Raw genomic sequence first — 57,671 nt, 5'->3', positions numbered from 1 at the left:
GGCCGCCGACCGCCCCCCGTCCGCACGCGGCGCGCCCGGCGCCGCGACCTTCGCCAGCGACACCGCGCACACCTTGAACTCCGGCTGGAAGGACACCGGATCGACCGCGTCGTTCGTCACCGCGTTGACGCTGAGGTATTCCCCGAAGAGATCGTTCCAGTGGAACGGCGCAAAGGTGTTCCCGGGCAGCACCCGGTCGGTGACGACCGCGGGCAGCACCGCCCGGCCGCGCCGCGAGGCGACCTCCACCGCATCGCCCTCCGCGACGCCCAGCGCCGCCGCGTCCCGCGGGTGGATCTCCACGAACGGGCCCGGATCGAGCTTGTTCAGCTTGGCGACCTTGGCGGTCTTGGTCAGGGTGTGCCACTGATGCGGCAGCCGGCCGGTGTTCAGGACGAACGGGAAGTCGTCGTCGGGCATTTCGGCCGCCGGCAGATGCGGACGGGCGAAGAACACGGCCCGGCCGTCCGGCGTGGGGAAGACCGGCCCGGTGCGGCTGCCGTCCGGACCCTCGCCCCGAGCCCGGCTGACGCCGTCGTCGACGTAGCGCACCGGATTGCGGTCGGGCCCGTCCGCGGTGGCGCTGGGCCACTGCACCGGGGTACGCCGCAGCCGCTCGTACGACACACCGCGCAGGTCGTACCCGGTCCTGGGGTTCCAGGCGCCCTTGATCTCCTCGAAGACCTCCTCGGCGCTGCCGTACCCGAACGCCTCGCCGTACCCCATCTCGCAGGCGATCCGCGCGATGATCCGCCAGTCCGGCCACGCCTCCCCCGGCGGGTCGGCGGCCTGTTGGACGAGCGTGAGATTGCGCTCCGAATTGACCATCACGCCCTCGGACTCGGACCACATGGCGGCGGGCAGCACCACATCCGCGTACGCGGTGGTCTCGGTCTCCGCGAACACGTCCTGCGCGACGACGAACTGCGCCGCCTCCAGCCCCTCGATGACCGTACGGCGATTGGCGACCGAGGCCACGGGATTGGTGCAGATGATCCAGCACGCCTTGATGTCCCCCGCCGCCATCCCCCGGAACATCTCCACCGTCCCCTGGCCGCCCCCGTCCGACCGCAGCGTCCCGTCCGCCAGCCCCCACAGGCCCTCGACGAAGGCGCGGTCCTCGGCCACCAGCGCCGACCGCTGCCCGGGCAGCCCCGGGCCCATGTAGCCCATCTCGCGGCCCCCCATGGCGTTGGGCTGCCCGGTGAGCGAGAACGGGCCGCTGCCGGGACGGCAGATCGCCCCGGTCGCCAGATGCAGATTGACCAGCGCGTTGGTGTTCCAGGTGCCGTGCGTGCTCTGGTTGAGCCCCATCGTCCAGCAGCTCATCCACTCACCCGCCGCGCCGATCCACTCGGCGGCCCGCCGGATGTCCGCCTCCGGGATCCCGGTGATCTCCGCGACCGTCGCCGGCGGATAGTCCCGCAGGAACTCCGGCATCGCCTCCCAGCCGCTGGTGTGCTCGGCGATGAAGTCGGCGTCCGTCCGGCCGTCCTCGACCAGCAGATGCAGCAGCCCGTTCAGCAGCGCCAGATCCGTACCCGGCGCGATCTGCAGGAACAGATCCGCCTTGGCCGCCGTCGCGGTGCGCCGCGGATCGACCACGATCAGCTTGGCGCCCGCCTTCACCCGCTCCATCAGCCGCAGGAAGAGCACCGGGTGGCAGTCGGCCATGTTGGAGCCGATGACGAGGAACACGTCGGCCCGCTCGAAGTCCTGATACGAACCGGGCGGCCCGTCCGCGCCCAGCGACAGCTTGTAGCCGCTGCCCGCACCGGCCATGCACAGCCGCGAGTTGGACTCGATGTGCGCGGTGCGCACGAACCCCTTGGCGAGCTTGTTCGCGAGGTACTGCGCCTCCAGCGACATCTGCCCCGACACGTACAGGGCCAGCGCGTCCGGCCCGTGCTCGTCGACGATCGCGCGCAGCCGCCGCGCGGTCTCCCGGACCGCCGCCTCCATCGCCTCCGCCGCCGGCTCGTCGCCGCGGTCGGCGCGGACCAGGGCACTGCCCAGCCGCCCCGGGGCGGCCAGCAGGTCGGCGCTGGTGGCGCCCTTGGTGCACAGCCGCCCGGCGTTCGCCGGGTGCGCCTTGTCGCCGGATGCCCGCCGCACCCGACGCCGCCCGTCCGCACCCCGCTCCACGTCGAGGACGATTCCGCAGCCGACACCGCAGTACGAGCACGCCGTACGCACCTGCGTGATCTGGTCGGTCTGCGGTTCCGGAGTGGACACGGACGGCCCCTTCATGGTCGGACGATGACCACCCGACCGTAGGATCCGCCCGTTTCACCGCTGTCACGCCCAGCGATCAGCGGGGGTTACGGCGACCACACAGCCGCCCGCACCGCGGCGTGAGGACCCCGGCTGCCGCGTCACACCAGGTCCGCCAGCGGCACCCCCGGGTCGGCGAGCCGCGCCGTGTCGACCGTCCGCCCACCGGTCACCAGCGCCCGGATCGGCTCCACGACGTCCCACACATTGACGTTCATCCCCGCCAGCACCCGGCCCCCGGACAGCCAGAAGGCGATGAACTCGCGGCTGCGCCTCTCGCCCCGGAAGACGACACGGTCGTAGCCGCCGGGCGCGACGTACCCCGTGTACTCCATCCCCAGGTCGTACTGATCGGTGAAGAAGTACGGCAGCCGGTCGAAGGCCACGTCCTGGCCCAGCATCGCCCTGGCCGCGGTCTGCGGCTGGTGGAGGGCGTTGGCCCAGTGCTCGACGCGGATGTGCTCGCCCAGCACGGGGTGGAAGGCGTTCGCGACGTCACCGGCGGCGTGGATGTCCGGGTGCGAGGAGCGCAGCTGGGCGTCCACCCGGACCCCGTCGTCCACATCCAGCCCCGCGTCCACGGCCAGCCCGCTGTTCGGCGTGACACCGATGCCGATGATCACGGCGTCGGCGGGGATCTCACCGCCGTCCGTCAGCCGCACCCCGTCCGCGTGCCCGAGCGTGCCGGTGATCTCCGCCACCTCGACGCCGCAGCGCACGTCGACGCCGTGATCGGTGTGCAGATCCGCGAAGACCTGCGCGACCTCGGGCCCCAGCACCCGCAGCAGCGGCAGCTCCGCCGCCTCCAGCACGGTCACCTCGACGCCCGCGGCACGGGCGGCGGCCGCGGTCTCCAGCCCGATCCAGCCGCCACCGATCACCGCGATCCGGGTGGCGTGCCGGAACGTCTCCTTGAGCTGATCGCTGTCCGCCAGCTGCCGCAGCGTGTGCACCCCGTCCAGCTCGGCGCCCGGCACCGCCAGCATCCGCGGCGCCGCCCCGGTGGCCAGCAGCAGCTTCGCGTAACCCTGCCGGCTCCCGTCGGCGAGGGTCAGCTCATGGGCCGCCGGATCGATCGCCCCGACCGCCGTCCCCAGCCGCAGGTCGACGTCGTGGTCGCCGTACCACTCGCGCGGATGCACAAACGCCTTCTCCCGCTCCGACGTACCCAGCAGGTACCCCTTGGACAGCGGCGGCCGCTCGTAGGGACGCTCGCGCTCGTCCCCCAGCAGCACCAGCGGCCCGTCGAACCCTTCCTCGCGCAGTGTCTCCGCGGCCTTCGCACCGGCCAGTCCCGCTCCGGCGATCACCAACGCATTGCTCGTGGCCATTCCCGCTCAGCTCCCTGTGTCCCGGCGTTCCAGGCCACAGGTACCCACTGGGCGGCCGAGCGGATCCCGCCGATGGTGTTGCCGGGCCGGAACCTTCCCGCAGGTCCGCGCCCTTGCGGGCGGCGAAATCCGGCCGGAGCACACGCCCGGGGCCCGGCCCGCCCCGCCGCTCCGGCCGTCAGCCGCCCCCGCTCACCCGTTCCAGATGCCCGCGCAGCGCCCGCGCCGTCACGTCGCGGTCCTCGCCGACGACGAACGCCCGCACCCCGTCGGCGCGCCACTCGGCGCGGCGCTCCGGCGTGGTGGACATCGCACAGAACGGGACCGAGTGCCGGGCGCAGGACGCGCGCAGCGTGCGGACGGCCTCCTGCACCCGGGGGTGCCGGACCTGCCAGGGCACCCCGTAGGACTGGGAGAGGTCACCCGGACCGGGCAGGACGAGATCGACACCGCCGGGGGCGAGGATCTCGTCGATGGCGGCGACGCCCTCGGCGTCCTCGATCAGCGGTACGAGCATGATCTCGGCGTTGGCCCGGCGGATGTACTCGGTGAGCTCGATCCGGCCGAAGCCCGGTCCGCGGCCGCCGTTGAGGGAGCGCATGCCCTCAGGGGCGTAGCGCGCGGCGCGGACCGCGGCGTCCACGTCCGCGCGGGTGCGGACGTGCGGGACGACGATGCCCATCGCACCGGCGTCCAGAGCACGCAGAACGGCACCGGGGTCGCCCTCGGGAACGCGGACGAACGGGGTGAGGCCGGTCGCCTCGGCGGCCCGGATCAGGTTCTCCAGCCGCTGCGGGTCGACCAGGGTGTGTTCGGTGTCCAGGATGACGAAGTCGTAGCCCGCGCAGCCGATCATCTCGATCATCGAGGGTTCCGGCAGCGTGCTGAACAGCCCGGTGACCTCCTCGCCCGCGGCGAGCCGGCGGCGGACCTCGTTGGGGCGGAGCATGTCAGTTCCCGCCCTCCTCGTCGCTGCCGTTGTCCGCGGCGCCCAGGAAGTGGAAGCCCGGGCGCGGGTGCATCAGGAAGTCATGGTGCGAGATGTTCCAGGCGTACGCCCCGGCCGTCCCGAAGACCACCCGGTCCCCGGCCCGCAGCCCCGACGCCGGGACGTCGCGGGCGAGGACGTCCTTGGGCGTGCAGAGCTGACCGGCCAGCGTCACCCGGTCGCCCGTCGCCGCCGACCGGGGCCAGGCGTGCGGCCACGGCGCACCGGACGGCAGGACCGTGCACGGCTGGTCGTGCCCCTTGGTCGCCGGAGTGCGCAGATGGTGCGTGCCGCCCCGCACCACGGCGAACTCCTCGCCGTGGCTGAGCTTCACATCCAGCACCTCGGTGGCGTACCAGCCGCAGTACGCCGTGAGCGCACGGCCCGGCTCGATGCGCAGGGTGAGACCGGGGTGGTCCGCCGCGAGTCGGGCCAGACCCGCGCCGTACGCCGCCCAGTCGAAACGGGCCTCGGGCGCCGCGTAGTCCACGGCCATCCCACCGCCGACGGTCACCTCGGACAGGGCGACACCGTGCCGGTCGGCGAGCCGCGCGGCCCAGGTGACGACGGCACGGGCCACGGCGAGCTGCTCGGGAGCCTCCAGGCCGCTCGCCAGGTGGGCGTGGACACCCCGCAGTTCGAGATGGGGAAACGTGCCGTCGGTGAGCTGGGTGACCACCTCGTCGGCCTGGGCGGGGTCCAGACCGAAGGGGGTGGGCCGGCCGCCCATGGCCAGCGAACTGCCGTCCAGCGCGCCGTCGCCCACCGGAAGGTTGAAACGCGGCAGCACGGCGACCCGGCGGCCCGCGGCGTGCCGTCCGGCCAGCTCGCCCAGCATGCGCAGCTCGTACATGCTCTCCACATGGAACCGTGACACCCCCAGGTCCAGCGCCCGGACGAGCTCGGCCGGCGTCTTGCCGGGGCCGCCGAACGCCAGCGGCGAACCGGGGACCGCCTTGCCGACGTGTGCCAGCTCGCCGCCGGAGGAGACCTCGTACCCGTCCACATAGGGGCGCAGCGCGGTCAGGATCTCCGGCTCCGGGTTCGCCTTGGCGGCGTAGTACAGCTCCACCGCGGCGGGCAGGGCCGCCCGGACACGTGCCACGTGTTCCTGAAGAGCCGTCAGGTCATACAGATAGGCGGGCAGCTCCTCGGCCGGCAGGGCGTCGGCACGCTCGCGGACCAGGGGGGTCGGGGCGGTCATCGGGCGCTCCAGGAGGTGGTGTCGTCGGTGCGTACGGCGCCGGTCAGGACGGACTCGGCGAGCGGCGAGGGCAACAGCACATAGCCGGCCTCGCGGTCGGCCTTGCGCTCCCAGCGCGTCAGCAGATTGGCCTTGGCGGGCAGCGGCACACCGGCGAGCAGGGCGGCCAGCCGGGGCGGGCAGCCGTACCGGTCGGCGTGGGCCTGGAGCGTGCGGCGGACCTGCGCCCACAGGTCCGCCTCGCTGTCCGGGTGCAGATCCGCGAGCGCGGCGAGCATCTCCGAGACGTGGTTGACCAGCAGGCAGTAGACCACCCGGTCCCAGCCGCGCTGAGCGTCGTACGTCATGGGCGCCGCGACGGCGTCCGGCAGGGAGGCGAGCAGCTCGGCGTGGTGCTCGGGGACGAGCTTGGTGCCCTCCAGGTCACGGAAGAGCACCTGGGCGGGCATGCCGTCGCCGTCGACGCAGACCACCACGTTCTGCAGATGCGGCTCCAGCACCACGCCGTGGTCGAAGTAGGCGGCGAGCACCGGCGGCAGCAGCAGATCGAGGTAGGCCGTCCACCACGCGAGCGCAGCCTGCGGGCCCGCGCCGTCCAGCAGGTGCGAGACATGCGCGGCGCTGTTCGGGTACTCGTCGGCGACCGCGGCGGCCAGCAGCGGAGTGGTGCCGGGCAGCAGCCGCTGCGAGAGCCCCTCGCGGACGATGACGCCGAACCCCTCGAGCAGCTCCGTGTCGGGCCGGCCGTCCGGGCCCGGCAGCGCGAGGCTGCGGTAGGCGGGCTCGCGCAGCACCGCACTGCCCGGGAAGCGGGTCGCCAGGTCGGCGAGGACCGGCTCCAGCAGCCGGGTCAGGGCCACCGCCCCGGTCAGCTCGTAACTGGAGTTCTTCCGAAGGCAGTTGGTGATCCGCACATTCAGGCTGAACTTGAGGAAGGCCGCGCCGTCGTAGAGCGTACGGACGGACGCCGTGGCGGCGAACGGGTCCCGGCCGGTACCGAGGAGACGGATGTCGCCGCGGTCCAGGGCCTCCCGCAGACAGGCGTGGTCCCTCAGCAGCTCGTACTGCCACGGATGGGCGGGCAGCAGCCGGTAGCCCTCCGGAACCTCGGGGTGCAGCGCGTCCAGCGGCGCGGCGGCGCCCGCCACGGCGGACTCCTCGGCGATCAGCTCCTCGCGCACGGCGAGCAGCAGCAGCGGGAACGACGCCCCGGTCTCCGGCGCGTACGACCGCCACGCGGCGGGGTCGCCGGTACGCGCCTTGGGGGTGGGATGGAAGCGGTGCCCCAGGATCAGGGACTGCTCCGAGGCGAGGTAGGCGGCGGGCCCGTCCTCGGCACCGACGGCCGGGCGCGGCACCGCACGCGCCTCCAGCGCGGCGCGGACCGCCTCGTGGCTGGAGGTGATCTGCGCCAGGAACTCGTCGTTGTCCACGCCGGTCCGCAGCGACAGCTCGGCGTGCACGTACTCGGCCAGCCGCCGCCAGCCCACCTCGCTCCAGCCCGCGTCCGTCTCCTCGGTCACCGGGCCGGTGAACCGGTGCGCGCCGATCAGCGACGTACGGCGCAGCGCGACACGCAACAGCACACCGCGCCGCGGCAGCCGGATCAGCAGGTGACCGGAGTCCACCGCAGTCTGGTGCTCGGGGCCCGAGACCTCGCGCAGCAGGCAGTTCAGCAGGGTGTGCGCCACCGCCCGGTCGGCGGTGGGCGGACCGGCGGGTGCGGCGGAAGACGGGACGTCATCGGGGGACGAAGCCGGGACGGTACGGGGAGAATTGGTCAGCGGGGGCATCAAAGGCTCCTGCGGGTGCGGGGGAGACGGGGAAGCAGAGCGGGGGCGACGGTCGCGAGCGCTGTCACCAGCGCGATCGCGGTACCGATCAGCAGAGGCGCGGCGGGGCCGAACACGTCGTTGCCGACCGCCGCGGCCAGACCGGCGGCGACGGCGCCGGCCTTGGAGAAGAACTCGATGGAGCCGAACAGACCACCGGGCGACCGGCCCTTGGCACAGTCGGCGGCCAGTACGGACAGACAGACCAGGCCCATCGTCAGCCCGGCACCGAGCACCAGCCGGACGGCGACGAAGGAGGGCAGCGAATCGGCGACGCCATGACCGGCCAGCCCGAGCGCGATACAGCCGAAGCCGAGCACGATCCCCAGCCGCGGCCGGGTGCGGAACAGCGAGTGCACCGCCATCGCCGCGACCAGATAGCACATGTGCGGCAGGGCGAACAGCACACCGGACACCATCGGCCCGGTACCCGGTATTCGCTCCTCGATCAGCGAGATCAGGTACGGAAAGGAGATCACCGTCGAGAAGACGAAGGCGAACTCCAGCGCGTACAGCGCACGCAGCGACGCGGCCGGAGCACGCCCGGACGGCTCCGCCGCAGCGGCCTCGACGGCGGTCGCACCGTCCGCCGCCACCTCCGCGCCGGCCGGGGGCCCCGCCGTCGGCGACGTCCGCGGCGGCTCCGGCAGCGCCGCCAGCATCAGGGCGGCGGCCAACGGCAGCACCGCGAGCAGGGCGTACTGGCGGTGCGGCGACAGCCAGGGCGTCAGCGCCCCCACCACGATCGGCGCGAAGACCAGCGCGGCCCGGGCACTGCCCTGCATCAGCGTCAGCGCCCGGGACAGCGCGGCACCCTCCAGCGCCGCCCCCAGATAGCCGTTCGACGCGGCGAAGGTACCGCCCAGCACACCCTGGATCACCAGCGCGGCCGCGAACGTCCCGATGGAGTCCGCCCAGCCGGCCAGCAGGAACGCGGCGGCGAGCCCCAACTGCGCACGCAGCAGCAGCCGTTTGCGGCCGAAGCGGTCGGCGAGCCGGCCCCACAGCGGGGCGCCGACGGCACCGAAGATGGTCGGGACGATGTACAGCAGACCGGCCCAGCGGGCGGCGCCGTCCCCCAACTCGGGAAGGATCTTGGTGAGATACGGCGGCAGGCCGAGCGCGGCGAAGGACGCCACGAAATAGCAGCCGGCCACCGCGTGCACCTGACGGCGGGCCAGGCCCGGCCGGACCTTGGTCTCCACGGCGTCCGGTGTGACCCGGCGCGACGTTGCGGAATTCATCGGAAAGCCCCCGTCGGCAGCGAAGGATTCGCCAGCAGGTAGTTGGGGCCGCTGGCGTAGTGCTTGTTGATGTCGGAGGCGCCCGAGCGCTCCTTGGACAGCAGGGAACCCGCACTGACCATGGCCTTGATCGGGAGCTCCGGCGCGTCCAGGACGGCGGCACGCAGCGCGGCGCCCGGCTCCCCCGGCGCCGTGCCCAGCCGCTCGGCCGCCTCGCCGAGCCGGTCGCGGACCAGGCCCAGCAGCCGCCCCAGTGGCGCCCGACCGTGCCGCGCCAGCCCGAAGGCGTACGAGCCCGCGCACAGATGGACGGTGATGGTGGTGAACAGGTCCAGCACCGGCCGGTCACCGTCGGCGAATATCCGCGGATCGGCGAAGTCCGCGGGGTCCGGGGCGTGTGCGCCCAGGGTCTCCCGCAGCCGGGCGGTGTTCAGGCGCGGCGAGTCGTTGTCCTTGAACAGCAGCCGCAGCCGGGTACCGCCGGTCTCCCGCCGGTCCAGGACCAGCGAGATGTTCTGCTGGTGCGACTCCAGCCCGATGCCGTAGCCGAAGAGGGTGGTCTGCCAGTCGAAGAGCAGGGTGAGGCAGGCGTCCAGCAGCGCCAGCGGGTCGCCCCCGTAGAAGCGGTCGGCGAGGTGGTCGATCACCAGCCGTCCGCCCGGCGCCCGGCCCAGCAGCGCGGCCATCGGCACCACGGCACTGCCCTCCAGACCGGCCGGGTAGCGGCGGCACAGCACGGCCAGCAGCTCGTGGCCGGCGTGCGCATACACCGTCTCGTCCGCCTGCAGGATCGACTCAGCGAACCGCGGCTCGCGGGCGATCACCGTCTCCAGCAACCGCTGCCCCGCGGCGCCGTCGACCAGCGTGCGCGGCTTGATGGTGCGCCGGTTGCGCAGGCCCAGCGTCGCGGTGGCCAGCGGCAGTTTGAGGTGCAGCCGCGGGTCGGCGTGCAGCGCCACCGTACGCATCGACAAGGTGGGCACGGCCTCCAGCCGGGCCTGTCCGGACAGCACCGCCTCGCCCGCCAGGCCGCTCTCGCGCAGCGCTTCGTGCAGCGGGTCGCCGAGCGTCAACGGATGGACGGGCAGGGCGAGATGACTGCCCTGGAGGTGGGGGAGGCCCAGCTCCGCGGCCGTCGGCCAGCAGGCCGGCAGGGCCGCCTCGCCACCCGCCACGGCGACCGCCGCCCGCGGCAGGGCGAGCCAGCGCAGCGCGAAGTCCGGACGGAACTCCGGCGCGTAGCGGCGCAGTTGGCTTTCGTCGAGACCGGAGCGGCCCCGGGAGGCCGGGTAGACGGGATGGTCGAGACGGGCGGCCAGCGCGTCGTACGCCAGCCCGCCGTCCAGCCCCGACCAGGCGCCGGGATCCTCCCCGTGACGTTGCGTCAGGTGCCGCTCCGCCTCGTCCCGGGTCCGGGCGTGCAGCCGCATCGTCGCCAGGGTCTGGCGGCACTCCTCGGCGAAGGCGTCGAAACCCGCCCGGTCCTCGGGGTCGGCGAGCGCCCGCAGCGCCGTGAGCACCCCGTCGACGGTGGTCAGCCGGCCGCCGTCCGTCTCGCGGACCAGCACCGGCAGCCGGGCGGCGTGGACGCTCTGGTAACCGTCCGCGGTGAGCGGCAACAGCAGGGCCCCGGCCGCCTCGTCCGCGGGCAGCCGCAGCCAGGGGCCGTCCGGCCGCTCCAGCACGGTGCCACGGCTGCGCAGCCCGACGACGTCCTCGCGCAGCAGCGCGCCCAGGACCCGGGTCAGCAGCTCCGACTCCTGCTGCGCGTCCTGCTCCGTCTGCCGACCCGCCGCCCGCAGCGCCTCCGCGGCGGGTATGTCGGTGGCCTCCGGTGCTGTGCTCACGACGAGATCTCCCAGCACTCGGCGGCGAAGAAGCCCGCCACGGCCCGGCCTACGGTGTCCCGGTCGGTCCCGAAGGCCCGTATCACGCCGAGGTAGTCGCGGTTGGTGCGGTAGTGCGGGTGCCGGGTGCCGACCGTGCGCAGCGGCCGGTAGGCGAGCCGTACGCCGTCCACCGTCCGGTCCGCGGCCTCCGGCGCCGCGGTGAGCGTCCCGGCCCGGTCGGCGAGGGCGTACTCCACCCGGGCGGCGCCGTCCGTGCGGGCACCCAGGTCCGCGGGCAGCGGTTCGCCCAGATGGGTCCGCAGGATGTGCTCGAACAGCGGGATGTCCAGGACCTGCGCGAGCAGCAGATCGCACTGGTCGCCGATGGCCCGGTAGTTGACCTCGATGAGCCGCGCCCGGCCCCGATCCACCACGAACTCGGTGTGGCAGGCGCCGAACCCGACGCCCAGCGCGTCGAGCTGGGCCAGCACCTGGGCGGTCACGCCCTCCGGGTGCGCCGCCACGAACTCGTGCCGCTCCTCGATGAAGGTCGGCGGCGCGGAGATCACCGAGTGGAATCCGCCCAGGACATGAAGCCGCTCGCCGTCGCCGAGCGTCTCCAGGGTGTACAGCTCGCCGGCCAGGAACTCCTCGGCGACCAGCGCCGCCTCCGGGCGCCGGGCCCGGATCTCCCCGGCCCGCGCCACCAGCTCCCCGGACCCCTCGGCCAGCACGACGTCCTCGCTGGCCACGCCCTCGCGGGGTTTGACCACACAGGGATAGGGCAGCTCGGCGGCGGCCAGTACGGCCGGGTCCTGGTCGGGGGCGAGCTCCACGGACCGTACGGCGTCGACTCCGGCGGCCGCGAGATGGCGTCGCATCTCGGCCTTGTTCTTGGCGCGCAGCGCGGCCCGCCAGTCCTTGCCGGGCAGCCCGAAGTACTCGGCGGCCAGCGCCGCCTGGGTCTGCAGGTGGTCGCTGTTGGTGAAGATCGCGTCGGCCCGGTGGTGCCCGGCTACGCGGGTGATGACGGCGCGGAAGTCATGGACGTCGCACTCCAGGACCTCGGTCTGCGGGCAGCGGCTCCGGTGCGCATCGGGCTGGTCGGTCAGGACCGTGACGTCGAGACCGAGGCGCGCGGCGGCGGGGAGGAAGCCATCGGTGACCGAATCGGTGGGGTTGAGGGCGAGCAGGTACATCCGCATGAGCGGGACCCCTTCGGGATCAAGGGTGTTCGGGAGCAAGGGTGGTGCGGGGACGGCCGGAGACCTGCGGTACCCTACGGAGGGAACCAACTACTCTCCGTAATCGTTGCTGGTGGATAGGAGAGGCGCCGCGAGGCAGCGGACGGAAGGTGCCCGCCGCAGCCCCGCGGGACAGCCCCGCGGGACAGCCCCGCGGGACAGTCCGAGAGCGGCTCTCACGGAAGGCCCCGAGAGCAGCGCACACGGAAGGCCCCGAGGGCAGCGCATGGAAAGCTCCGGGAGCAGCTCGTCGGCAGCTCCGGAACGGCCCCGCGGGCGACTCCCCTGACGGCCGGTCAGCCCTTCGGCAGCGGCACGCCGGTGGCCTTCGCCACGTCGGCGAGCATGTGCTCGGCGGCCTGGATGCCGATGCCGGACATCCAGGTCTCGTCCGGTACGTCGAAGACCTTGTGCTTCTTGACGGCGGGCAGGGCCTTCCAGACCGGGTTGGACGTGACGTCCTTCTGCTGGGTCTTGTCCGGCTCGTCCGCGACGGTGACGAAGACCATGTCGGCCTGGGCCTTGTCGATCTCCTCCGGGCTGACGTCGAGCATGGTCTTCGCCGGGTCGGTGGAGCTCTGCGACGCGGGACGGGCCAGGCCGATGTCGTCCAGGACGACACCGCTGTAGGAGGACTTCTGGTAGAGGCGGGTCGGCCCGGCGACGAAGCGGACGACGGAGGCCGACGGCATCTTGCCGTGGTACTTCTTCTTGATCTCCGCGCCCAGCGCCTTGGCGCGGCTCTCGTACTCCTCGAGCTTCTCGCCGGCTTCCTTCTCCAGACCCAGGGCCTTGGCGTGGACCTTCAGATTGGCCTTCCAGGGGCCGCCGGTGGTCTCGGTGAAGACGGTCGGCGCGATGGCCTTGAGCTTGTCGTAGACCTTCCCGTGCCGGACCTTGGAGGACAGGATCAGGTCGGGCTTCAGCGCAATGATCTTCTCGAGGTTCGGCTCCAGCAGCGGGCCGACGTCCTTGACGCCCTTGATCTCGTCCTTGAGGTAGGAGGGGAAGCCGCCCTCGGTCTTCATGTGCGGGGAGACCGCGCCGACCGGCTTGACGCCGAGCGTGGTGACGTCGTCGAGCTCGCCGGTGTCCAGTACGACCACGCGCTTGGGCTTGGCCGGGATCTGCACGTCGCCCATGGCGCTCTTGACGGTGCGCGGGAACGCGCCGCCGCCCTTCTTCGCGGAGTCGTCCCCGGCGGAGGAGCCGGAGCCGCCGCAGGCGGTGAGGGCGGTGGCCCCCAGGGCCACGGCGAGCAGCGCGGCGGGCAGTCGGCGGATGCCGTGGAGGGTGGGACTGGTGGTGACCATCAGCGTGGGACTTCCTTCGGGGGAGCGGAAAGGGAGGAGCTCGTGGGGGAGAGCGGTGGGGTCAGGCGGAGACGGCGGAACGCCGTTTCGCACTGCCCTTGGGGACGACCAGCGGGGTGCCGGTCTCGGGGTCGGGAATCACCCGGCAGTCGACGTCGAACACGGACTTGACCAGCTCCGCGTCGAGTACGTCCGCCGGAGCGCCGGCCGCGGCCAGCCGCCCGTCCTTCAGGACCACGAGATGATCCGCGTAACGGGCCGCCTGTCCGAGGTCGTGCAGCACCATCACCACGGTGCGGCCCGCCTCGGAGTGCAGCGCGGCGACCAGATCGAGGACATCGAGCTGGTGCCGCAGGTCGAGGAAGGTGGTGGGCTCGTCGAGCAGCAGCAGATCGGTGTCCTGGGCCAGCGCCAGGGCGATCCAGGCGCGCTGCCGCTGCCCGCCGGAGAGCTGGTCGACGGGCTGGTCGCGCAGGGCGGCGGTCCCGGTGCGCTCCAGTGCCTCGTCCACGGCCAGCTGGTCCTTCGCCGACCAGGGGCTGAGCAGCTTCTGGTGGGGGTAGCGGCCGAGCCGGACGAGCGCCTCGACGGTGATCGCGTCGGGGGTGACCGGCTGCTGCGGCAACAGCCCCATCCGCAGGGCGAGTGCCCGGGCCGGCATCCGGTGGATGTCCGCGCCGTCCAGGGCGACGCTGCCGGCGGCGGGTGTCAGCAGCCGGGTCAGACCCCGCAACAGCGTCGACTTGCCACAGGCGTTGGGACCCACGACGGCGGTGACGGCGCCGCCGGGCAGCACCAGATCGAGGCCGCCGACGATCAGTCGGTCGCCGTAGCGCAGATCGAGTCCGTGCGTGGAGAGCTGGTTGGCGGTCATCAAACACTCCTGTTCACGGAACTGCTCTGACGGAACATCAGCACCAGCAGCCAGGGCGCGCCGAGGGTGGCGGTGACCACCCCGACCGGCAGGCCGCTGACCGGCAGCAGATGCTGCGCCACCAGGTCGGAGGCGAGCAGCAGTACGGCACCGGCGAGGCCGGACAGCGCCAGCGTCCCGGCGGTGGGCGGGCCGGCCAGGTACCGCACCATGTGCGGGACGGCCAGCGCGACGAAGGCGACCGGGCCGGTGAGCGCGGCGGCCAGCGACGCCAGCACGATCGCGGTCACCAGGACCTGGAGGCGGGCGGTGTCGGTGTTCAGGCCGAGCGCACCGGCCGAGTCGTCGCCCAGGTCGAGGACGGTCAGTCGGCGGTGCAGCACGAAGGCGACGCCGAGCGCCACGGCCACCGCGGCACCGGCGGCGTCCACCTCGGTCCAGGTCCGGCCGTACACCGAGCCGGTGGTCCACTGGAGGGCGGAGCCCGCCAGTTCGGTGGGGAAGCGGACGACCATGAAGTTCACCGCGGCGGTGAGCCCGGCCTGCACGGCGAGGCCCACCAGCACCAGCCGGGTCACGCTGGTGCCCGAGCGCCAGCCGAGCGCTCCCAGCAGCAGGGCGGCGAGCAGCCCGCCGCCGAGGGCGGCCAGCGGCATCAGTGCCTGCGAGGCGCCGGCGGCCAGCATCGCCACCGCGCCGAACGAGGCGCCGCCGGTCACCCCCATCACATCGGGGGAGGCCAGCGGATTGCGGAACAGTCGCTGCAACAGCGCACCGGCCACCGCCAGTCCGGCCCCCGCGATCAGCGCGGCGGCCATCCGCGGGGCGCGGAACTCCTGGACGATCAGCACGGTCGCGGTGTCGCCCAGCCCGAACAGGCCGCCCAGGGCCTGGCCGGGCGGCAGCGGCATGTCGCCGGTGGACACCGACACGGTGACGAGGACGAACAGCGCCACGACGGTGGCGAGGGCGAGCAGCGGCGTGCGGCGTGCGGCGCGGCGGTGGGCGGGTGCGGCGGGCGGTTCGGTGACCTGCACGGTGTCGTTCATCGGGCCACCTTCCGGGCCAGCAGCGCCAGCAGTGGGGCGCCGAGGAACGCGCTGATGATGCCGACCTGCAGCTCCGAAGGCCGGATGACGAGCCGTCCGAGGATGTCGGCGGCGAGCAGCAGCAGCGGTCCGGCGATCAGGCAGCCGGGGACCACGATCCGGTGGTCGGAAGTGCGGAACAGCTGCCGCACGAGATGCGGTGCGGCCAGCCCGATGAAGGCGAGCGGGCCGGACACGGCGACGGCCGAGGCGGCGAGCAGGACCACGGCGAGGCCGCCGGCCAGCCGGATCTTCGTCACCGGCACGCCGAGTGCCTGCGCCGAATCGTCCCCCAGCGCCAGTGCGTTGAGCGCCGGGGTGATGGCCAGTGCGACGACCAGACCGATCACCAGCGTCGGCAGCACCGGCCAGAGCACCGACAGCGGGCGCTCGGCCAGCGAACCGGCCAGCCAGAAGCGGGCCTCGTCCAGCGACCGCTTGCTCGCCAGCATCACCGTCGACGTCCAGGACAGCAGGACGAGCTGGAGGACCGTGCCGCCCAGGGCGAGCCGCACCGGGTCGAGGTCGCCGGCCCGCCGGGCCAGTGCCTGGGCGAACACCGCGGCGGCCGCGGCGCCGGCGAAGGCGAACCAGATGTACTCGGCGGGGCGGGTCAGGTGCAGTGCGTAGATCGCGGTGACCACGGCGAAGCCGGCGCCGGCGTTGATGCCGAGGGTGGTGGGCGAGGCGAGGGGGTTGCGGGTGATGCCCTGGACGACGGCCCCGGCGACTCCCAGTGCCGCGCCGACCGCGAGCCCGACCAGGGTCCGCGGCAGCCGAAGCCCCGTCACCACCAGGGCTTCCCGTCCGTGTGCCGAGCCGGACAGCGCGTCGAGCACGGTGGACAGCGGTACGGACCGGGCTCCCAGTGCGAGGCTCAGCGCCGCACAGACCGTCAGCGCGGCGAGCCCGGCCATGAAGAGCGGGAGCTGCCGCCAGGCCCGCGCGGCCGGGCGGGGACCTGGCGAACCGGGCACGGGGGGAGCGGTGGCAGGTGGTTTGGTCGTCGACACGCGTCGTTACATTAGGTTAGGCATACCTAAATCTGCAAGTAGTGAGGCGGGAAACGGTCAACTATCCGTTTTGTCGGTGCGGTGGGCGGCAGGTGCCTGCGTTTCCAAGGTTCCTGATAGCGCCTCATGAGGCAAGTGCGATGTTGACTCGCTGAAAAAGTGTATCGATTGCACTTAGTGAGTGAGTGTGCTTTTCTGGATCCATGACCACTACCCCGCGTATCGCGATCATCGGCGGCGGCCCCGGCGGGCTGATCTGTGCCCGGGTCCTCCAGCGGCACGGCCTCCCGGTCACCGTCTTCGACCGCGACGCCTACGCCGAGGACCGTCCACAGGGCGGCACCCTCGACATGCAGGAGGGCACCGGCCGGGCGGCACTGCACGCGGCCGGCCTGGACGACGAGTTCCGGGCCGTCGCCCGCCCCGAGGGCCAGGAGATGCGCCTGCTGGACCACGGCGGCACCCTGCTCTTCCATCACACGCCCGCCCCCGACGAGCAGCGCAAGCCCGAGATCGACCGCGGCGAGCTGCGCCGCCTGCTGCTGGACTCCCTCGCCCCCGGCACCGTCCGCTGGGGCCACTACCTGCGCACCCTGCACCCGCGGGGCGACGGCACCCACACGGCGGAGTTCGACGGCGGCCGCACCGAGGTCTTCGACCTGGTCATCGGTGCCGACGGCGCCTGGTCCCGAGTGCGGCCGCTGCTCTCGGACGAGGTGCCCCACTACACGGGCGTCACCTTCGTCGAGACCGGCTGCGACGACGTCGACACCCGCCACCCCGCCCTCGCCGGACTCGTCGGCGACGGCGGCATGATGGCCTCGTACGCCAACCGGGCCCTGATCGCCCAGCGCAACGGCCACGGCCGCATCCGCGTCTACGCCGCCTTCCGCGGTTCGCAGGACTGGGCGCTGGAGCACGGCGTGGACGTGGCGGACCCCGAGGCGGTGCGCGCCGCGCTGCTGGCGCGCTTCGCCGGCTGGGACGACCGGCTCCTGGCGCTGCTGCGGGACACCGACGGCGGTTTCGTCGACCGGCCGCTGTACGCGCTGCCGGTGCCCCACACCTGGACCCACACCCCGGGCCTGACCCTGCTCGGCGACGCCGCGCACCTGATGGCGCCGTTCTCCGGCATGGGCGCCAACCTCGCGATGCTCGACGGCTGCGAACTCGCCCAATCCCTCGCCCGGCACGCCGGGTCGGACGAGGCGGTACGCGCCTATGAGGCCGTCATGCTGCCGCGCGCCGCGCGGGCGGCCGAGGGGGCCGCACGCGGCCTGGACAACGCGATCGCCGCCGACGCCCCGCAGGGCTCGCTGCGCCATCTGAGCCATCTGAGCCATCTGCGCCGCCGCTGACCGCCGCCACGCCGGGTGCGGGGACGCGTCCCGCCCGGCAGCCGTACCGGCCCGGCACTCCGGGCCGGCCGACCCAGAGAGTGAGTCCGACGTCATGACCCAGCCGACGCCCGGCCGCCGGGAACGCAAGAAGGCCCAGACCCGCAAGGCGCTGGCGGACGCCGCCCTTCGGCTCTTCCTGGAGCACGGTTACGACCAGGTGAGCGTCAAGGACGTCGCCGAGGCCGCCGACGTGTCGGTGACCACGCTGTTCAAGCACTTCAGCGGCAAGGAGGCGCTGGTCTTCGACCAGGACGGCGAGCGGGGCGAGGCGCTGGTCGCTGCGGTGCGCGACCGCGAGCCCGGCCGGACGGCCCTGGAGGGACTGCATGCGCATCTGCGGGCCTCGGTGCTCAAGGTCCACGATGCGCCGGAGTTCCGGACGTTCCGCGCGTTGATCGACGGGACGCCGGCGCTCAGGGACTACGCGCACCGGATGTGGATGCGGCACGAGGCGGCCCTGGCCGGCGCGCTGGCCGCGGAGGCGGGCACCGCCGAGGACGATGTGGCGGTCCGGGCGCTGGCCCACTACGCGCTTGCCGCGCCGCGGCTGGCGGGCGCCGCCGCCGACCCCGGGGCGGCCATGGACCGGATCTTCGTGCTCCTGCGGCGCGGCTGGGGTGACCAGGGGGTCTGAGGGGGCTCCCCGACGCGCCGATTACCCACTCTGCGGGCTCACTTGCGCCCTATTTGTGACGTCATCATTTTGTCACACGATCGGCTCCCTGGCCGTCGTTGCGTCGGCGAAATGATGATTCCTGGGCGTAATGTCCGCATCGCGCCAATGGGTGGCATTGCGCGTCAAGAACAGGAGAACCCTATGTCCACGTCCGACAACCTTGTGGTCCGAGGTAGGCAGCTGGCGGCCGGCGCGGGTGCGCTCACCGCGGCCCTCGCCCTCGGTGCGACGCTGCTCGCCGCGGCCCCGGCCCAGGCGGCGCCCCCCGCGCCGCCCCAGGGGTCCGCCAAGCCGTTCGGCGTCATCACCGCCAGCCACGGCCTGGCCCTCCGCCAGGACCCGAGCACGGACGCCCCCGTGCGCGGGTACATCCGTCACCAGTCCCGGATCGGCCTGCAGTGCAAGGTGCGCGCGCAGACCATCGCCGGGAACAGCATCTGGTACCTGGTCCGTGACACCAGGGACAGCTGGATCTCGGCGAAGCACGTGAACAACAGCGGATCCGTCAAGTTCTGCAAGGACATGCCGCACAACCACGTCCCGGTGGCCGCGGCGCCGAAGCGCAAGGTGAGCTGACCGGCCGGCGCAGCGGCCCGGTCCGGTACCGCACGGGTACCGGACCGGGCCTTTCGCGCGTCGACAGGCCCTTCCGTATTAGTGGAACAAGTTCTACTGTGCCCTTCGGTCCGGTGGCCGACGGGCCGTCAGGGGCCGCTGCGCGCCGTCGCGCCGGACGGCCGGACCGGACGAACTGGAGGGGCCGTGCACCTCGAATACACCCCCGCACAGCAGCAGTTGCGCGCCGAACTGCGGACGTACTTCGCCCAACTGGTGCCGGACAACGCCTACGCCCGCTACGCCGATCCCGCCGCCCAGAAGCGGTTCTACCGCGAGACGGTGCGCCGGCTGGGCTCCGACGGCTGGCTCGGGGTCGGCTGGCCCAGGGAGTACGGCGGTCGCGGTATGACGCCGATGGAACAGTTCATCTTCTTCGACGAGGCCGCGCAGGCGGGCGTGCCGCTGCCGCTGATGGCGCTGAACACCGTCGGACCGACGATCATGCAGTTCGGCACCGACGAACAGAAGACCTACTTCCTGCCCCGGATCCTCGCCGGCGAGATCGACTTCGCCATCGGCTACAGCGAACCGGACGCCGGTACCGACCTGGCGGCCCTCAAGACCCGCGCCGTGCGCACGGGCGACGAGGAGACCGGCCACTACACCGTCAACGGACAGAAGATCTGGACGACCAACGGCGACACCGCCGACTGGGTCTGGCTCGCGGTCCGCACCACCCCCGTGGAAGAGGGGGCCTCGCCGCACAAGGGCATCACCATGCTCCTGGTCCCCACCAGCGACCCGGGCTACTCCTGCACCCTCATCAACACCCTCGCCTCGCACGACACCACCGCCAGCCACTACGAGAACATCACCGTCCCCGCCGCCCGCCGCGTGGGCCAGGAGAACAAGGGCTGGCGGATCATCACCAACCAGCTCAACCACGAACGGGTCACCCTCGCCGCGCACGGCACCATGGCCATCCGGGCGCTGCACAACGTCCAGCGCTGGGCCGCCGGCACCAAGCTCGCCGACGGGCGCCGCGTCATCGACCTGGGCTGGGTACGCGGCCGGCTGGCCCGTGTCCACACCAGACTGGACGCCATGAAGCTGCTGAACTGGCAGATGGTCGACGCGCTCCAGCAGGGCACGCTCACCCCGCAGGACGCCTCCGCGGTCAAGGTCTACGGCTCCGAGGCCCGGCGGGACGCGTACGGCTGGCTGATGGAGATCGCCGGGGCCGCGGGACCGCTGAAGGAGGGCTCGGCCGGCGCGGTGCTGCACGGTGAATTGGAGCGCGGCTACCGCTCCGCCGTCATCTTCACCTTCGGCGGCGGCAACAATGAGATCCAGCGCGAGATCATCTCGTGGATCGGCCTCGGGATGCCGCGCGTACGGCGCTGACGACAGCGGGAGGTGCGGTGACGGCAGGCGACCCGGGGCTCTTCGGACCGCGTTCGGTGACCTGGCAGATGCACGGCGACCCCATGATGTGGATCGCGGGTGTCCGCGCGCTGTACCTCCAGGCGCTGCACCCGCGCGCGGTGGCCGGTGTCATGCAGAACTCCGACTTCCGGCGGGACGCCTGGGGGCGGCTGATGCGCACCGCCAACTTCGTCGGCACCCTGACCTACGGCACCACCGAGGCCGCCGAGCAGGCCGGCGCGAAGGTCCGCGGCATCCACCGCCGGCTGTCCGCAGCGGACCTCGCCACCGGCGAGCGCTTCCGCGTCGACGACCCGGACCTGCTGCTGTGGGTGCACTGCGCCGAGGTCGACTCCTATCTCCACGTCCTGCGCCGCTCCGGCTTCGCGCTGACCGGCGCCCAGGCCGACGCCTACCTGGACGAGCAGCGTGTCGGCGCCCGGCTCGTCGGCCTCGAACCGGAGGGCGTCCCCGGCGACCGCGCCGCGTTCGCCGCCTACTTCACCCGGGTACGGCCCGAGCTCGCGCTCACCCCCGGGGCGCGGCAGGTCGACGACTTCCTCCAAAGGCCACCGGCCCCCGCCCCGCTCGTCCCGGCCCGCGCCCTGCTCTGGCGGCAGGTGGCGCAGCTGGCCTACGGCGCCCTGCCGCCCTACGCCCACCGGCTGTACGGGCGCCCGGCGCCCCCCGAGGCCACCGTCACCCGCCGGCTGCGGGCCGCCGGCCGGCTCCTGCGGGCCGTTCCTCCCACACTCCGATGGCAGCTGCCGCCCCGGCACATCCTGCGCGCCGTCGCGCGGCTGGGCCCCGACACCCGCCCCGCGCCCTACAAGCTCCCCCGGTCCGCCGCCATACTGGACGGTCAGGAGGACCCGCAGGGGGAGCTGTACGACTGAACGCGGGGACGTGAACGGGGGCGGCGACAGGCGATGGCGGAAAACAGGCTGATCCAAGGGCGCTACCGGCTGCTCGACACCATCGGACGCGGCGGAATGGGTGAGGTCTGGCGGGCCCTGGACGAATCGCTCGGCCGCCAGGTCGCCGTCAAATGCCTCAAGCCCAGTACGGGACCGCGGCACGAACCGGGGTTCCTGGCGGTGCTGCGCGAGCGGTTCCGCCGCGAGGCGAGGGCCGCGGCCGGACTCCAGCACCGCGGCATCACCGTCGTCCACGACTTCGGCGAGGACGACGGCACGCTCTTCCTCGTCATGGAGCTGCTCAACGGACGCAACCTCAGCCAGCTGCTGGACGACAACGGGCGCCGGCCGCTGCCCGTCCCGGACGTCGTCGACATCGCCGAGCAGGTCGGCGCCGCGCTCGCCTACACCCATGCGCAGGCCGTGGTGCACCGCGACCTGAAACCGGCGAACATCGTGCGCACGGTCGACGGCACGGTCAAGATCTGCGACTTCGGCATCGCCCGGCTCGGGCACGACGTCGGCTTCACCGCCCGGCTGACCGGCACCGGCATCGCCATGGGCAGTCCGCACTACATGTCGCCCGAGCAGATCGGCGCGGACACCGTCGACCACCGCAGCGATCTGTACTCGCTCGGCTGTGTGCTGTACGAGATCGCCACCGGTGCCCCGCCGTTCGGCGACGGTGACGCCTGGGCGGTGCTCGTCGGCCATCGCGACACCGCACCGCAGCCACCGCGCAGGCGCCGCCCGGATCTGCCCGAGGCGTATGAGCGCATCGTCCTCGACCTGCTGGCCAAGGACCCGGACGACCGTCCCCAGGACGCCGACGAGCTGGTCAAACGCTGTGTCGACGCGCGTCTTGGACAGAGCGGACGGGCCGCCCCGGCGGCCGTCGGCGACACCGTGCCCGCCCGGCACCAGCCGTCTTGGACCCGCGGGATGACCGGCGGCTCCCCGGCGAGCGCGGCCCGCAGCCGGTTCCCGCACCCGGCCGAGCGGGCCACCGCCGTCCTCACCGGCACCTGGACCGGCGGCGGCGCCGGCCGGCGCCGCGAGGGCTCCCCGGCCGCCGGCCCCGCCCACCCCGCGCCGCCCGGTGAGGCCCCCGAGGCCCTCACCGCCCGCTTGGAGGCCGGCTTCGCGCTGGGCAGGCTCGGCCGGCACTTCGAGGCACACCAGGTCTGCGTCGCGGTGCTGGCCGGCCGGGAACGCGTCCTGGGCCCCGACCACCCCGACACGCTCAGTTGCCGCCACCACCTCGCCCTCGTCCTCGGCCGCCTGGGCCGGCTGGAGGACAGCTGCGCGATGGCCCGCGAGGTGGCCGGGGCACGCTCCCGGGTGCTCGGCGTCCGACACCCCGACACTCTCGCCACCCGCTACGAACTCGCCCATGTCATAGGCAGGTTGGGAAAGTGGGAGGAAGCGCTGCGGACCTACCGGGAGGTGGCCGCGGACCGTGCCGAGGCGCTCGGCCCCGACCACCCCGACACGCTCGCCGCCCGCTACGAGACGGGGATCGGCTTCGGCCGGCTGGGCCGCAGCGCCGATGCCCTGGAGCTCTACACCGACCTGGTGGCGGCCCGTACCCGCACCCAGGGCCCCGACGACCCCGAGACGCTGCGCGCCCGGCACGGCCTGGGCGTCAGCCTGGGGCGGCTGGACCGCTGGGAGGAGGCGCTGACCGAGGCCCGCGCCGTGGCCGCGGCGCGCCGGCGGGTGCTCGGCGCCGACCATCCCGACACCCTGGTCAGCCACCGGGAGATCGCCGTGGCGCTGGGCTGGCTCGGCAGATGGGCCGATGCCCTCGACCACTACCGCCGGGTCGCCGACGCCCGGGAACGCGTCCTGGGCGCCGGCGACCTGGACGCGCTGGCCAGCCGTACGGACGAGGCGCAGTGTCTGGAACAGCTCGGCCGGCCGGACGAGGCGGCCGCCCTCTACCGCCGGGTCGCCGACCTGCGCCAGGAGCGCGCCGCGCGGCGGTAGAGGACCGGCTGCCGGCTCAGCGCGCGGCGGCCCGGTAGAGCACGGTGCCGTGCGCCGGCACCTCCTGCGCCACGATGTCCCCGGTGCTGTGCCGGACGTCCTTGGTGACCAGGTTGCGCAGCGCGTACGAGGACGCCTGCGGCAGCCCCACCGCGGCGGCCGTGGTGGAGAGCGTGCGCGGACTGTCCCCGGAGTTGAACAGCGCGACGGCCCGTTGGCCGTTGTGGAGCTGCTTGGACATCACGGTGAAGCCGTCGTTCTGCTCGATGACCTTGCCCTGCCGGCCGAGCGGGTCCTGGTCGACGGCGATGATCTCCCGGTTGCCCAGCACCTCACGGGCCTCCGGCGAGAGCTCGCCGAGATCCGTGCTGGAGATCAGCGGGGCGGCCATCATCGCCCACAGCGACATCTGGCTCTGGATCTCGTGCCGGTTCAGGCCGGAGTCGCCCGCGAGCAGGAAGTCCGGGTCGTTCCAGCGGCCCGGGCGCTGAAGGCCGGAAAGTGCCGCGTTGTAGCGGAAGTTGTAGACGATGGACGACCACTTCGTGGCCGGGGTCTGCTGCTCCAGCGCGATGTCCCGGCCGCCCCGCCACAGGTTGCCGACCTGGGCCGACCAGTCGATCACCTGGTGCCAGACGCTGTCGCCGTCGTACTGGAAGTAGGCCGGCGCGGACACCGAGAAGGTGATGGGTCGGCCGGTGGCCCGCAGCGCCCGGCTCTGCTGCTCGTACACGTCGCGGTAGATCTGTTCCTTGGTGCGGCCCGCCGGGCGCGGCACGTTGCAGCCGTCGGCCTTGAGGTAGTCGACACCCCAGCCGGCGAACTGCCGGGCGTCCTGGGTGAAGTGGCCGTAGCTGCCGGGGTACTTCCCGCAGGTGAGGGTGCCGACGTCCTCGTAGATGCCGAACTTGAGCCCCATGCGGTGCAGTTCCTGCCCGATGTAGGCCATCCCGTGCGGGAATTTCTCCTTGTCCGGCACCAGCTCGCCCTGGGCGCCGCGCTGCTTGGCCATCCAGCAGTCGTCGACCGTGACGGTGTCGTACCCCTTCTTCGCGAGCCCGGTGCGCACCAGCGCCCGCGCGTTGTCCAGGACGACCTTCTCGTTGATGTCGCACATGTAGTACGACCAGTTGTTCCAGCCCATCGGGGGTGTCGGGGCCAGGTTCGGGTACGCGGCGGCACGCGGCCGGGCGGCGGTGCGGGTGGGGTCGGGCGCTGCGGAGGCGGGGGCGGTGGCCGCGAGCAGTCCGGCCGAGCAGGCGGCGACGGCGGTCAGTGCGGCGAAGGCGCGGCCGGTGCGGGATACCTGACGGTGGGACACGGGTCACCTCACGGGTGGGTGGGACGGCCAGGGCACACACCGTCGGGGAGCGGTGCAGGGCACGGCCGGACGCTAGGAGCCGCCCCCCGTCCGGTCAAGAAGCCGCACCGGCCCGTCCGGAGGTTTCAGCCACCTGCGCCTGGCGACCGGGATCACCGCGTGCTATTCCATGGGGATGCCGGAACGGACTTCGTATGACGCGGTCATCGTCGGCGGCGGGCACAACGGACTGGTCGCCGCCGCCTATCTCGCACGCGCCGGGCGCAGCGTGCTGGTGCTGGAGCGGCTGGACCACACCGGTGGTGCGGCCGTCTCGAGCCGGGTGTTCGCCGGGGTGGACGCCCGGCTGTCCCGCTACTCCTATCTCGTCAGCCTGCTGCCATCGAAGATCGTGCGGGACCTCGGCCTGCGCTTCGCGGTCCGCAAACGCACCGTCTCCTCCTACACCCCAGCTGTCCGCGACGGCCGCCCCACCGGCCTGCTCGTGGGCGGCGGTGAGGCCCGCACCCGTGCCTCGTTCGCCGCTCTCACCGGGTCCGCGCGCGAGTTCACCGCCTGGCAGCGCTTCTACGCCACCACCCACCGCCTTGCCGAACGCGTCTTCCCCACCCTCACCGAGCCGCTGCCCAGCCGCGCCGCGCTCCGTGCCGCGGTCGACGACGACGCCGCCTGGCACGCCCTGTTCGAACGCCCGCTGGGGGAAGTCGTCGAGGAGACGTTCAGCGACGACCTGGTGCGCGGAGTCGTCCTCACCGATGCCCTGATCGGCACCTTCGCCGCCGCCCACGACCCTTCGCTGAGCCAGAACCGCTGCTTCCTCTACCACGTCATCGGCGGCGGCACCGGCGACTGGGACGTCCCCATCGGCGGCATGGGCGCGCTCACCGACGCGCTGGCCGACGCCGCACGGGCCGCCGGGGCGGAGATCGTCACCGACTGCCCGGTCACCGCCGTCGCGACGGACGGCCGGACCGCGGAGGTGACCACCGAGCAGGGCACCGTCGGCGCCCGCCGGGTGCTGGTCAACGCCGCGCCCCGCGAGCTGGCCCGGCTGCTCGGTACGGAACCGCCGCCGCCCGCAGAAGGCGCCCAGCTCAAGGTCAACATGCTGCTCACCCGGCTGCCCCGGCTACGGGACACCGCGGTGGACCCGCGGGAGGCCTTCTCCGGCACCTTCCACGTCGCGGAGGGATACGGCCAGTTGGAAGCGGCCTACCGCCAGGCCGCCGCCGGCTCGCTGCCCGCCTCCCCGCCCTCCGAGATCTACTGTCACTCGCTCACCGATCCCTCCATCCTCGGCGGTGAGCTGGTCCGCCAGGGCTACCAGACGCTCACCCTCTTCGGGCTGCACACCCCCGCCCGACTGTTCGCCGCCGATACCGCCGACAGTGCGGCCACCCGCGAACGGCTGCTGGCGGCCACCCTCGCCGAACTCGACACCCATCTGGCCGAACCGCTCGCCGACTGTCTCGCCCTGGACGCCGACGGCCGCCCGTGCGTCGAGGCCCGCAGCCCGCTCGACCTCGACCGGGAGCTGGGCCTGCCGGGCGGCAACATCTTCCACCGCGAGCTGGCCTTCCCGTACGCGGACGGGGAGGAGGCCCGGGCCACCGCGCCCGGCCGCTGGGGTGTGGCGACCGGGCACGCCAACGTGCTGCTGTGCGGGGCGGGCGCGGTGCGGGGCGGTGGAGTGAGCGGGATTCCCGGCCACAACGCGGCGATGGCGGTGCTGGAGGAGGGCTGACGCCCGTCCGCCGGGTCCGTTCCCCCACCAGGTATCTGACGAAGCATCAGAAAATCTCTTCCCTCGTACGGCGCGCTGCGGCATCCTGCGCCCATGCAGACGGAGCTGAGCAACACGCTGGGCGTCGAGCACGCCGTCTTCGGATTCACGCCCTTCCCCGCGGTCGCCGCGGCGATCACCCGGGCCGGCGGCTTCGGCGTGCTCGGCGCGGTCCGCTACACCGCGCCGGACGAACTGGCCCGGGACCTCGACTGGATGCAGGACCACACCGGGGGACTGCCCTACGGCCTCGACGTGGTGATGCCCGCCAAGAAGGTGGAAGGCGTCACCGAGGCCGAGGTGGAGGCGATGATCCCCGAGGAGCACCGCCGGTTCGTCACCAAGATCCTCGACACGTACCAGGTGCCGCGGCTCGCGGAGGGGGAGGTACCCGGCTGGCGGATCACCGGCTGGATGGAGCAGGTCGCACGCAACCAGCTCGACGTGGCCTTCGACTATCCGATCAAGCTGCTCGCCAACGCCCTCGGTTCGCCGCCCCCCGACGTCATCCGGCGCGCCCACGACAAGGGAGTCCGGGTCGCCGCGCTGGCCGGCAGCCCCCGTCACGCCCGGCACCACCAGGCGGCCGGTATCGACATCGTCGTCGCCCAGGGGTATGAGGCCGGTGGGCACACCGGCGAGATCGCCACCATGGTCCTCACGCCCGAAGTGGTCGCCGCCGTCGACCCGTTGCCCGTCCTCGCCGCCGGCGGCATCGGCACCGGCGAGCAGATCGCCGCCGGCCTCGCCCTGGGCGCGCAGGGCGTCTGGCTCGGCTCGCTCTGGCTGACCACCGAGGAGGCCGAGCTGCACTCGCGCCGACTGACCGCCAAGCTGCTCGCCGCCGGGCCCGGCGACACCGTCCGCTCCCGCGCCCTGACCGGCAAGCCCGCCCGTCAGCTGCGCACCGACTGGACCGACGCCTGGGACGACCCCGCCGGCCCCGGCCCGCTGCCCATGCCCCTGCAGGGACTGCTGGTCGCCGAGGCCAACTCCCGTATCCAGCGGCACGAGGTCGCGCCCCTCCTCGGCACCCCGGTCGGTCAGATCGTCGGCCGGATGAACAGCGAACGCAGCGTGCAGGCCGTCTTCGACGACCTCACCCGCGGCTTCGAGCGGGCCATCGACCGCATCAACCGCATCGCCGGACGCGCCTGATCCCCACCCGCCCCCTCCCGAGGAGGACAGCGCCATGACCACCGACGCCCCACCGCCCAACGGATTCTGGGCGCAGGCCGCCGCCCACCCGGACCGCGGCGTCCTGATCGCCCCGGACGGCGAGGAGTGGACCGCGGGCCGGCTGCACGCCGCCGCCAACCAACTGGTCCACGGCCTGCGCGCGGCGGGGCTGCGGCGCGGCGACGCCTTCGCCGTCGTCCTGCCCAACGGTGTCGAGTTCTTCACCGCCTACCTCGCCGCGTCCCAGGCCGGGTTCTACCTCGTCCCCGTCAACCACCACCTCGTCGGCCCCGAGATCGCCTGGATCGTGGCCGACTCCGGGGCGAAGGTGCTGATCGCGCACGAGCGGTTCGGTGCGGCGGCCCGCCAGGCCGCCGACGAGGCGAAGCTGCCGGCGGACCGGCGGTACGCCGTCGGCGGCGTCGACGGTTTCCGTCCGTACGCCGAACTCCTCGACGGGCGACCGGAGTCCGCGCCTTCGGAGCGCACCCTGGGCTGGGTCATGAACTACACCTCGGGCACCACCGGACGCCCCCGCGGCATCCGCCGCCCGTTGCCCGGCAAACCGCCCGAGGAGACCCATCTCGGCGGCTTCCTCGGCATCTTCGGCATCCGGCCCTTCGACGGCAACGTCCACCTCGTCTGCTCGCCGCTCTACCACACCGCGGTGCTGCAGTTCGCCGGCGCCTCCCTGCACCTCGGGCACCGCATCGTCCTGATGGACCGGTGGACGCCCCAGGAGATGCTCGCCCTGATCGACACCCACCGCTGCACCCACACCCACATGGTGCCCACCCAGTTCCACCGGCTCCTCGCGCTCCCCGCGGAGGTCCGCGCGTCGTACGACGTCAGCTCCCTGCGGCACGCCATCCACGGCGCCGCGCCCTGCCCCGACCACGTCAAACGCGCCATGATCGACTGGTGGGGCGGCTGTGTCGAGGAGTACTACGCGGCGAGCGAGGGCGGCGGCGCCTTCGCCACCGCCGAGGACTGGCTCAAGAAGCCCGGTACGGTCGGCAAGCCCTGGCCGATCAGCGAGCTGGCGGTCTTCGACGACGACGGCAACCGGCTGCCGCCCGGCGAACTGGGCACCGTCTACCTGAAGATGACCACCGGCGGCTTCAGCTACCACAAGGACGAGGGCAAGACGAAGAAGAACCGGATCGGTGACTTCTTCACCGTCGGCGACCTCGGCTATCTGGACGAGGACGGCTACCTCTTCCTCCGCGACCGCAAGATCGACATGATCATCTCGGGCGGCGTCAACATCTACCCCGCCGAGATCGAGTCCGCCCTGCTCGGCCACCCCGCCGTCGCCGACGCCGCCGCCTTCGGCATCCCGCACGACGACTGGGGCGAGGCGGTCACGGCCGTCGTCGAGCCCGCCGAGGGGTACGAGGCGGGCCCGGCGCTCGCCGACGACATCCTCGCGCACTGCGCACGCCGGCTGGCGGGCTACAAGCGCCCCCGCTCCGTGGACTTCGTCGAGGCCCTGCCCCGCGACCCCAACGGCAAGCTCTACAAGCGGCGGCTCCGCGACCCGTACTGGGCGGGCCGGGAGCGCGCCGTGTAGCCCCGGCGGCGCCGCTCGCGCTCAGCGCTCGCGGACGCGGACCACTCGCAGCGCGGGTGACGCCAGGATGTCCTGCTCACAGAACCGCGCCCGTACCATGCGTCCCGCCGAGTACAGCTCCGTCTGATCGCTGTAGTGGGCGGAGCGCGGGTCGGAGGACTGCGAGTAGGTCAGCAGAATCCGGGCGTTCGGGCAGCGGCCGCGGCCGTTGAACCCGACCGCCTGGACATAGCTGGACCCCGTGCTGACCTCGTCGTAGCCGCCGCCCGCCGGATTCCACACCCCCTCCGTCTTGTTCCAGATCCCGAGCCCTTCCGTACCGCCGGCGATGGGGATGTGCTTGCCGTTGCGCACCACGAACTGGTGCCGGCCCAGCGGTGCGTCCAGCGGGATCCCGGCCGCGCGCAGCTCGGCGACTGCGTCGGCGAGCGCGGCGGCGAAGCCCGTGGCGGTGGTGTTCAGGGTGCGGGGGGTGTGTACCGGGTCGGCCGGATCGAAGGGTGTGCGCCACAGGTCGGCAGGCGCCACCCGCGCGGTCAGACCCCGCCAGAAGCGGTCGAAGAGCAGCGCACCTTTGCTGTCGGTGCGTACCGACCGGTCCCATCGCCGGATCACCGCACAGGCGGCCGAGACGTCGACCGCCCGGCCGGCGCTGCTCGTCGCCCGGCCCGACGGCAGGGCCGCGCAGGCCCGTGCGGTGTCGGCGGCGGCCAGGTCGCCGGCCGGCGCCCGGTTGGTGAACTGCTGGCGCTGGAGATCGCCCGGCGTCAGCCCGCCCCGCTTCGCCATGGCCGAGACGTCCTGGAGGGCGCCGCGGGTGCGCAGCGTGCGCGGGCTGGCGATCGGTCCGAAGACCCGCGGATACCCGGTGAGCGGCCGGTCCGCATTGGCCAGCCAGGCGCTGTCGTTGGAGTTCTCCACGTACGGGGTGTCCCGGAGCGTGGGCATCGCGGACGGCCCGAAGATGCCCGGCTGCACGGCGTCGGCGTCCCGCCCCGGCACGCAGGCCGCGCGCGAGCCGTCCAGTACGGCGAGGCCGGTGGCCGGGTAGGTGGTGCGCCCGAGCGCGGTGGCGCAGCGCCGCTGCAGGCCGTCGGTGATCCGGGGGAGCACCTGCGACTGGCTGAAGAGGGTGTGCCCGGCGGCATCCGCGGCGACCGTGTTGGTCCAGGGCAGCCCCTGGGTGCGGCGCAGTGACCGCGCGATGCCGTCCACCCCGGTGGCCCTGCTGAACCCGAGAGCGGTGTCGGAGGCCCGCAGATTGGCCTCGTTGGGGTCGTTGAGGGCGTACGCCGTCGTGTGGTTCCACGGCAGCGCCAGCTGTCCCAGCGAGGTGACGACCGGGCCGTAGCGGGTCCACCACTGGGTGCGTACGACGTCCGGCCCGCCCTTGACGGGGACGGACACGATCCGCCGGACCATGGGTTCGCGGACGCCGTCCACCAGATAGGCGGTCGGGTCGGCCGGGTCCAGGGTGAGCTGATGCAGATTCATCGTCACCCCGGTGGCGACCGTATGGCTCCAGGCGACCTCGGCGTTGTGGCCGATGGAGATCGTCACCGAGCCGAGCAGCGAACCGCCCGAGGCGTTGAGCCTGCCGGGGATGGTGACCTGCGACTGCCAGAAGCGGCGGCCGCCGGACCAGGGGTAGTGCGGGTTGCCGAGCAGCAGCCCGCGGCCGTTCGCCGTCGTCGAGCCGCCGAAGGCGACGGCGTTGGACCCCATGTCGGAATCGTCCTGGGAGAACAGCGCGCGCAGCGCGGGGACCGGGGACTGCCGCGTGGCCGGGCGCGCGGTGCCGCCGGGCCCCGTGGTGCGGGCCCCGGAGCCCGTCGTGGCGCTCGCGCCGGGCCCCGCCGCGGCGCCTCCGCCGCCGGGCGGCGCGGCGGCCGTGATCCCGTCCACCGCCCGCCCCTGCCCGCCGAGCACCGCGAGCGCGAACGCCCGCCGGCCCACATCCAGGCTGCTCACCGGCCGGACCCACGGCTTTCCCGCACAGGCCGGATCCGCGACCCGATGCTGCTTCAGCCAGGCGTTGTACCCGGCTGCCCAGCCGCGCATCAGCTCCTTGACGGTGCGGCTGGGACCGGCCGGCGCGGGCCGGCGCAGCAGCTTCTCGACGGTGCCGGCCCGCCGGACACCCGCGAAGTACAGATCGCTGGAGAGGTTGGTCGTGGCCGAGGACAGCGACTGGTCCGGCGCGGCGGCCGCCCCGAAGTACCGCGAGCGTTCGCCCCGTACGGTCGCGAATCCGTCGGCCAGCGTGCACACCTGGTCGGCGGCCTGCGCCCAGCCCTCGCCGAAGCCGAGGTCCGGGTAGTCCTCGGCGACGATGTGCGGAATGCCGTACTCGGTGTAGCGGATGGTGGCCGAGAGTCCGCCGCTCGCGGGATGCCGGGCACCGTCGGCCGCCGCACCCTGGGGCAACGGCACCACGGCGGCCGTCAGGGCCACCCCGGCGAGCGCGAGCGTTCTCAGGCGGTTGCGCATGATTCCTCCCAACGGACGTGAGAGCAAAGGCGGTTGAGCATACCAAGCGGTTGGTCATCCTGCTGGGGGTTCGCTCGGCCCGGCGGGGCCAGGTCCGCGCACCCACCGCCGATGACCTTGACCGCGCCCCGGCCGCCCCCGAGGATCGCGCCATGACGCAAGCGCGGAGCAACACGGTCGATGCAGTCCTGCGGCGCAGTGCGCGTCGGGTGCCCGAGCGGACCGCCCTGCGGTACGCGGAGAGGTCGTGGACCTACCGCGAACTGGACGACGCGGTGAGCGCCGCCGCCCGGGTGCTGCTCGCCGAGGGGCTGCGGCCCGGGGACCGGGTCGCCTCCTACGGGCACAACTCCGACGCCTATCTGATCGGCTTTCTGGCCTGTGCCCGCGCCGGCCTGGTGCATGTGCCGGTCAACCACGCCCTGACCGGGGAGGACCTGCGCTACATCCTGGACCAGTCGGGCAGCGCACTGGCGCTCACCGACCCCGCCCTCGCGGACCGGCTGCCCCGCTCCCTGCCCGCGCTGCCGCTGCACGGCGCGCCCGACGGACTGCTGGAACGGCTCGCCGCGGCGCCGGACGCCGCCACCGAGCCGGAGGCCGGGCCGGTCGACGACGACACCCTCGTCCAACTGCTCTACACCTCCGGGACGACCGCCCGGCCCAAGGGCGCGATGATGACCCACCGTGCGCTGGTCCACGAATACACCAGCGCCATCGTCGCCCTGGACCTGAAGGAGAGCGACCGGCCGCTGCACTCCCTGCCGCTCTACCACTCCGCCCAGATGCACGTCTTCCTGCTGCCCTACCTCGCGGTGGGCACCGAGAACACCCTCGTGGACGGGCCCGACCCGGCGCGCGTCCTCGACCTGGTCGAAGCGGGCCTGGTCGACAGCCTGTTCGCGCCGCCGACCGTGTGGATCGCGCTCTCCCGCCACCCGGACTTCGCCGCCCGCGAGCTGAGCGGGCTGCGCAAGGCGTACTACGGGGCCTCGGTCATGCCGGTGCCGGTCCTGGAGCGGCTGCGCGCCCGGCTGCCCTCGCTCGCCTTCTACAACTGCTTCGGGCAGAGCGAGATCGGGCCGCTGGCGACGGTGCTCGGCCCGGACGAACACGAGGGCCGGATGGACTCCTGCGGCCGCCCGGTGCTGTTCGTCGAGGCGCGCGTGGTCGACGAGGCGGGTCGCGAAGTGCCGGACGGCAGCCGCGGCGAGGTCGTCTACCGCTCGCCCCAACTGTGCACCGGATACTGGGACAAGCCCGAGGAGACCGCCGAGGCGTTCCGGGACGGCTGGTTCCACTCCGGAGACCTCGCCGTGCGCGACGCGGAGGGCTTCTTCACGGTGGTCGACCGGGTCAAGGACGTCATCAACTCCGGCGGCGTCCTGGTCGCCTCCCGCCAGGTGGAGGACGTGCTCCACGCACACCCCCAGGTGGCCGAGGTCGCGGTGATCGGGCTCCCGGACGAGCGGTGGATCGAGGCGGTCACGGCCGTCGTCGTACGGCGCACGGACGGCGACGGCGCGGTGGACGAGCAGGAACTCATCGACGCCGCCCGCGCCCGCCTCGCGCCGTTCAAGGCGCCCAAGCGGGTGATGTTCGTCGACGCGCTGCCCCGCAACGCCAGCGGCAAGATCCTCAAGCGGGAGTTGCGGGACCGGTTCGGCGCGCCCTGAGCGCGGTGCGGAGGGGAGTGTCAGTGCCTCCTGCCATGCTGGGAATCACGGCAGGACGATCGGGGGCGTCACGCTCGCGACCGGCGCCGGACACTGCGGCACGGCAAAGGAGCAACCATGCTGACGACCCCCTTCGTCCCCGGGACACCGAACTGGATCGACCTCGGCACCCCCGATGTCGAGGCCGCCGCCGACTTCTACGCAGCCGTCCTCGGCTGGACCTTCCGCTCGGCGGGACCGGAGGCCGGCGGCTACGGCTTCTTCCAGATCGACGGCCGGACCGTCGCCGCCGCCGGACCGCTGTCCGAGGAGGGTGCGCGTTCCGCCTGGACGGTGTACTTCCAGGTGCCCGACGCGGACGCCGCGGCCGAGGCGGTGCAGCAGGCGGGCGGTTCGGTCCGGTTCCCGGCGATGGACGTCTTCACCGCCGGCCGGCTGGCCGCCTTCACCGACCCGACGGGCGCCGACTTCGCCGTCTGGCAGCCCGGTGACACCAAGGGTCTGGACGCGGTCATGGAGCCGAACACCCTCTGCTGGACCGAGCTCTACACCACCGATGCGGCCGCCGCGAAGGACTTCTACCGCTCGGTCTTCTCCTGGGAGTACCAGGACATGCCGATGGGCGGCGACATGGTCTACTCCGTCATCTCCTCGCCCGGCGGCGGCAAGGAGGGGGACACCGGCCAGGGCGGCCTCATGCAGTTGCCGAAGGAGAACCTCCAGGCCGGCTCGACGCCGGAGTGGCACCCGTACTTCGGGGTGACCGACTGCGACGCCACCTTCGCCGCGGCCACCGCGCGCGGCGCCACGGTCCTGATCCCGCCCAGTGACGCACCGGGCGTCGGGCGCCTGGCCATGCTCAAGGACCCGGCGGGCGCGGCGTTCGCTCTGATCAAGGGTGACCCGACCTCGTCCTGAGCCGCCCCGGCGTCCCACCGCCGTCCCGCCGTCCGGCCTTCCCCGAAGGGCGCGCCCGTGTGCCGGTCACGCGCCGCGCGGTCGTGCGTCCACGATGCGCTTGATCTTGCCCACCGACCGCTCCAGGGTCTCCGGATCGACGATCTCGACCGCGACCGAGACCCCGATGCCGTCCTTCACGCCCCGCGCGATCTGCCCGACGGCCGCCGTGCGTTGCTCGGGGGTCGCCCCGGGGCGGGCCTCGGCCCGCACGGTCAGATGGTCCATCCGGCCCTCGCGGGTCAGCCGCAGCTGGAAGTGCGGGGCGACGCCCGGCACGCGCAGCACGATCTCCTCGACCTGTGCGGGGAAGAGGTTGACCCCGCGCAGAATGATCATGTCGTCGCTGCGCCCGGTGATCTTCTCCATCCGGCGGAAGGCGGGACGCGCGGTACCGGGCAGCAGCCGGGTCAGGTCGCGGGTGCAGTAGCGGATGACGGGCATGGCCTCCTTGCCGAGCGAGGTGAAGACCAGCTCGCCCGGCTCGCCGTCCGGCAGCACCTCACCGGTGAACGGATCGATCACCTCCGGATAGAAGTGGTCCTCCCAGATGTGCAGCCCGTCCTTGGTCTCCACGCACTCCTGGGCGACGCCCGGCCCCATGACCTCGGAGAGGCCGTAGATGTCCACCGCGTCGATCGCGAACCGTTCCTCGATCTCGCGCCGCATCTCCTCCGTCCACGGCTCGGCGCCGAAGATGCCCACCTCCAGCGAGGTCGTCCGGGGGTCGATGCCCTGCCGCTCGAACTCGTCGAGGAGGGTGAGCATGTACGACGGCGTCACCATGATGATCTCGGGCCGGAAGTCCTGGATGATCTGCACCTGCCGGCCGGTCATCCCGCCGGACGCCGGCACGACCGTACAGCCGAGCCGCTCCGCGCCGTAGTGGGCGCCGAGGCCGCCGGTGAACAGCCCGTATCCGTAGGCGACATGGATGGTGTGGCCGGGGCGCCCGCCCGCCGCGTGGATCGACCGGGCGACGACGTCCGCCCAGCGGGAGAGGTCACCTTCGGTGTAGCCGACGACCGTCGGACGGCCGGTGGTGCCGCTGGAGGCGTGGATGCGGCGCACCTCGCCCCTGGGGACGGCGAACATCCCGAACGGGTACTGCGCACGCAGGTCGTCCTTCACCGTGAACGGGAAGCGGGCGAGATCGCCCAGCGAGCGGCAGTCGTCCGGGTGCACCCCGGCGCGGTCGAAGGACTCCCGGTAGAACGGGACGTGGTCGTACGCATGCCGCAGCGTGGCCCGCAGCCGGGTCAGCTGCAGTGCGCGCAACGCGTCAGCGGAGAGCCGTTCCCCGTCGTCGAACCGTTCGCCGTCCCTGGCGCCCGTAGCCGTTTCGGGCATGGAGTGTCACCGCCTCGTCTCCCTACCGATCATTCGGTAGCCACCTGCTGATCCAAGTAATCAGCGCGCGGCGAACACGTCAAGAGGCGTGCCGCGGACACCTCCCGGGTAGCGTCCCGTGCTCGAGTGACGTCCGGAAAGGGCAGGTCGCCGAGGTCCGGCCGGCCTACCGGGTGTGGAGTGAGCCGGATGCGCCGCCGGCCGTACCGCGCGATCGGCTCGGTGGGCTCGCCGCGACGGCCGACCGGATCCCCGACGCCCGTCCGGTGACCGTCGAGGGCGGCGGCCGGCGCCTTCGAGGCGTCCGGGCCACCCGGCGCCGGTGCGCTGACCCGACCCGGGTGCCGGCCCGGCCGGGTCGGCCTGCCGCCCTCCCGGATGCCGCCCGCAGGCCCGCCGGTAGGCTCACGTGCCGATGGCACCTGAGGGGGACGGTCATGGATGGGCTGGGGCAGGGCGATCCGCCACGGGTCGGGGAGTACGTCACGCTTGCCCGGTTGGACCCGGCGAACGCGATGCGGGTGGTGCCGGAGCGCCGCTACGTGGCGCGCAGCGCGGACGGGGCACGGACCGTACTGGTGAGCCTGCCGCTACCGGGCGCCGACCCGGGCCGGTGGGCGGCCGAGGCGCGGTGGGCCGCCCGGCTGACGCAGCCGGGGTTCTGGCCGGTCGCGCAGGTCGACGGCACCCCCGCCTTCCCCTGGCACGCCTCTCCGTACCGCCCCGTCCTCCCGCTGACCGCGGCCCTCGCCGCGCACGGCGGCCCGCTGCCCGAGCAGGCGGTGCGCGCACTCGGTGCGGGCCTCGCCGAGGCGCTGGCGTCGGCGCACGTCCTGGGCCTGGTCCATGGCGGGGTCGGTCCGGCGTCGGTTCTGCTCACCGCCTACGGGCCGCTGCTGGGCTGCTTCGGGGCGGTGCGGGCCGCGGCGCCCGACGGCACGCCGCGGACCGGTCTGCCCGGCCTCGATGCGGGGTGCCTGGCGCCCGAGCAGGGCGCGGGCGGCCCGGTCGATCCGGCCGGTGATGTGCATGCGCTGGGCGCGGTCCTGGCATACGCGGCCACCGGGCACACCGTCCCGGAGCGCGACGAGATTCCGGCGGGGCTGCGTCCGCTGATCGCGGCCTGTCTGTCCCGCGAGGCTGCCGCGCGGCCCGAACCGGCGCGCATACTGGCCGAGTTGGCGCCCGGCGCGGCGTGGGGAACCCAGGCCGCGGGGGCGGAGCCGGTGTCGTTGCCGGGCAGCGTTGTCGCGGCGCTGGCGGAGCAGGCGGCGGGCACGCTCGCCATGGAACTTCCCGCAGGGGTGCGTTGAACCGATGCTGTCCGCTCTTCTCCACGACGACCCGCACACCGTCGGGCCCTACCGGCTGCTGGCCCGGCTGGGCGGCGGCGGCATGGGCACGGTCTATCTGGCCCGCACGGCGCGCGGACGCACCGTGGCCCTCAAGACCCTGCATCAGCGGCTGACGGCGGACACGGCGCTGCGGAACCGCTTCCAACTGGAGGCGGACGCGGCGCGGGTGATCGGCGGCCGGTACGGTGCCGCCGTCCACGACGCCGACCCGTCCGCCCCCAGGCCCTGGCTGGCGACGGAGTACGTGATCGGTCCGCCGCTGGACGACGCGGTGCAGGCCGGCGGGCCCCTGCCGGAGTCCGCCGTGCGGGTGGTGGGCGCCGCCCTGGCCGAGGGGCTGGCACAGCTGCACCGCTCGGAGGTGGTGCACCGCGACCTCAAGCCGTCCAACGTCATGCTGACGGCGTCGGGCCCGAAGATCATCGACTTCGGCATCGCCCGGGCGGTCGGCGAGGACCCGCGTACCCACGTCGGCGAAACCGTCGGGACTCCGGCGTTCATGTCGCCGGAGCAGGCCGCGAGCCTCGAACACGGGGCGGCGGGCGATGTCTTCGCGCTCGCCGGGGTGCTCGTCTTCGCCGTGTCCGGGCACGGGCCGTTCGGCTCGGGACAACCCACCGACCTGCTGTACCGCGTCCGGTACGCCGAGCCGGACCTCGGCGGGGTGCCGCCGGAACTCGTTCCCGTGCTCGCCCGCTGTCTGGCCAAGGACCCGGCCGAGCGCCCGGCGACCGGTGAGCTGGCCACCGCGCTCGCCGCGGGCGCGGACCCGCGCCGCTTCGCGGACGTCCTGCCCGATGCCGTCCTGCGGGAGATCGCGCGGCGGGGCGAGGGCGTCTGGCGGCAGCCCCCCGCCCGGCAGGCACCCCCTCCCCCGGAGGCGCCGCCACAGGCCGCGCCGGGGCGCCCGGGCATGTCGCGACGCCGGATGATGGCGGTGGTCGGCGGCGGCACGCTCGCGGGCGCCGGCCTGGCGGGCGGTGGGATGTGGGCGTGGCTGGGCGGCCACGACGCGGCACCGGACAGCGGCAGCCACACGGTGGCGAAGAAGCCGAAGGCACCGTCCCGGCTGTGGACGTACGCCGTGCGCCGCCCGGACAGCGGGGGCGAAGTCCTGCTGGCGGGCCGCGGGTTGGCGATCCCGGCGGGCATCGTGCTGTGCGGTGTCAACCCCGAGAGCGGCGCGGCCACCTGGCAGGCGAACATGGCCGACACCTGGCGGTCGGCCACCGACGGCACGAAGGTGTACGCACTGCGCGAGCACGACGAGGGCGCCGCGCTCGCCGTGTGCGAGATCGACCCCGTCCATGGCCAACCCGGCAAACCGCTGGTCGAGTCGAAGGCGTTCGCCGGTACCGAGGCCCGCAATCAGCTCCTGTGCGTGGCGAAGGGCCGTGCCTACCTCGTCGCGCGGGCCTCCTCCGGAAACCACTGGTACCTGCTCGCCGTCGATCTGCGCCGCGGGCGGGAGCTCTGGCGGAGCCCGGTGGAGGCGGCTGCGGACAGGATCGCCCCGCCGATGCTCTGCGGTGCGATCGACGGTGACCGTGTGGTGCTGTGCCGGGCCGATTCGGGCACCGGGTTCCTCCGGCTGACGGTCCACGCCGTCGCCGACGGGAAGAAGCGCTGGTCGGGAACCCAGCCGTACGACGGTGCGCCGCCCGGCCGGCTCGTCCAGGACGACCGCCATGTCTACCTCGGCTCCAAGGCGCTCGACGCGACGCGTCTCTCCGACGGCGGCATCGGATGGCGCTTCGGCGACGAGCGCAACGTCGGCAGCAGCGCGGGCGAGAGCCGGCTGTACGGAGCGCCCGCCCTTCGCGACGGCGTCGTCTACTGCACCGAGGGCGACCGCGGGGTGGTGGCCGTCGACGCCGTCACCGGCAGCCTCAACTGGCTGGAGAAGGACCTGAAGGGCAGGCGCCTCAACCGCGATGTGCCGCCGGTGGTCGGCAGGAAGTACGTCTACAGCCTCGACGACAAGGGACTGCGCGCCGTGGACCTGCGTACCCGTCGCGCGGTGTGGACGTACGAGACCGACGCGACCGTGCTGACCGCCGACCACGCACGTGGCCGTCTGTACGTGCGCGAGGAACGCGCGACCTTCGCCCTGCCGCTCGCCTGAGCACCGCCCGCCCCGCGCGCACCACACCGCCGCACCGGCATCCCGCCCCCATCCGCCAACCGACGAAGGACACCACGTGAATCCGCTCGGCACCGGAGACCCGCTCCGCCTCGGCCCGTACCGCATCGTCGGGGTGCTCGGCGAGGGCGGTATGGGGAAGGTGTACTTCGGGCGGAACGCGGCGGGCGCGCCCGCGGCGGTGAAGGTGCTGCTGCCCGAGCTGGCGGGCGACGCGCACCTCGCGGATCGCTTCGTACGGGAGGCGCAGACGGCGCGCGCGGTGACCAGCGAGGGCGTGGCCCGGGTGCTCGGCGCCGACCTGGAGTCGGGGCGGCCGTGGATCGCGACCGAGTTCCTCGCCGGGCCCACGCTGGACGACGCGGTGCAGCGGCACGGGCCGTTCGGCGACGCCCTGTTGCGGGAGGTCGCCCGGTCGCTGGCCCACACGCTCCGCGACATCCACGGCGCCGGGCTGGTCCACCGCGACCTCAAGCCGTCCAATGTGGTGCTGACCTCGCGCGGCCCGCGGATCATCGACTTCGGTATCGCCCGTCCCGAGCACGGTCTGACGCTGACCATGACCGGCCAGATTCCGGTCACGCCCGGGTACGGGGCGCCGGAGCAGGTGCTGGGGCGGCGCGTCGGACCGGCCGCGGACGTCTTCTCGCTCGGCACCGTCCTCGCGTTCGCCGCCGCCGGCCGGCCCGCGTACACGGGCGCGGAGGTGTCGGCGGTGCTGTACGAGGTGGTGCACGGCACGCCCGACCTGGAGCTGGTACCCGGCCCGCTGCGGGAGCTGATCGCACCGTGCCTCGCCAAGGACCCGTCCGCCCGCCCACTTCCCGAGCAGGTCGCCGACGCCGCCCGCCCACCGCACCGCACCGAACGGCTGTGGAAGTCGGGGCCGTTGGGCGGCGACATCCGCGAACGGGAGGCCACCGCCCGGCGGTCGGTCGCGAGCGACGGGCCGGCCGGCGCCCCGCCACGCCGCACGCCGACCGTCGGAGCGGACGCCGCCCGCCCGTCCCGCCGACGCCTTCTGACCACCCTGGCGGGCGGTGCCACGCTGCTGGCGGCGGGCGCGGGCGGCGCGGCGTGGTGGCTCTCCGGTGACGACGGGCCGTCGGCCCCGTCCGATCCCTTCGACGTGCCGCCGGCCGCGGACGTGCGGCCCGCCGCACTCGGCAACGGCACCGGGGCTCCGCAACCCCTGTGGGACCCGTTGCCGGGCGTGGCCGAATCCGGGTCGGCGCCGCCGCTGCCCGTACGGGACGTGGTGGTGTTCGCGGCGGCCGGCGGCGGCATCGCCGCCCGCCGGGTCACGGACGGCAAGGAACGGTGGCGGGCCGGCGAGGCGCACGCCGACGCCGGCTACCTGTCGGTCGCCGACCGGCTGGTGGCCACCGCGGACAAGGACGGCGTGCTGCGCACCTACGTCGCCTCGACCGGCGCCCCCATGTGGACCGCCGAGGTACAGGCGAGCGCCCTGCTGGCAGCCGACGCCGAGCACGTCTACGTGCTGACGTCCGAAGGCGCCCTGCGCTGCGTCGACACGGCCGACGCCCGGGTGCGGTGGACCGAGCGCCCGCCCCTGCCCCTGACCGGAGGACGCCCGGCGGCGGCGCTCGGCTCGGGGCTCCTGGTGGTGTGCAACGACTCCGGGGACGTGGTCGCGGTACGCGCCCGCGACGGCGCGAAGGCGTGGATCCGCAAGGGCCAGGCCGCGGCCGCCCTGCCTCCCGCCATCGACGGCGGAAACGTCTTCCTCGGCGGCCACACCCTCGCGGCGGTCCGGGCGAGCGACGGTAGGCAACTGTGGAGCCGCGACCCGATGCAGGCCGTGTCGCGGGGGGCGTACGGCTGGGGCCCGCCCACCGTCGCCGGCGGGGTGGTGTTCACGCTGGACGGCGATGCGCTGCGCTCCCTCCGCCCGAACGGCGAGGACGCGGGTGACCCCTCGATGGTTGCGGGGGTCACCCCGCCCTGGCAGCCGCCGGTCGTCCAGGCGGGCAGCGTATGGGTGGTGGAGAGCGAGGACACCGGCGTGAGCGGCCTGCCCCGCGCGGGCGGCAGCGTGACCCAGACCTATCCGCTCAAGGACGGCCAGGGTCGTACGGCGGCGGGCGACGCGAACCGGCTCTTCGTCCTCAACTCGGGAGCGCTGGTGGCACTGCCGGTCTTCTAGGGGGTTCCGGCCGAGTGGGTCCCACTCCTGATCCGTAAGCCCATGTGGAGACACTCAGTCATGATCCGCCGCGCGGAACGACCTTCGAAGTCCCTATCGCAGCAACGCCGCCAAGTCCCAGATGCGCATCACGCCATCACGGCCGGCGCCAAGGACGACATGACGACCCCGCAGCTCGGCAATCAGCACGGCTTCGACCCTGCCCCTATGGCCGATCAGAGGGGCACCGATGCCCACGCCTTGGGCAAGGTCCCAGATGCGTACGGTCTCGTCCACGGATGCGGTCACTGCGACGCATCGATCGCCGACCACCGAAGTGTCCATCGCAAGGACGCGATCACCGTGGCCGGTGAGCGGTTCATGGATGGGCTCATCGTTGTCCCCCGACAGCTCCCAAACGTACAGCTCCCCAGGGTCGGCGGCCGCTGCCACGATCGGACGACCGTCGAGCTGTGAGACGGAGACAGCTCGAACGGCCCCGTCGTCCGGGCAGAGTGATGCCAGATGCTCGTTCTGCGCCACATCCCACACATCGATTCCCGAACCGCCGGCCGCCACCAGCGACCGGCCGTCGACCCACGCCGAGGCGAGACTACTGAGATGGGTATCGGGATCGTCGTTGACCAGTTCAACCGGCGCTCGGACAGGCAGCCCCCAGACCAGGACTTCGCCACCGTACTGCGTGCCCGTCACGAACCGTGGTGGCTCCACGCCCCGCACAGTGGTGACGGCCCCCAGGTAATCCACGTCATACGTCGTCCCACGGAGCAGCCCACCGCTCTCCAAGTCCCAGAACGCAACAGCCTGTTCGTCGCCACCGGCCGCCGGCACCGCGCGCCCGTTGTGAACGGCCACGGCCACCGAGTCGATTTCGTTCTCGGCATCGGGGTACTCGGCAGCAAGCGAATCCTCCGCGAAGGCATACACCAATGGCGGCTCCTGCCACACATCCCCCACCGGATCCCAGGTCCACACAGCCCCATTGAAGTCGGCGCAGACCACCAGCGTTCTCCCACGCACCTCGACCACAGCAACGTCCATGATGGGTGACGCGGAAGGTATTTTGCTGCTCAGCAACAGCGACTCGTCAGTCATGCGGCAGAGGGCAATCTCCGGCTCCGACACCCAGGTGCCCCGTCAAGACGGACCTCTAGCGTGTGGCAGAAGGCTGGGAGACGGGCGTCTTCTCTCCATGGGTGGGGTGTTGAGAGCTGAGGCGTTGTGGGTGGAGACGTTCACGGGTCTGCGGGCAAGGCAGTTCGAGCGGTTGTTGAAGGTGGTGCGGGAGCGGTCCGGGAACGAGCCCGGGTGGCGGTCGGCCGTGGTGTCTGCCGCGCGCCGGCCGGCCGCCGCTACCCGGCGAGGGAAACATCGGACGGGAGCCGGGGGCCCCGTTGCCCGTCCGGGCCTACGCTGCCGGTGACGTCCGTTTCGAGAAAGGTCGAATGTGCAGCCGACCCGCCGTCTCCTGCGCCGCGCGCTGATCGCCGGTGCCACCGCAACCCTGCTGGTCACCGGGGCGGGCGCCGCCGTCGCGGTGCCCGCCACCCCGGCCGCGGCCTCCGCACCGGCCTCCGCCGGGGCCCTGCCGTACGCCGGGACCATGCTCTCCACCGGGACCTCGCCCTACGCCCGACTCCGTTCGGTCGCCGCGCTGTCGGCCGAGCGGCTGGCCACCGGCGACCTGGTGGCCGCGGCCAAGTGGGGCACCGGGAGCCCGATCGACGACCCGGTCCGCGAACAGGCGGTGCTGGAATCGGTGACGGAGCAGGCACGGCGGGCCGGGGCCGATCCCGGGGCGACGGTGCGTATCTTCCGGGACCAGATCGAGGCGAGCAAGATCGTCCAACGTGGGCTGCACCACCGGTGGGACGCGGATCCGGCCCAGGCGCCGGCCGGGCGCCCGGACCTGGGCGAGGTGCGGGAGGAGATCAACCGGATCAACGGGGAGCTGGTGCGGGCCATCGCCCGCTCACCGCACGCCCGTTCGGCGCCGTACTGCGGACCGCTGATGGCGGGAGCCGCCGCCTCGGTGGGGCACGCGCAGCACCTGGACCCGCTGCACGGGGTGGCGCTGGCCCGCTCGTTGCGGTCGGTCTGCGGCTGAGGGCCGAGGGCTGAGGGCTGAGGGCTGACGGGTGACGGGTAACGGGGGCCGGCGGCCCGGGGCCGGAGGGCTCTCGTCACCCGTCCGGGCCGTTCACCGCTCCCGCGCCCCCGCCACCACGGATTTGGCCCAGCGGTAGTCCGCCTTCCCGCTGGGGGAACGCTGGATGCGGTCGGTGAAGACGACGGCGCGCGGGATCTTGTACCCGGCGAGCCGGGTGCGGCAGTGGTCCTGCACCGCCGCCAGGTCCAACGCCGTCGAGCCGTCCCGCAGTTGCACCACCGCCGCGACGCGGTTTCCCCACCGGTCGTCCGGTACCCCCGCGACCAGAGCGTCGTACACAGCCGGGTGGGCCTTGAGCGCCTGCTCGACCTCCTCCGGATAGATCTTCTCTCCACCGGAGTTGATGCACTGCGAGCCCCGGCCGAGCACGGTGACGATGCCCTCGGTGTCGACGGTCGCCATGTCGCCCAGCAGTACCCACCGGTCCCCGCCCGCCTCGAAGAACGTCTCGGCGGTCTTCTCCGGGTCGTTGTAGTAGCCCAGCGGGACGTGCCCGCGCAGCGCGAGCCGCCCCGGTTCGCCCACCGGGACCGGTTCGTGCGTGACCGGATCGACCACCGCCGTACGGGTGTTGACCCGCAGCCGGAATCCGGTGTCCGGCCCCGAGTCCTCCGTGGCGGTGCCGTTGAAACCGGATTCCGAGGAGCCGAAGTTGTTGAGCAGGACGGCGTTCGGGACCAGGGCGCTGAACTGGGCCCGTACGGTCTCGGAGAGGATCGCCCCGGAGCTGCTGACGCTGAAGAGGGACGAGCAGTCGGTGCCCTTGAGCGGACCGCCGAGGGCGTCGACGAGCGGGCGCAACATGGCGTCGCCGACCAGCGACACGCTGGTGACCTTCTCGCGTGCCACGGTCCGCAGTACCTCCTCCGGCACGTACTTGCGGTGAATGACGACCTTCTGGCCGAAGTGGAAGGCGATGAACGCGGTGAGGGTGGAGGTGCCGTGCATCAGCGGGGGCGTGGGGAAGAAGACGATGCCGTCGCCGCCGGCCGCGACCCGCTCGGCCAGCTCCTGAGGCCGTCCGACCGGCTCGCCGGTCGGTGCCCCGCCGCCCATGCCGGAGAAGAAGATGTCCTCGTGGCGCCACATCACCCCCTTGGGCATGCCGGTGGTGCCGCCCGTGTAGATGACGATCTGGTCGTCGGCGGAGCGGGGGCCGAAGCCGCGCGCCGGTGATCCGGCGGCCTCGGCGTCCGCGAGTGCCACCGGCGCGATCGCCGGCTCCGGGGCGCCGGCCGGCGGGGTACCGACGCGTACCAGGTGCCGCAGTCCGGGTGCCTGGGGGAGTGCGGCGGCCACCCGCTCGGTGAACTCGGCGTCGAAGATCAGGCCGGCCAGGTCGGCGTCCCGGTAGAGGTAGGCCAACTCCTCTTCCACGTAGCGGTAGTTGACATTCACCGGGACGGCGCGGATCTTCAGGCAGGCGTAGACGGCCTGGAGGTATTCGACGCCGTTGTAGAGGTGGAGTCCGACGTGCCGGCCGGGGCCGATGCCGTGGTCGCTCAGGTGGTGGGCGAGGCGGTTCGCGGCGCGGTCCAGCTCCGCGTAGGTCAGCCGGCGTTCGGCGCCGGTGCCGGGGTGGTCGATGTACACCAGTGCCTCGCGGTCGGGGACCGTGTCGACGATCGACTCGAAGAGGTCGGCAAGGTTGTACTCCACGTCTCCTCCAGACCGGGGCGGGCATCGGCGCGGCCCGGTCCGCGGACCGGGCCCCGGCGGTCATTAGAGCGTCGGAGGGGGGAGCAGGGAAGGGCCGCGGCCAAGAAATCTGACTACCTGTCAGAAAAGCCTTGAAGTCGTCGTGCGGCTACTGCAACCTGTTCTACGCCTTGAGACGGGAGGACGGAATGGGTGGTACACAAGGACGGGACACCGCCGACGGATCCGGCGCTGCGGAGGTATCGGCCGGCATGGACGGATCCGGCGGTACGGGCCCCGCGGGCGCTACGGACCGCGCGGGCGGTACAGGCGGATCCAGCGGTACGGAACATCTGACCGTGACACGCGTCGGCGCGACGCTGGTGCTCACCCTCAACCGGCCGGAGGCGAGGAACGCCCTCTCGCTGCCGATGCTGGTGGGCCTGTACGACGGCTGGCTCGCGGCCGACGAGGACGACGACATCCGCTCCATCGTGCTCACCGGCGCCGGCGGCGCCTTCTGCGCGGGGATGGACCTGAAGGCCCTGGCCGGCGGCGGAATGGCGGGCGAGCACCACCGTGAGCGGCTGCGCGCCGACCCCGACCTGCACTGGAAGGCCATGCTGCGGCACCACCGCCCGCGCAAACCGGTGATCGCCGCCGTCGAGGGCCCCTGCGTCGCGGGCGGCACCGAGATCCTCCAGGGCACCGACATCCGCGTCGCGGGCCGAAGCGCCACCTTCGGCCTCTTCGAGGTCCGGCGCGGGCTGTTCCCCATCGGCGGCTCCACCGTGCGCCTCGCCCGCCAGATCCCCCGCACCCACGCTCTCGAAATGCTGCTCACCGGCCGCCCCTACCCGGCCCCCGAGGCCGCGCGCATCGGCCTGATCGGCCATGTCGTCCCCGACGGCACCGCCCTCGACAAGGCCCTGGAGATCGCCGGCCTGATCAATGCCTGCGGCCCGCTCGCCGTCGAGGCCGTCAAGGCCTCCGTCCACGAGACCGCCGGGATGACCGAGGCCGACGGCCTCGCGGCCGAACTCGCCCGCGGCTGGCCGGTCTTCGACACCGCCGACGCCAAAGAGGGCGCCCGGGCCTTCGCGGAGAAGCGCCCGCCCGTCTTCCGGCGCGCCTGACACCCTACGGAGCCCCGCATGTCACAGGTCCTCACGGCACCCCTCGTCGTCGAATTCCCCTTCACCCGCTCCCTCGGCCCCGTGCAGAGCGCCTTTCTCACCGGCCTGCGTGAGCGCACCGTCCTCGGCGTCCGGGCGAGCGACGGCCGGATCGTCGTACCGCCCACCGAATACGACCCGGTGACCGCCGAGGAGATCCGCGATCTCGTCGAGGTCGCCCCGCGCGGCACCGTCACCACCTGGGCCTGGAATCCGGCCCCGCGCCGCGGCCAGCCCCTGGACACCCCCTTCGCCTGGGTCCTCGTCCGACTCGACGGCGCCGACACCGACCTGCTGCACGCCCTGGACGCACCCGGGCCCGACGCCGTACACAGCGGTATGCGGGTCGGCATCCGCTGGGCCGCCGAGCGGACCGGCGCCATCACCGACATCGCCTGCTTCGAGCCGGACGACGGCGACCGGGAACCGGACGGCGACCGAGAGGGCGGCCGACCGGCCGCGCACGACGGGGAGTTCGCCGACGCCGTCACCGGCATCACCGCACCCGCCCGCCTCGACTACACCTACTCACCCGGCGGCGCCCAGTCCCGCTACATCCACGCGCTCGCCGACCGCCGGACCGTCGGGGAGCGCTGCCCCTCCTGCCGCAAGGTGTACGTCCCGCCCCGCGGCGCCTGCCCCACCTGCGGAGTCGCCACCGACACCCAGGTGGAGGTCGGCCCCCGCGGCACCGTCACCACCTTCTGCATCGTCAACATCAAGGCCAGGAACCTGGACATCGAGGTCCCCTACGTCTACGCCCACATCGCCCTCGACGGCGCCGATCTGGCCCTGCACGCCCGGATCGCCGGCATCCCGTACGACCAGGTCCGGATGGGTCTGCGCGTCGAACCCGTCTGGACCGAGGGCGCCCGCTACCCCGACCACTACCGCCCCGTGGACGAACCCGACGCCGACTACGACAGCTACAAGGAGCTGATCTGATGCCCGAGCCCCGGCGCGCTCCGGCGCGCGAGGTCGCCATCGTCGCCTTCGGGCAGAGCGATCACGTCCGCGACAGCGCGGAGACCTCCGAGGTCGAGATGCTGATGCCGGTCCTGCACGACGTCCTGGCGCAGACCGGGCTGAAGGCCCGGGACATCGGCTTCACCTGCTCCGGCTCCAGCGACTACCTCGCGGGCCGCGCCTTCTCCTTCACCATGGCGCTGGACGGCGTCGGCGCCTGGCCGCCGATCTCCGAATCCCATGTCGAGATGGACGGCGCCTGGGCGCTGTACGAGGCATGGGTCAAGCTCCTCACCGGCGAGGCCGAGACCGCACTGGTCTACGCGTACGGCAAGTCCTCGCCCGGCGACGTCCGCGAGGTCCTCACCCGCCAGCTCGACCCGTACTACCTGGCCCCGCTGTGGCCCGACTCCGTCGCCCTCGCCGCCCTGCAGGCCCGGGCCCTGATCGACGCGAACCTGACCGACGAGCGCGAACTCGCGGGCATCGCGGCCCGCAGCCGCACCGCCGCCGCGGCCAACCCGCACGCCCAACTGCGCGGCGCGGTGCCCGCCGGGGACCATGTCGTCGCCCCGCTGCGCACCGGCGACTGCCCGCCGGTCGGCGACGGCGCGGCCGCCGTCGTGCTCGCCGCCGGTGACACCGCCCGCAGGCTCTGCGACCGCCCCGCCTGGATCCGCGGCCTCGACCACCGCATCGAGGCCCACAGCCTGGGCGTCCGCGACCTCACCGACTCCCCGTCCACCCGCCTCGCCGCCGAACGCGCTGGCGTCTTCGAACGGCCGGTGGACACCGCCGAACTGCACGCGCCCTTCACCTCCCAGGAGGTCGTCCTGCGCCGCGCACTGAAACTCGACGCCCCGGGCAGCACGGTCCGGATCAACCCGTCCGGCGGCGCCCTGGCCGCCAACCCCGTCATGGCCGCCGGGCTCCTGCGCCTCGGCGAGGCGGCCGCCCGGATCCAGCGGGGCGAGTCCGACCGCGCCCTCGCGCACGCCACCGCCGGGCCCTGCCTGCAGCAGAACCTGGTCGCCCTCCTGGAAGGAGATGCGCGATGAGCAAAGAGCCCGTGGCCGTCGTCGGCATCGGCCAGACCGCACACGTCGCCGCCCGGCGCGACGTCTCCATCGCCGGCCTCGTCCGCGAGGCCGCCCGGCGCGCCCTGGACGACGCCGAGCTGAGCTGGGCGGACGTCGACGCGGTGGTCATCGGCAAGGCCCCCGACTTCTTCGAGGGCGTCATGATGCCCGAGCTCTACCTCGCGGACGCCCTCGGCGCGGTCGGCAAGCCCATGCTGCGGGTCCACACCGCCGGCTCCGTCGGCGGCTCCACCGCCCTGGTCGCCGCCAACCTCGTCGCCGCCCGCGTCCACCGCACGGTCCTCACCCTCGCCTTCGAGAAGCAGTCCGAGTCCAACGCCATGTGGGGCCTGTCCCTGCCGATCCCCTTCCAGCAGCCGCTGCTGGCCGGGGCCGGCGGCTTCTTCGCGCCGCACGTCCGCGCCTACATGCGGCGCACCGGCGCCCCCGACACCGTCGGCTCCCTCGTCGCCTACAAGGACCGCCGCAACGCCCTCAAGAACCCCTACGCCCACCTCCACGAGACGGACATCACCCTGGAGAAGGTCCAGTCCTCCCCGATGCTCTGGGACCCGATCCGCTACTCCGAGACCTGCCCGTCCTCCGACGGCGCCTGCGCGATGATCCTCACCGACCGGGCCGGGGCCGCCCGCTCGCCGCACCCGGCGGCCTGGGTGCACGGCGGGGCGATGCGCAGCGAGCCGACCCTCTTCGCCGGCAAGGACTTCGTCTCCCCGCAGGCCGGCAAGGACTGCGCCGCCGACGTCTACCGGCAGGCCGGCATCACCGACCCGCGCCGCGAGATCGACGCGGTCGAGATGTACGTCCCGTTCTCCTGGTACGAGCCGATGTGGCTGGAGAACCTGGGCTTCGCGGACGAGGGCGAGGGCTGGAAGCTGACCGAGTCCGGCGTCACCGAACTGGACGGCGACCTCCCCGTCAACCCCTCCGGCGGGGTGCTGTCCACCAACCCCATCGGCGCCTCCGGGATGCTCCGCTTCGCCGAGGCCGCCCTCCAGGTGCGCGGCCGGGCCGGCGAGCACCAGGTCGACGGCGCACGGCGGGCGCTGGGCCATGCCTACGGCGGCGGCTCACAGTTCTTCTCCATGTGGTTGGTCGGCGCCGAACCGCCCCCCGGTTAGCCCGGCGGCGGGCACGCCGCACCCTGTCCGTCCCCGCCCCCGGTGACTACGCTGACGCCGGACGACCGACCGGGAGGAGCGGCAACGTGGCCGACAGCATCACCGAGCAGCGGCTGACCGGCAGGATCACGCCCGACCTCGACCTGACCCACGCCGAGTGGCAGCCGGGCAGCCAGGGCGTGGGCGACGTCCAGATCGCCTTCGTCGAGGGCTATATCGCGATGCGCAACGGCCGCAGTCCGGAGATCCCGGCCCTGGTCTTCACCCCGGCCGAGTGGCGGGCATTCGTCGTCGGCGCCCGCGAGGGCGAGTTCGACCGCACCTAGGGGGTGTCGTGGGGATCGGGCCGGACCGGCCATGGCCGGATCGCCGCGACGGTGACGGTGCCGTGGGCGTCGGAGGTCCGCCTGGGCGGCGCGGCGGACGGGTCCGCACGCGCGAGAGCCCCCCACCGGCGCGCGGTGCGGGGTTCTCGGTCCCGGTAAGTGCCACGGTCGCTACGAGTCCGTGGCATCCGGGGAGTTGAGGGCGATGGCTCCGGCGGGGCAGAGGCCGGCGGCCATCCGGGCGGCGGCCCGGTGCTCGGGGGCCGGCGCGGGGTGCAGGAGCACCACCAGGCCCTCCGCGTCGTCCTGGTCGAAGACATCGGGGGCCGTCAGGGCGCACATGCCGGCGCCGGCGCAGCGGTCGCGGTCGACGCTGAGGCGCAGCGGCTCTCGTGGGTCGCTCATGGGTTACTCCTTGTCCCACGTGACGGGCAGGCCGACCACGCCGTAGATGTTGGAGCGGTCGCGCAGTGGCACCTCCTGCGGCGGCACCGCGAGGCGCAGGGTGGGGAAGCGGGCGAAGAGCGCCGGGAACGCGACGGTCATCTCGACGCGGGCGAGCTGCTGGCCCAGGCACTGGTGGGCGCCGTGGCCGAAGGCCAGGTGCCCGGTGGCCTTGCGGTGGATGTCGAGCCGGTCGGGGTCGGGGAACTTCTGCGGGTCGCGGTCGGCGGCCTGCACGGAAATGGTCACCGTCTCGCCCGCCCTGATGAGTTGGCCCGCCACCTCGACGTCCTCGAGCGCCGACCGCAGCAGCGGGTCGGCCACGCTGAGGTAGCGCAGCAGCTCCTCCACGGTCTGCTCGGCGAGGCCCGGGTCGGCGCGCAGGGCCTCGAGCTGGTCGGGGTTGCTCAGCAGCGCGAAGGCGCCGAGTCCGAGCATGTTCGCGGTGGTGTCGAGTCCGGCGGCGAGCAGCATCCCGCCGATTCCGGACAGCTCCTCCTCGGTGAGGTCGGAGGTGGTCAGATCGCTGAGCAGGTCGTCGGTGGGCTCGGCGCGCTTGGCGAGGACGAGTTCGCCCAGATACTGGAGCAGCGCCGTATGGGCCTCGCCCTTCGCCTCTATATCCACCGTCTGGTCGAAGAGGGTCGCCACCTGGCTCTGGAAGCGCTCCCGGTCGGTGTACGGCACGCCGAGCAGCTCGCAGATCATGAGCGCGGGAACGGGCTGCGCGAATGCCTCCACCAGGTCGGCCGTGGGCCCGGCCTGCTCCATGGCGTCCAGGCACTCGGTGGTGAACTTCTCGACGCGCTCGGCGAGTTGGCGCATCCGGCGGACGGTGAACCTACCGGTGAGAAGGCGCCGGTAGCGGGTGTGCTCGGGGGCGTCGAGGCCGATGATGTCGCCGACCGGCGCCGGTGGCAAATCGCCCGGCACGCCCTCCATCGGCATCGGCAGATGCAGGAATTCGTAGCGTGAGCTGAAGCGCGGGTCGGCCAGGATCGCGCGGGCGGCGGCGTGTCCGGTGACCAGCCAGCCTATGTGTCCGTCGGCGTAGCGCATGCGGCGCAGCGGCCTGTCGCTCAGCGCGGTGAGTTCGGCGGGCGGGTCGAAGGGGCAGCCGGTGCGCCGGTCGGTGGGCAGGGTGGGCGGCTCATCGGCGGCGGTGTCGCCGGCGGTGGGGCCGGCGGCCGTCGGGTCGTACGACATGGGGTCCTCCTGCGATCGTCGGGCGGGGTGTGGAGGGTGCGCATCGGTGAAGTGGCGTGCGCGGAGCGGTGGTTACCGCTTGAGGCCGCCCTTGAAGGTGCGGCGCGCCCACACGTATCCGACGAGGGAGAGCGCCACGCACCAGGCGATGCCGATGACCGCGCTGGAGCCGATCTCGGTGCCGAGCCACAGACCGCGCAGGGTCTCGATGATCGGGGTGAAGGGCTGGTACTCGGCGAACCAGCGCAGGCCGGTGGGCATGGACTCGGTCGGCACGATGGCGCTTCCGACGAACGGCAGGAACGTCAGTGGCATCGGGATGTTGCTGGCGGTCTCCACGTTCTTGGCGACCAGGCCGATGCCCGCGGAGAGCCAGGTGAGCGCGAGCGTGAGCAGGGTGAGCAGGCCGATGGCGGCGACCCACTCGACGGGCGTCGCGCTGGGGCGGAAGCCCATCAGGAGGGCGATGCCGATGACGAGCGTGATGCTGGCCATCGTCTGGATCACGCTGCCCACGACATGGCCGGTCAGGAACGAGGCCCGGGAGATCGGCATCGTACGGAAGCGGTTGACGATGCCCTCGGTCTTGTCCACGCACACGCTGATCGCGGTGGTCAGGGCGCCGGAGGTGGCGGCCATCAGGATGATGCCGGGCGCCAGATAGTCGATGTAGTCGCCGCTGCCGGTGGGCAGTTTGCTGATGCCGGTGCCCAGGGCGCTGCCGAACACGTAGTTGAACAGCAGCAGCATCACCACGGGCATCGCGACGACGGTGACCGTGAGGGACGGGTAGCGCAGGGCCTTCTTGAGATTGCGCCGCAGCATCGTCCTGGAGTCCTGGGCGGCGTAGGACAGGGTGGCCATCAGGCGTTCTCCTCGGTCGGTGCGACGGTGTCGGCGGGGCGCGGCTGACCGGTGAGGGTCAGGAAGACGTCGTCGAGGTCGGGGGTGTGCACGGTGAGCGACTCGGCCCGGACGGCGGTGGACTCCAGGGCGTCGAGGACGGCCCGCAGGCTGGGGAGGGAGCCGTCGCTGGGGATCTTCAGGGTGAGGGAGTCGTCGTCGCGGGTGGCGATGCCGAAGATGCCCGCGGCGGCGTCCAGGCCCTGGGCGTCGGCGAACCGCACCCGGATGTGGCCGCCGGGGATGCGCTGCTTCAGCTCGTCGGCGGTGCCTTCGGCGATCAGCCTGCCGTGGTCCAACACGGCTATACGGTCGGCGAGTCGGTCGGCCTCTTCGAGGTACTGGGTGGTCAGGAAGATGGTCACGCCGTTGTCGGCGACGAGGCCCCGGATGATCTCCCACATGGTGCGCCGGCTGCGCGGGTCGAGTCCCGTGGTGGGCTCGTCGAGGAAGATGATCCGTGGGTCGCCGACCAGGGTCATCGCCAGGTCGAGCTTGCGCCGCATGCCCCCGGAGAAGGTGACGGCGGTCTTGCCCGCCACCTCGGACAGGTCGAAGCGGCGCAGCAGTTCCTTGGCCCGCCGCTTGCCCTCGCGCCGGTCGAGGTGGTGGAGATCCGCCATGAGGAGCAGGTTCTCCTCGGCGGTCAGCAGATTGTCGACGGCCGAGAACTGGCCGGTGACGCCGATCGCGGAGCGCACCGCGTCGGCGTCCCGGGTCAGATGACGGCCCGCGACCCGGGCCTCGCCCGCGTCGGCGTCGATGAGCGTGGAAAGGATCTCCACCGTGGTGGTCTTGCCGGCGCCGTTCGGCCCGAGCAGGGCGAAGACGGTGCCTTCCGCGATGCTCAGGTCGATGCCGTCGAGCACGAGCTTGTCGCCGTAGGACTTGCGCAGTCCGGTGGCGGTGATCGCCGGCGCCGTCACGTGCGCGGGGATCGGCGCGGATGTCCGGGTGACAGTCATGCCGCTTTCCTTTCGAAGGTGGGGAGTTGGGGATACGCGGATCAGGCGCGGCGGATGATGATGTCGCCGACCGCGGTCTGTGCGTGCACCTCGACGGTCTCGTCGGAGTCCGCGGGGCCGGCGGAGGAGCCGAGCGCGTTGCGTACCGTGCCGTACTTGGTGTTCACGTCCAGCCAGGCCGCGGTGCCCTCGTGGATGCCCACTTCGAGATCGCCGACGGAGGTGCGCAGATCGATGCGGCCGCGGGTGACGTCGCCGACGCGGATGCGGCCGTTGGAGGACATCGCTTCGACCCCGGCGTGGGCGACGCCGACCTCGATCCGGCCGTTGGCGGACTTGGCGCCGACGCTGCTGTGCGCGATGCCCACGGAGATGTCGCCGTTGGCCGCGTTGGCCTTGAGGCCGCCGGTGACCTCGCCGACCTCGGTCGCGCCGTTGCCGTTCTTGACGGTCGCCGTGCCGGCGACCGTGCCGACCTCGATCCGGCCCGAGCCGATGACCTCGATGTCACCGGTCGAGCGGGCCAGGCGGATGTCGCCGTGGTCGGTCTTGAGGTCGGCGCCGGCCACCTCGTCCACCTGGAGATCGCCGAGCGAGGTCTTGAGCGTGACCTCCCCGAGGCTGCCTTCGCAGAAGAAGCCGCCCATGGCCGAGGTGCCCCGGACGTCCGACCCCGCGGGCAGTTCGACGCTCACCTCGATGGCGCCCGGCTTGCCGAACAGGGACCGCTTCTTGGGCGTCCTGACCGTCAGGCGGCCGCCCGAGCAGGTGACCTGGGTCTGCTGCACGGCGCGCACGTCGTTGTCGTCGGATCCGTCGCGCGGCAGCACCTCCACGACCGTGTCGGTGCGCTTGCCCGCGGTGACGCGGGCGGTGCCGACCTCCAACTCGAAGGTGGCGGAGATCGGTTCGGGGGTCTCGAAAGTAGGCATGGCTGTCCCGTCCTGTTGGCTTGGGTGGGTGATCCCGCTGGTGAGGCGGGTGATGAGTGACGTCGGCCGGATCGGCGATCCGCCGGTGAAAGTGGGGGTGGGGCGGGCCCTAGCGGACCCAGCCGGTGAAGCCCCGGCTGCCCGAGTCCTTGCCGCGGCCCGGCGGGTGTGCGCGCTCCCCGCCGTCAAGGGCGGTGGACACGGCCCGCACCAGCCAGGCGTTGACGGACAGGCCCTCCGCTGCCGCGGCGTTCTCGGCGCGGCCCTTGAGATGGGCGGGGAGACGGAAGTTGATCCGCGCCATGGCGCCGTCGTCGGCGTCCGCGGGCGGCGGTGGCGGCGCGGGTGCGGCGGAGGCCGTGACCGGCGCCTGCGTCTCCTGGAACGGCTCGGGTGCGGGCGCCGGCGTCACCACGAACTCGGGGTCGAGCCCGCGCAGCCGCACATCGACCGAGCCGGGCGCCAGGTCCCGGGTGACCTCTCCCATGGCTGCAGACAGCGCGTTGAGCAAGGTGAGCCGGGTGGCGGACTCCAGGGGGGCGGTGAGCCGCTCGGCCAGGGCGCGGGCGTCGTCGCCGCCGGCGTCCGCCGCGACGGCGAGTTCTTGCCGAAGGTTGTCGACATAGGGCGTGAGGTCCATGACGCCATCATGGCACATTGATGGCGCCATGGCGAGCCATGTTGGCTCTTTCGTGGCACATGCGGCTCTGGCCTGGCGTTTTCTCGTTTTCATGGCACGGCATGGCGCCGCTTGGGTGGAGGTGTGGCGCGCGATGGCGCCATGGTGACATCGCGGTGGCGCCGCCGACTGGATGCGTATGGCGCCTCTGGGGTGCTCGTCTGGCACCATCTCCCGCAGGCCCTTCCCTCCTCTCGCCACCGCACCCCGCTCGGCCCTCTTCGTTCCGTTCCCGCACGACTCGAGCCGGGCCGGCGGCGCCTCCGTGCGGCGAACGCAGGAACTGGTCGACCAGGGGCGCCCAGGGCGATCGCGGGCGGCCAAAAGCGCTTGTCCGCCGCGGCGGCACCGCATTACCTTGCCGATGTGGATGTCTTCTCGCGCTCTTGGTCGGCGCTGCGCACGGCGGTCGCCGAACTCCCGGACGAGTACTTCGCACGGCCGTCCGGCTGTACCGGCTGGCTCGTGCGGGACCTCGTGTGCCATCTGGTCATCGACGCTCAGGACGTCCTGATCACCCTTGTGACCCCTGTCGAGGCGGAACCGACCCGCGACGCGGTGACCTACTGGGCCGTCGCCGAAACGCCGCCGACCGGCGACGACCCGCTCGACGCGCTGATCGTCCGGCTGGCCGCCGCGTACGAGGAGCCCTGGCTGCTCAAGTTCCACCTCGACGACGTCGGCTCCGCCGCCGGCCGCGCCGCCGAACTCGCCGACCCGGCCCTCCGGGTCGGCACCCAGGACGAGGTCCTCACGGCGGGCGACTACCTCCGCGCGTACGTCCTGGAGTGGACGCTGCACCACCTCGACCTGATCGCGCACCTCCCGGACGCGGCGGAACCGCCCGCCGAGGGGCTTGCCCGGTCACGCGAGTTGCTGGAGAAGATCGCCGGTACGGCGTTCCCCGCGTCGTTCTCCGACAAGGACGCGTTGCTGATCGGCACCGGACGGCGTGCCCCGACCGACGCAGAGAAGGCCCAACTGGCCGAGCTGGACGAGCTGGCCGCAAGGCTCCCGCTCGTCCTCGGATGATCGTCCCGACCGGCTTCTCCAGTGACGGCAGCTCCACGAGCCACGGCGGCAGCTCCCTGATCCCGTTGCCGCGCAGATCGAGCCGGCTCAGCAATGGCAGCGTGCGCAGCGCCGCGGGCACGCTGCCCAGGGCGTTGTCCCGGAGTTCCAGCAACCGCAGTTCGCGCAGCGAGCCGAGGGCGGCCGGGAGCTCGGTGAGGTGGTTGTCGGCGAGGATGAGGACCTCGCAGTCCGTGTGCCGCCAGACCTCCGGCGGTACCCGACGCAGGCCCGTCTTCCAGTAGTTGAGCTCTCGGCTCGTCATGACCGGCTCGTCATGACCGGCTTGTCATGACCGGCTTGTCACGACCGGCCCGTCACGACCGGCCCGGCGGGGCGGTCCGCGGCGTGGGCTGCCCGGCCCGCCGCGGTCCCGGCCGGCCCCCCTCGGGCGCCGGCGCCTCGTCGGTACTCACGGCCACAGCAGGCCCTTCGTCCAGGTCCCGCCCTCCCGGCGGTAGGTGAGACGGGTGTGGTTGCGGTCCGCGGCGCCCTGCCAGAACTCCACGGACTCGGCGTGCACGGTGAACAGCTGCCACTGCGGGGTGACCAGCTCGGGGTCGTGGGCAAGCCTCGCCGCCGACCCGGCGACCGCGGTGTCCCGTTCGATCAGGCTGGTCAACGGGCCGCTCTGCCGGCCGAGCAGCGCCTCGGCCCGCGCGCCCGCGCCCCGTGCAAGGAAGTCCTGGGCCGCCCGCTCGGCGCTCTCGCGGACCACCGGACCGCGGACCCGCACCTGGCGGGCGAGCGGCTGCCAGTAGAACGTCAGCGCGGCATACGGGCGGTCCGCCAGCTCCCGCCCCTTGACGCTGCCGGCGTGCGCCGCGAACCGCCAGCCGTCCGTGTCGATGTCCTTGAGGATCAGCACACGGGCGGATGGGTTGCCGTCGGCGTCGGCGGTCGAGACGGTCATCGCATGCGGCTCGGGCACCTGCGCGCGGACCGCGCCCAGCATCCAGTCGGTGAACAGCGTCACCGGGTCGTCCGGCGTGCCCGCGGGGTCGAACGTCGGCAGTTCGTCCCCGAACACAGGCAGTTCGCGCAGCAGTTGACGTAGGTCGGCCACTTTTTTACCCTCCGCTTCCCCATGGATGGCGAGGCGGACGTTACCAACGGCCCATGACCGGGCCAGGGCCCGCCGCCGGCCACGCCGCCACCCGGTCCCTGTTCGCCGGCGCCGTACGGCTCGCGCCGGCCGTACGTGCCGATGCCCTCCGGCTGCTCCCGGAGGCGATTCGATCCGTCTGCCGAACGCCGCCGCGGCCCTCGTACCGACCGTGCCGCGGCCCGTCCGGGCGCCGGGAAGCACCACCGTGGGCACGGCTCGTCCCGGCCGTGCGCGGTCCGCCGCCGACCGGGTCACGGCCGTGCTCGCCCGCCCCGTGATCGCCTTCCTCGACGGCCCCGACCCCCGCTGCCGCGGTCCTGCCCCGGCCCGCGCCGGGTGCGCGAGGTGGTGCGGAACCGCGGCCGCCGGGAGCGGTGCACGCCCTCCTGCGGCGACCGCGCCGAGCGGCCCCACCACCCACGACGCCGGGAGCTGCGCGGCGGCCGACCGGCCCGGCCGGTGCCCCGGTACGCCCGTCGTCGCCCGGGCGGACGTCCGCGCGGCGCGTGCGGCCCGGCCACGTACGATGGCGGCATGTCCTTCCTCCGCCGCCGTAGTGCAGCCACGCCCGCCGGGCCTGACTTCGACGTTCTCGCGATGGACCCCGGGGACTGGCCGGGCAATCTCGGTGCCGGGCTGCTGCCCGCACCCGACGGCACCTGCCAGGGGGTCTT

46 protein-coding genes and 2 pseudogenes (2 of these 48 cut by a window edge) are annotated in these 57,671 nt (G+C 73.0%); 23 read left to right on the top strand and 25 right to left on the bottom strand.

Translation table 11 applies throughout. The features are described 5' to 3' along the window. The 12 genes from ACGFML_RS06275 to ACGFML_RS06220 all read right to left on the bottom strand — a co-directional run. Window positions 1-2,250: the 5' portion of a molybdopterin-dependent oxidoreductase gene (locus ACGFML_RS06275; RefSeq protein ID WP_393540611.1), read on the bottom strand. It extends 1,956 nt beyond the left edge of the window; 2,250 of the gene's 4,206 nt are visible here — the first part of the coding sequence; its start codon is at window positions 2,248-2,250; its stop codon lies off the left edge, out of view. A gap of 125 nt (window positions 2,251-2,375) precedes the next feature. Beyond that, window positions 2,376-3,605: an NAD(P)/FAD-dependent oxidoreductase gene (locus ACGFML_RS06270; protein WP_393540609.1), complete on the bottom strand. Its 1,230-nt coding sequence runs from the start codon at window positions 3,603-3,605 to the stop codon at window positions 2,376-2,378. Between the two features lie 178 nt (window positions 3,606-3,783). Further along, complete coding sequence (locus ACGFML_RS06265; RefSeq protein WP_393540608.1) at window positions 3,784-4,554, bottom strand: HpcH/HpaI aldolase/citrate lyase family protein; 771 nt, start codon at window positions 4,552-4,554, stop codon at window positions 3,784-3,786. A gap of 1 nt (window position 4,555) precedes the next feature. After that, window positions 4,556-5,797 carry a type III PLP-dependent enzyme gene (locus ACGFML_RS06260; RefSeq protein WP_393540606.1) on the bottom strand — a complete coding sequence of 414 codons (1,242 nt, stop codon included), beginning with the start codon at window positions 5,795-5,797 and terminating at the stop codon, window positions 4,556-4,558. After that, window positions 5,794-7,590, bottom strand: coding sequence for an IucA/IucC family protein (locus ACGFML_RS06255; RefSeq protein ID WP_393540604.1), 1,797 nt, complete (start codon window positions 7,588-7,590; stop codon window positions 5,794-5,796). The genes ACGFML_RS06260 and ACGFML_RS06255 overlap by 4 nt, the downstream gene beginning before the upstream one ends. Then, window positions 7,590-8,873: an MFS transporter gene (locus ACGFML_RS06250; RefSeq protein ID WP_393540603.1), complete on the bottom strand. Its 1,284-nt coding sequence runs from the start codon at window positions 8,871-8,873 to the stop codon at window positions 7,590-7,592. The genes ACGFML_RS06255 and ACGFML_RS06250 overlap by 1 nt, the downstream gene beginning before the upstream one ends. Continuing rightward, window positions 8,870-10,675: an IucA/IucC family protein gene (locus tag ACGFML_RS06245; RefSeq protein ID WP_393541658.1), complete on the bottom strand. Its 1,806-nt coding sequence runs from the start codon at window positions 10,673-10,675 to the stop codon at window positions 8,870-8,872. Before ACGFML_RS06245 ends, ACGFML_RS06250 begins: the two co-directional genes overlap by 4 nt. A 41-nt stretch (window positions 10,676-10,716) precedes the next feature. Next, on the bottom strand, window positions 10,717-11,907 hold the full coding sequence (locus ACGFML_RS06240) for an acetyl-CoA carboxylase biotin carboxylase subunit family protein (RefSeq protein ID WP_393540601.1): 1,191 nt from the start codon (window positions 11,905-11,907) through the stop codon (window positions 10,717-10,719). A gap of 335 nt (window positions 11,908-12,242) precedes the next feature. Beyond that, window positions 12,243-13,259 carry an ABC transporter substrate-binding protein gene (locus ACGFML_RS06235; RefSeq protein WP_393540599.1) on the bottom strand — a complete coding sequence of 339 codons (1,017 nt, stop codon included), beginning with the start codon at window positions 13,257-13,259 and terminating at the stop codon, window positions 12,243-12,245. Between the two features lie 61 nt (window positions 13,260-13,320). Continuing rightward, window positions 13,321-14,133 carry an ABC transporter ATP-binding protein gene (locus tag ACGFML_RS06230; RefSeq protein WP_393540596.1) on the bottom strand — a complete coding sequence of 271 codons (813 nt, stop codon included), beginning with the start codon at window positions 14,131-14,133 and terminating at the stop codon, window positions 13,321-13,323. Beyond that, entirely contained in the window at window positions 14,133-15,182 is a 1,050-nt protein-coding gene (locus tag ACGFML_RS06225; RefSeq protein WP_393540594.1) for a FecCD family ABC transporter permease, read from the bottom strand. Before ACGFML_RS06225 ends, ACGFML_RS06230 begins: the two co-directional genes overlap by 1 nt. Further along, on the bottom strand, window positions 15,179-16,138 hold the full coding sequence (locus tag ACGFML_RS06220; protein WP_393541656.1) for a FecCD family ABC transporter permease: 960 nt from the start codon (window positions 16,136-16,138) through the stop codon (window positions 15,179-15,181). The genes ACGFML_RS06225 and ACGFML_RS06220 overlap by 4 nt, the downstream gene beginning before the upstream one ends. Window positions 16,139-16,437: 299 nt before the next feature. On the opposite strand from ACGFML_RS06220, the gene ACGFML_RS06215 reads away from it, so the two are divergent. The 6 genes from ACGFML_RS06215 to ACGFML_RS06190 all read left to right on the top strand — a co-directional run bounded on the left by ACGFML_RS06215 (window position 16,438) and on the right by ACGFML_RS06190 (window position 23,199). Continuing rightward, entirely contained in the window at window positions 16,438-17,592 is a 1,155-nt protein-coding gene (locus tag ACGFML_RS06215) for an FAD-dependent oxidoreductase (RefSeq protein ID WP_393540592.1), read from the top strand. Window positions 17,593-17,686: 94 nt separating this feature from the next. Further along, window positions 17,687-18,268: a TetR/AcrR family transcriptional regulator gene (locus ACGFML_RS06210; protein ID WP_393540590.1), complete on the top strand. Its 582-nt coding sequence runs from the start codon at window positions 17,687-17,689 to the stop codon at window positions 18,266-18,268. 183 nt (window positions 18,269-18,451) lie between these two features. After that, a complete protein-coding gene (locus ACGFML_RS06205) occupies window positions 18,452-18,886 on the top strand; it encodes an SH3 domain-containing protein (protein WP_393540589.1) in 435 nt (144 codons plus the stop codon). A gap of 186 nt (window positions 18,887-19,072) precedes the next feature. Further along, window positions 19,073-20,272 (top strand): acyl-CoA dehydrogenase family protein, encoded by a 1,200-nt coding sequence (locus tag ACGFML_RS06200; protein ID WP_393540587.1) that lies wholly within the window; start codon window positions 19,073-19,075, stop codon window positions 20,270-20,272. A 68-nt stretch (window positions 20,273-20,340) separates the two neighbouring features. Beyond that, window positions 20,341-21,189, top strand: a complete 849-nt coding sequence (locus ACGFML_RS06195; RefSeq protein ID WP_393541655.1) for an oxygenase MpaB family protein — start codon at window positions 20,341-20,343, stop codon at window positions 21,187-21,189. Between the two features lie 33 nt (window positions 21,190-21,222). Further along, complete coding sequence (locus ACGFML_RS06190; RefSeq protein WP_393540585.1) at window positions 21,223-23,199, top strand: tetratricopeptide repeat protein; 1,977 nt, start codon at window positions 21,223-21,225, stop codon at window positions 23,197-23,199. Window positions 23,200-23,215: 16 nt separating this feature from the next. On the opposite strand, the gene ACGFML_RS06185 is transcribed toward ACGFML_RS06190, so the two are convergent. Further along, entirely contained in the window at window positions 23,216-24,520 is a 1,305-nt protein-coding gene (locus tag ACGFML_RS06185) for a glycoside hydrolase family 27 protein (protein WP_393540583.1), read from the bottom strand. A gap of 175 nt (window positions 24,521-24,695) precedes the next feature. Between ACGFML_RS06185 and ACGFML_RS06180 the strand changes: the two genes are divergently transcribed. The 3 genes from ACGFML_RS06180 to ACGFML_RS06170 all read left to right on the top strand — a co-directional run bounded on the left by ACGFML_RS06180 (window position 24,696) and on the right by ACGFML_RS06170 (window position 29,055). Continuing rightward, on the top strand, window positions 24,696-26,264 hold the full coding sequence (locus ACGFML_RS06180) for a phytoene desaturase family protein (RefSeq protein WP_393540580.1): 1,569 nt from the start codon (window positions 24,696-24,698) through the stop codon (window positions 26,262-26,264). Between the two features lie 93 nt (window positions 26,265-26,357). Then, window positions 26,358-27,461 (top strand): NAD(P)H-dependent flavin oxidoreductase, encoded by a 1,104-nt coding sequence (locus tag ACGFML_RS06175; RefSeq protein ID WP_393540578.1) that lies wholly within the window; start codon window positions 26,358-26,360, stop codon window positions 27,459-27,461. A gap of 34 nt (window positions 27,462-27,495) precedes the next feature. Next, the gene (locus ACGFML_RS06170; RefSeq protein WP_393540576.1) at window positions 27,496-29,055 is read left to right on the top strand and encodes an acyl-CoA synthetase; all 1,560 of its coding nucleotides are present in this window, start codon (window positions 27,496-27,498) and stop codon (window positions 29,053-29,055) included. Window positions 29,056-29,076: 21 nt separating this feature from the next. Here ACGFML_RS06170 and ACGFML_RS06165 read toward each other — a convergent pair whose 3' ends face one another. Beyond that, a complete protein-coding gene (locus ACGFML_RS06165) occupies window positions 29,077-31,545 on the bottom strand; it encodes a penicillin acylase family protein (RefSeq protein ID WP_393540573.1) in 2,469 nt (822 codons plus the stop codon). Between the two features lie 152 nt (window positions 31,546-31,697). On the opposite strand from ACGFML_RS06165, the gene ACGFML_RS06160 reads away from it, so the two are divergent. Together ACGFML_RS06160 and ACGFML_RS06155 are read left to right on the top strand one after the other, a co-directional pair. Continuing rightward, the gene (locus ACGFML_RS06160; RefSeq protein WP_393540571.1) at window positions 31,698-33,221 is read left to right on the top strand and encodes an acyl-CoA synthetase; all 1,524 of its coding nucleotides are present in this window, start codon (window positions 31,698-31,700) and stop codon (window positions 33,219-33,221) included. 117 nt (window positions 33,222-33,338) lie between these two features. Continuing rightward, window positions 33,339-34,139, top strand: a complete 801-nt coding sequence (locus tag ACGFML_RS06155; RefSeq protein ID WP_393540569.1) for a VOC family protein — start codon at window positions 33,339-33,341, stop codon at window positions 34,137-34,139. A 66-nt stretch (window positions 34,140-34,205) separates the two neighbouring features. Here ACGFML_RS06155 and paaK read toward each other — a convergent pair whose 3' ends face one another. Then, on the bottom strand, window positions 34,206-35,528 hold the full coding sequence (gene paaK, locus ACGFML_RS06150) for a phenylacetate--CoA ligase PaaK (RefSeq protein WP_393540567.1): 1,323 nt from the start codon (window positions 35,526-35,528) through the stop codon (window positions 34,206-34,208). Window positions 35,529-35,965: 437 nt separating this feature from the next. On the opposite strand from paaK, the gene ACGFML_RS06145 reads away from it, so the two are divergent. From ACGFML_RS06145 to ACGFML_RS06135, 3 genes are all read left to right on the top strand, one after another. Next, complete coding sequence (locus tag ACGFML_RS06145) at window positions 35,966-36,841, top strand: serine/threonine protein kinase (RefSeq protein WP_393540566.1); 876 nt, start codon at window positions 35,966-35,968, stop codon at window positions 36,839-36,841. A 4-nt stretch (window positions 36,842-36,845) separates the two neighbouring features. After that, entirely contained in the window at window positions 36,846-39,008 is a 2,163-nt protein-coding gene (locus ACGFML_RS06140) for a protein kinase (RefSeq protein ID WP_393540565.1), read from the top strand. 76 nt (window positions 39,009-39,084) lie between these two features. Then, window positions 39,085-41,193, top strand: a complete 2,109-nt coding sequence (locus ACGFML_RS06135) for a serine/threonine-protein kinase (protein WP_393540564.1) — start codon at window positions 39,085-39,087, stop codon at window positions 41,191-41,193. A 93-nt stretch (window positions 41,194-41,286) separates the two neighbouring features. Here ACGFML_RS06135 and ACGFML_RS06130 read toward each other — a convergent pair whose 3' ends face one another. Beyond that, window positions 41,287-42,288 (bottom strand): WD40 repeat domain-containing protein, encoded by a 1,002-nt coding sequence (locus tag ACGFML_RS06130; RefSeq protein ID WP_393540562.1) that lies wholly within the window; start codon window positions 42,286-42,288, stop codon window positions 41,287-41,289. A 97-nt stretch (window positions 42,289-42,385) separates the two neighbouring features. Here ACGFML_RS06130 and ACGFML_RS06125 point away from each other — a divergent pair. Together ACGFML_RS06125 and aroQ are read left to right on the top strand one after the other, a co-directional pair. After that, window positions 42,386-42,539 (top strand): annotated as a pseudogene (locus tag ACGFML_RS06125) (IS5/IS1182 family transposase); the annotation flags it as partial. 101 nt (window positions 42,540-42,640) lie between these two features. Next, entirely contained in the window at window positions 42,641-43,300 is a 660-nt protein-coding gene (gene aroQ / locus ACGFML_RS06120; RefSeq protein ID WP_393540561.1) for a gamma subclass chorismate mutase AroQ, read from the top strand. A gap of 93 nt (window positions 43,301-43,393) precedes the next feature. Here aroQ and ACGFML_RS06115 read toward each other — a convergent pair whose 3' ends face one another. Further along, window positions 43,394-45,022 (bottom strand): acyl-CoA synthetase, encoded by a 1,629-nt coding sequence (locus tag ACGFML_RS06115; RefSeq protein ID WP_393540560.1) that lies wholly within the window; start codon window positions 45,020-45,022, stop codon window positions 43,394-43,396. A 131-nt stretch (window positions 45,023-45,153) separates the two neighbouring features. Between ACGFML_RS06115 and ACGFML_RS06110 the strand changes: the two genes are divergently transcribed. The 5 genes from ACGFML_RS06110 to ACGFML_RS06090 all read left to right on the top strand — a co-directional run bounded on the left by ACGFML_RS06110 (window position 45,154) and on the right by ACGFML_RS06090 (window position 49,689). Next, window positions 45,154-46,137, top strand: a complete 984-nt coding sequence (locus ACGFML_RS06110; protein WP_393540557.1) for a crotonase/enoyl-CoA hydratase family protein — start codon at window positions 45,154-45,156, stop codon at window positions 46,135-46,137. Window positions 46,138-46,155: 18 nt separating this feature from the next. Then, window positions 46,156-47,121: a Zn-ribbon domain-containing OB-fold protein gene (locus ACGFML_RS06105; protein ID WP_393540555.1), complete on the top strand. Its 966-nt coding sequence runs from the start codon at window positions 46,156-46,158 to the stop codon at window positions 47,119-47,121. Next, entirely contained in the window at window positions 47,121-48,200 is a 1,080-nt protein-coding gene (locus ACGFML_RS06100; RefSeq protein ID WP_393540553.1) for a thiolase domain-containing protein, read from the top strand. The genes ACGFML_RS06105 and ACGFML_RS06100 overlap by 1 nt, the downstream gene beginning before the upstream one ends. Beyond that, window positions 48,197-49,363 carry a thiolase domain-containing protein gene (locus ACGFML_RS06095; RefSeq protein WP_393540551.1) on the top strand — a complete coding sequence of 389 codons (1,167 nt, stop codon included), beginning with the start codon at window positions 48,197-48,199 and terminating at the stop codon, window positions 49,361-49,363. The genes ACGFML_RS06100 and ACGFML_RS06095 overlap by 4 nt, the downstream gene beginning before the upstream one ends. Before the next feature lie 86 nt (window positions 49,364-49,449). Then, the gene (locus ACGFML_RS06090; protein WP_393540549.1) at window positions 49,450-49,689 is read left to right on the top strand and encodes a DUF397 domain-containing protein; all 240 of its coding nucleotides are present in this window, start codon (window positions 49,450-49,452) and stop codon (window positions 49,687-49,689) included. Between the two features lie 171 nt (window positions 49,690-49,860). On the opposite strand, the gene ACGFML_RS06085 is transcribed toward ACGFML_RS06090, so the two are convergent. The 6 genes from ACGFML_RS06085 to ACGFML_RS06060 all read right to left on the bottom strand — a co-directional run bounded on the left by ACGFML_RS06085 (window position 49,861) and on the right by ACGFML_RS06060 (window position 54,779). Then, on the bottom strand, window positions 49,861-50,094 hold the full coding sequence (locus ACGFML_RS06085) for a ferredoxin (protein WP_393540547.1): 234 nt from the start codon (window positions 50,092-50,094) through the stop codon (window positions 49,861-49,863). Between the two features lie 3 nt (window positions 50,095-50,097). Beyond that, window positions 50,098-51,339 (bottom strand): cytochrome P450, encoded by a 1,242-nt coding sequence (locus ACGFML_RS06080; RefSeq protein ID WP_393540546.1) that lies wholly within the window; start codon window positions 51,337-51,339, stop codon window positions 50,098-50,100. A gap of 72 nt (window positions 51,340-51,411) precedes the next feature. Beyond that, window positions 51,412-52,203, bottom strand: coding sequence for an ABC transporter permease (locus tag ACGFML_RS06075; protein ID WP_393540544.1), 792 nt, complete (start codon window positions 52,201-52,203; stop codon window positions 51,412-51,414). Further along, window positions 52,203-53,207: an ATP-binding cassette domain-containing protein gene (locus ACGFML_RS06070; protein ID WP_393540542.1), complete on the bottom strand. Its 1,005-nt coding sequence runs from the start codon at window positions 53,205-53,207 to the stop codon at window positions 52,203-52,205. Before ACGFML_RS06070 ends, ACGFML_RS06075 begins: the two co-directional genes overlap by 1 nt. Window positions 53,208-53,248: 41 nt before the next feature. Next, on the bottom strand, window positions 53,249-54,139 hold the full coding sequence (locus tag ACGFML_RS06065; protein ID WP_393540540.1) for a DUF4097 domain-containing protein: 891 nt from the start codon (window positions 54,137-54,139) through the stop codon (window positions 53,249-53,251). 109 nt (window positions 54,140-54,248) lie between these two features. Then, a complete protein-coding gene (locus tag ACGFML_RS06060; RefSeq protein ID WP_393540538.1) occupies window positions 54,249-54,779 on the bottom strand; it encodes a hypothetical protein in 531 nt (176 codons plus the stop codon). A gap of 405 nt (window positions 54,780-55,184) precedes the next feature. Between ACGFML_RS06060 and ACGFML_RS06055 the strand changes: the two genes are divergently transcribed. Further along, window positions 55,185-55,850, top strand: a complete 666-nt coding sequence (locus tag ACGFML_RS06055; protein WP_393540537.1) for a maleylpyruvate isomerase N-terminal domain-containing protein — start codon at window positions 55,185-55,187, stop codon at window positions 55,848-55,850. 70 nt (window positions 55,851-55,920) lie between these two features. On the opposite strand, the pseudogene ACGFML_RS06050 reads toward ACGFML_RS06055, so the two are convergent. Beyond that, window positions 55,921-56,154: pseudogene (locus tag ACGFML_RS06050) on the bottom strand (leucine-rich repeat domain-containing protein); the annotation flags it as partial. Window positions 56,155-56,301: 147 nt separating this feature from the next. Continuing rightward, window positions 56,302-56,955, bottom strand: coding sequence for a pyridoxal 5'-phosphate synthase (locus ACGFML_RS06045; RefSeq protein ID WP_393540535.1), 654 nt, complete (start codon window positions 56,953-56,955; stop codon window positions 56,302-56,304). 576 nt (window positions 56,956-57,531) lie between these two features. Between ACGFML_RS06045 and ACGFML_RS06040 the strand changes: the two genes are divergently transcribed. Further along, a protein-coding gene (locus tag ACGFML_RS06040) for a hypothetical protein (RefSeq protein ID WP_393540533.1) crosses the window boundary here: on the top strand, window positions 57,532-57,671 show its 5' portion. It continues 361 nt past the right edge of the window; the window shows 140 of its 501 coding nt (coding positions 1-140); it begins with the start codon at window positions 57,532-57,534; its stop codon lies off the right edge, out of view.

It is taken from the genome of Streptomyces sp. NPDC048650 (assembly GCF_043199095.1).
GTDB lineage: Bacteria > Actinomycetota > Actinomycetes > Streptomycetales > Streptomycetaceae > Streptomyces.
Note: the sequence above shows the minus strand (reverse complement) of the source record. Positions and strands in the feature narration are given on the sequence as shown.

Coding starts and splice junctions, on each gene's coding strand:
- ACGFML_RS06095 (WP_393540551.1), top strand. CDS start 48,197: ATGAGCAAAGAGCCCGTGGCCGTCGTCGGCATCGGCCAGACCGCACAC.
- ACGFML_RS06215 (WP_393540592.1), top strand. CDS start 16,438: ATGACCACTACCCCGCGTATCGCGATCATCGGCGGCGGCCCCGGCGGG.
- paaK (WP_393540567.1), bottom strand. CDS start 35,528: ATGCCCGAAACGGCTACGGGCGCCAGGGACGGCGAACGGTTCGACGAC.
- ACGFML_RS06265 (WP_393540608.1), bottom strand. CDS start 4,554: ATGCTCCGCCCCAACGAGGTCCGCCGCCGGCTCGCCGCGGGCGAGGAG.
- ACGFML_RS06225 (WP_393540594.1), bottom strand. CDS start 15,182: ATGAACGACACCGTGCAGGTCACCGAACCGCCCGCCGCACCCGCCCAC.
- ACGFML_RS06130 (WP_393540562.1), bottom strand. CDS start 42,288: ATGACTGACGAGTCGCTGTTGCTGAGCAGCAAAATACCTTCCGCGTCA.
- ACGFML_RS06175 (WP_393540578.1), top strand. CDS start 26,358: ATGCAGACGGAGCTGAGCAACACGCTGGGCGTCGAGCACGCCGTCTTC.
- ACGFML_RS06180 (WP_393540580.1), top strand. CDS start 24,696: ATGCCGGAACGGACTTCGTATGACGCGGTCATCGTCGGCGGCGGGCAC.
- ACGFML_RS06155 (WP_393540569.1), top strand. CDS start 33,339: ATGCTGACGACCCCCTTCGTCCCCGGGACACCGAACTGGATCGACCTC.
- ACGFML_RS06160 (WP_393540571.1), top strand. CDS start 31,698: ATGACGCAAGCGCGGAGCAACACGGTCGATGCAGTCCTGCGGCGCAGT.
- ACGFML_RS06085 (WP_393540547.1), bottom strand. CDS start 50,094: ATGAGCGACCCACGAGAGCCGCTGCGCCTCAGCGTCGACCGCGACCGC.
- ACGFML_RS06230 (WP_393540596.1), bottom strand. CDS start 14,133: ATGACCGCCAACCAGCTCTCCACGCACGGACTCGATCTGCGCTACGGC.
- ACGFML_RS06170 (WP_393540576.1), top strand. CDS start 27,496: ATGACCACCGACGCCCCACCGCCCAACGGATTCTGGGCGCAGGCCGCC.
- ACGFML_RS06165 (WP_393540573.1), bottom strand. CDS start 31,545: ATGCGCAACCGCCTGAGAACGCTCGCGCTCGCCGGGGTGGCCCTGACG.
- ACGFML_RS06220 (WP_393541656.1), bottom strand. CDS start 16,138: ATGGCCGGGCTCGCCGCGCTGACGGTCTGTGCGGCGCTGAGCCTCGCA.
- ACGFML_RS06270 (WP_393540609.1), bottom strand. CDS start 3,605: ATGGCCACGAGCAATGCGTTGGTGATCGCCGGAGCGGGACTGGCCGGT.
- ACGFML_RS06195 (WP_393541655.1), top strand. CDS start 20,341: ATGCACGGCGACCCCATGATGTGGATCGCGGGTGTCCGCGCGCTGTAC.
- ACGFML_RS06105 (WP_393540555.1), top strand. CDS start 46,156: ATGTCACAGGTCCTCACGGCACCCCTCGTCGTCGAATTCCCCTTCACC.
- ACGFML_RS06240 (WP_393540601.1), bottom strand. CDS start 11,907: ATGCGGATGTACCTGCTCGCCCTCAACCCCACCGATTCGGTCACCGAT.
- ACGFML_RS06210 (WP_393540590.1), top strand. CDS start 17,687: ATGACCCAGCCGACGCCCGGCCGCCGGGAACGCAAGAAGGCCCAGACC.
- ACGFML_RS06255 (WP_393540604.1), bottom strand. CDS start 7,590: ATGCCCCCGCTGACCAATTCTCCCCGTACCGTCCCGGCTTCGTCCCCC.
- ACGFML_RS06100 (WP_393540553.1), top strand. CDS start 47,121: ATGCCCGAGCCCCGGCGCGCTCCGGCGCGCGAGGTCGCCATCGTCGCC.
- ACGFML_RS06065 (WP_393540540.1), bottom strand. CDS start 54,139: ATGCCTACTTTCGAGACCCCCGAACCGATCTCCGCCACCTTCGAGTTG.
- ACGFML_RS06080 (WP_393540546.1), bottom strand. CDS start 51,339: ATGTCGTACGACCCGACGGCCGCCGGCCCCACCGCCGGCGACACCGCC.
- ACGFML_RS06070 (WP_393540542.1), bottom strand. CDS start 53,207: ATGACTGTCACCCGGACATCCGCGCCGATCCCCGCGCACGTGACGGCG.
- ACGFML_RS06190 (WP_393540585.1), top strand. CDS start 21,223: ATGGCGGAAAACAGGCTGATCCAAGGGCGCTACCGGCTGCTCGACACC.
- ACGFML_RS06235 (WP_393540599.1), bottom strand. CDS start 13,259: ATGGTCACCACCAGTCCCACCCTCCACGGCATCCGCCGACTGCCCGCC.
- ACGFML_RS06075 (WP_393540544.1), bottom strand. CDS start 52,203: ATGGCCACCCTGTCCTACGCCGCCCAGGACTCCAGGACGATGCTGCGG.
- ACGFML_RS06060 (WP_393540538.1), bottom strand. CDS start 54,779: ATGGACCTCACGCCCTATGTCGACAACCTTCGGCAAGAACTCGCCGTC.
- ACGFML_RS06250 (WP_393540603.1), bottom strand. CDS start 8,873: ATGAATTCCGCAACGTCGCGCCGGGTCACACCGGACGCCGTGGAGACC.
- ACGFML_RS06260 (WP_393540606.1), bottom strand. CDS start 5,797: ATGACCGCCCCGACCCCCCTGGTCCGCGAGCGTGCCGACGCCCTGCCG.
- ACGFML_RS06205 (WP_393540589.1), top strand. CDS start 18,452: ATGTCCACGTCCGACAACCTTGTGGTCCGAGGTAGGCAGCTGGCGGCC.
- ACGFML_RS06145 (WP_393540566.1), top strand. CDS start 35,966: ATGGATGGGCTGGGGCAGGGCGATCCGCCACGGGTCGGGGAGTACGTC.
- ACGFML_RS06140 (WP_393540565.1), top strand. CDS start 36,846: ATGCTGTCCGCTCTTCTCCACGACGACCCGCACACCGTCGGGCCCTAC.